Below are 57,342 nucleotides of genomic sequence, written 5' to 3'. Positions count from 1 at the left end.
CCAACGTCACCCGGATCGGATTCGTGGCGCAGAAGCTGGCCGCCCACGGCGTCACGGTGCTGGCCCCCGTCATCGCCCCCTACGCCGCCTCCCGCGCGGCCGTCCGTGACTGGCACGCCGCGCACGGCACGCGCTTCGTGGAGGTCCACGTGGCCACCCCCGTCGAGGTCTGCGCCCGGCGTGACGTGAAGGGCCTGTACGCGCGCCGGGCCGCCGGTGAGATCTCCGGCCTCACCGGCGTGGACGACCCGTACGAAACGCCCGCCGACCCGGAGCTGCGCCTGCGCACACAAGGGCGGCCGGTGGCCGCGTGCGCCGAAGAACTGCACGCCTTCCTGACCGAGAGGGGCCTGGCATGACGCCCGCGGAACAGAGTCCGACCGAGGTGTCCGAGCACCCGTTCGCGCTGTCGCACCTGGACGCCCTCGAAGCGGAGTCGGTGCACATCCTGCGCGAGGTGGCCGGCGAGTTCGAGCGGCCGGTGATCCTCTTCTCCGGCGGCAAGGACTCGATCGTCATGCTGCACCTGGCGCTCAAGGCCTTCCGTCCGGCGCCGGTCCCCTTCGCGCTGCTGCACGTCGACACCGGGCACAACTTCCCCGAGGTCATCGAGCACCGCGACCGCGTCGTGGCCCGGCACCGGCTGCGGCTGCACGTCGCCCGCGTCCAGGACTTCATCGACGACGGACGGCTGCGCGAGCGCCCCGACGGCACCCGCAACCCGCTGCAGACCGTCCCGCTGCTGGACGCCATCGAGGCGCACCGCTTTGACGCGGTGTTCGGCGGCGGCCGCCGCGACGAGGAGAAGGCCCGCGCCAAGGAGCGGATCTTCTCGCTGCGCGACGAGTTCGGCGCCTGGGACCCGCGCCGCCAGCGCCCCGAGCTGTGGTCCCTCTACAACGGCCACCACGCGCCCGGCGAGCACGTGCGCGTCTTCCCGCTCTCCAACTGGACCGAGCTGGACGTGTGGCAGTACATCGCCCGCGAACACATCGAACTCCCGTCGATCTACTACGCCCACAAGCGCAGCGTGTTCAGCCGGGGCGGCATGTGGCTGACCGCGGGCGAGTGGGGCGGGCCCACGGAGCACGAGACGCCGCAGTGGCGGCTGGTGCGCTACCGCACGGTCGGCGACATGTCCTGCACCGGCGCCGTCGAATCGGACGCGGCGAGCGACACGGACATCATCGCCGAGATCGCCGCCAGCCGCCTCACCGAGCGCGGCGCCACCCGGGCCGACGACAAGCTCTCCGAGGCCGCCATGGAGGACCGTAAGCGCGAGGGGTACTTCTGACCATGACCACCACCGAGGAAGCCACCACCGCCGCACTGCTGCGGTTCGCCACCGCCGGCTCCGTCGACGACGGCAAGTCCACCCTGGTCGGCCGGCTGCTGCACGACTCCAAGTCCGTGCTGGCCGACCAGTTGGAGGCCGTCGAGCGGGTCTCCGCGAGCCGCGGCCAGGACGCCCCCGACCTGGCGCTGCTCACCGACGGGCTGCGCGCCGAGCGCGAGCAGGGCATCACCATCGACGTCGCCCACCGCTACTTCGCCACGCCCCGGCGCCGCTTCATCCTCGCCGACACCCCTGGCCATGTGCAGTACACCCGCAACATGGTCACCGGCGCCTCCACCGCCGAACTCACCGTGGTCCTCGTCGACGCCCGCAACGGCGTCGTCGAACAGACCCGCCGGCACGCCGCGATCGCCGCGCTGCTGCGCGTCCCGCACGTCGTCCTCGCCGTCAACAAGATGGACCTCGTCGACTACGCGGAGCCCGTCTTCGCCGCCATCGCCGAGGAGTTCACCTCCTACGCGAGCTCGCTCGGGATCGGGAACGTCGTGGTGATCCCGGTCTCCGCGCTGGCCGGTGACAACGTGGTGGAGCCCTCCGCCCACATGGACTGGTACGGCGGGCCGACCCTGCTGGAACACCTGGAGAGCGTCCCGGTCGGCGGCGACCCGAGCGGGGACCCCGTGCGTTTCCCCGTCCAGTACGTGATCCGCCCGCAGAGCGCGGACCATCCCGACTACCGGGGCTACGCGGGCCAGTTGGCCTCCGGTGTGCTGCTGGTCGGGGACACCGTCACCGTGCTGCCCTGCGGGCGCACCACCACCGTCGCGGCCATCGACGCGCTCGGGGAGGAGACGGCGATCGCCTGGGCCCCCCAGTCGGTCACCGTGCGCCTCGCCGACGACATCGACGTCTGCCGCGGTGACCTGATCGCGGCCCGGGGCCCGGCCCCGCTGCCCACCCGGTCCATCGAGGCGCACGTCTGCCACCTGAACGAACGTCCGCTGCGCGCCGGGGACAAGGTGCTGCTGAAACACACCTCGCGCACCGTGCGCGCGCTGGTCAAGGACATCTCGTACCGGATCGACATCGACACCCTCCAACGGCGGGCGGACATCGAGGCGTTGCAGGTCAACGACATCGGACGGGTGGTGCTGCGGCTGGCCGAACCGCTGGCCGTGGACGGCTACGCGGACAACCGCCGCACCGGCTCGTTCCTGCTGATCGACGGGGACGACGGCACCACCCTCACCGCCGGCATGGTGGGCGAGGCGCCGGGACCGGCGGGCGCCGACGGCGACGGCCCTGCCCGCCGAACGAATCAGGAGTGAGATCATGAGCTGGAGTTCCTCCGCGCGCCGCGTCGCCGTCGTCGGGGCCGGTGCGGCCGGCACACTGACCGCCGTCCAACTGATGCGCCGGGCCGACGCACTCGGCGGCGCGCTCGACCTGTGGCTGATCGACCCCGCCGAACAGGCCGGCCCGGGTGTCGCCTACGGGACCGTCGACCGGCGCCACCTGCTCAACGTGGCCGCCGCGAAGATGAGCGCGCTGCCCGAGGACCCGGGCCACTTCCTGCGCTGGCTCGCCGACCGGCACCCCGGCACCTCACCCGGCGATTTCGTCGCGCGCCAGACCTACGGCCGGTATCTGAGCGACGTCCTGGAGAGCACGGCCCGCGCCTGTCGGGCCGTGCGCCTGCACCGGCTGCGCACCCGGGTCGTCGGCGCGCGCAGGCGGGAGCGCGCGGTGGTCCTGACGTTCTCCGACGGCACGGACCTGCGGGCGGACGCCGCCGTCCTCGCCCTCGGCGCGTTCCCCTCGTCGGTGGAGTGGGCCCCGGACGCACTGCGCACGAGCGAGCGCTTCGTCGCCGACCCCTGGGCGCCGGGCGCGCTGGGGAACATCGCCGACGAGGGGGACGTCCTGCTCGTCGGCACCGGCCTGACCATGGCCGACGTCGCCGTCACACTCGCCCGCCCGGGCCGCACGGTGCACGCGGTCTCCCGGCACGGGCTCGTCCCCCGGGAACACCGGGTGCCCGCGGCCCCGCCGGCCGAGCCCGGTGCCCTGGACGGGACGCGGGGGCTCGACGTGCTGCGCCGCGACATCCGGCGGCATCTCGCCGCCAGTCGCCGCAGCTGCGGCGACTGGCGGGCCGGCCTGGACGGACTGCGCCCAGTGACCGCGGCGCTGTGGCAGCAGCTGTCCGCCGCCGACCGCACACGCTTCCTCCAGGAGGATCTACGGGCCTGGGAAGTGCACCGGCACCGTCTCGCGCCGAGGACGGCGGCCACCCTGCGCACGCTGCGCGCGACAGCCCGGCTGCAGGTCACCGCCGCCGAGGTCGTCGACGCCGTGCCGGACGGCGACGCGCTCCGGGTCCGGCTCAGCGACGGCGGGCGGCTGCGGGTGGCCGCGGTCGTCAACTGCACCGGCGCACAAGGCGATCCGCGCCGCACCGCCGACCCCCTGGTGCACAGCGTCCTGGACCACGGGTACGCCCGCACCGGCCCCGCGAACCTGGGCTTCGACACCCGCGGCGACGGACGGCTGCTGCCCGCCTTCGGCCCGGCCCCGCGGCTGTGGACGATCGGGGCCGCCCGGCGCGGAAACCTGCTGGAGAGCACGGCGATCCCGGAGATCCGCGCCCAGGCGGCCCAGGTCGCCGACGGGGTACTGGCAGCGCTCGCCCCCCGCCGCGCGTCCGGCCCCACCGACCGCTACGGCCTGCCCCTGAGCACCACCGCCGAGGCGGCGCGGCTGTACGACCAGGCCCTGGAGAGCATTCTCGCGGGCCGGGTCGGCGCCGCGGAACTGTTGGGCGAAGCGGTCGCGCAGGACCCGGAGTTCGCGGTGGGCCAGGCCGCGCTGGCCCTGTTCGGTCACGAGTGCGCGGGCCCGGGCGACACCACCGCGGCGCTGGCCGCGGCGCGGCGGGCCGCGGCCCGCCGCGCCGACGGACGGGAGCGCAGCCTGGTCGCGGCGGTCGATGCCCGGCTGACCGGCACCGAGGAACAGGGCAAGGCGGCCCTGCTGGGCCACATCGCCGCGCACCCCCGGGACGCGCTGGCGGTGAGCGCGGCCGTACCCACCGTCTCCTTCAACGGGGTGACCAGCGCCGAGGAGGCGTGGAGTCTCGTCGAGGGGCTCGCGCCGGTGTACGGCGACGACTGGTGGTATCTGGGCCAACTCGCCTTCGTACGACAGGAACAGGAACGCTGGCAGGAGGCCGACGCGCTGTGCGTGCGCGCGCTCGGCGCCAACCCTCTCGCCGGCCACGCCGTGCACGCACGGGCGCACGTCTTCTACGAGACCGGCGAGCACCGGGCAGGCCTGGCCTGGCTGGACGAGTGGAGCCGGCGCCACGGCGCCGGAGCGGGGCACCGCTCGCACATCTCCTGGCACGCCGCCCTGCACGAGCTGACGCTGGACGATCCGTCGGCCGTCTTCCGCCGCTACCGGCGCGAGCTGGTCGCCTCCCGGGTCAGCGGCGGACGACTCCTGGTCGACTCGGCCTCACTGCTGTGGCGCGCGCACATGGCGGGCAGCTGGACCGGGGCCCTGCCTCTGGCCGAGCTGCTGCGGGCGGCTCCGCCTGCCTGGCTCTCCGCGCCGCCGACGGCCTTCGCCGCTCTGCACGCCGCGCTGGCCTGCACCGCCGCCGGGGACGGCGACGCGCTGGAGCGGCTGCGCCGGCACGCGCTGGCGCACCCGCAGGACCTGTTCCGGCTGGTGATCGCCCCGCTGTGCGAGGCGCTGTCGGCGGTGACCCGGCGCAGCTGGCGGGAGGCGGCGCTGCGCCTGGAACCGCTGGTGCCGCTGGTCGCCCGGGTGGGTGCCAGCAAGGCGCAGTACGAGGTCGTCGAGGAGACCTTGCTGTACGCCCTGGTCTCGGGCGGCGAGCACGGGCGGGCGGCCGCGCTGCTCTCGGCGCGCCTCGACCGCCGTGCGTCCCCGCTGGACCGAAGGCGGCTCGACGCGGTGCGGCGCCGGCCGAGCGACCGGTTCCGGGAGGAAATCCTGTCGTCGCGGTGAGGCGGCGCTCCAGAAGGACGCGAGCCCGGCTCCACATTCCCTCCAGCGGCCTTCCACGGATTACTGATTCCCTCTTGAGAAACGTCACGGAAGTGGCAACGGACTGCCCATGAACGGAGATTGATATGCGGCCTCGACGCAGGTCCGTCATGCGATCCCTGGGAAAGAACATCGGGGAGGGATTGATGTGGATGGGATTCGCGTGGAACGGTCTTTATCCGCCCTACTCGGTGACCGACTACGACCCGCACCTTGTTGAACAGGCCTGCTGGCCGCCATTGTCGGACGAGGAGCTCGCCGAATGGACAGCACTGGTCAGGAACCTTTGACAGGCGCAGCACATCCTCGAGGAGACGTCGTATGCACAGCAATCTGATAGTGGCCCGAATGGATTCCCGGTCAAGTGCCGACGTGGCTCGGCTTTTCGGGGCCTTCGACGAGACCGATATGCCGCACCGTATGGGTACCCGGCGCCGTCAGCTTTTCATGTACAACGGCCTGTACTTCCACCTCCAGGACTTCGACGACGACAACGGCGGCGAGCTCATCGAGGAGGCGAAGAGCGATCCGCGCTTCGTGCGAATCAGCCGCGATCTGGACCCGTTCATCGACGCCTACGACCCGGCCACCTGGCGTTCGCCCGCGGACGCCATGGCCCGCCGGTTCTACACCTGGGAGTCGGCGTGAGCGGCCGCCGGGTGGTGGTCACCGGAGTCGGCGTGGTCGCACCGGGCGGCATCGGGACCAAGAACTTCTGGAACCTGCTCAGCGAGGGCCGCACGGCGACCCGCGGCATCACCTTCTTCGATCCGTCGCCGTTCCGCTCCCGGGTCGCGGCCGAGGTCGACTTCGACCCCGCGGAGCACGGGCTCGGCCCGCAGGAGATCCGGCGCACCGACCGCGCCGCGCAGTTCGCCCTCGTCACGGCCGGCGAGGCGCTCGCGGACAGCGGACTGGATCTGCGGGACCACGTGCCGCACCGGGTCGGGGTGGCCGTCGGCAGCGCGGTGGGCGCCACCATGGGGCTCGACGAGGAGTACCGGGTCGTCAGCGACGGCGGCCGGCTCGACCTGGTCGACCACGCGTACGCCGTGCCCCATCTGTACAACTACTTCGTGCCCAGCTCGTTCGCGGCGGAGGTCGCCTGGGCGGTCGGCGCCGAGGGCCCGTCCACGGTGGTCTCGACGGGCTGTACCTCGGGCATCGACGCGGTCGGCTACGCGGCCGAGTTGATCCGTGACGGCTCGGCCGAGGTGATGATCGCCGGGGCCACGGACGCCCCGATCTCGCCGATCACCATGGCGTGCTTCGACGCGATCAAGGCGACCACACCGCGCAATGACGATCCCGCGCACGCCTCCCGGCCCTTCGACCGCACCCGCAACGGCTTCGTGCTGGGCGAGGGCTCGGCGATGTTCGTCCTGGAGGAGTGGGAGTCCGCCCGCCGGCGCGGCGCGCACGTGTACGCCGAGGTCGCCGGATACGCCTCGCGCTGCAACGCCTTCCACATGACCGGCCTGCGCCCGGACGGCAAGGAGATGGCGGAGGCGATCCGTTCGGCGCTGGACGAGGCGCGGATCGCCCCGGAGGCCGTCGACTACGTCAACGCGCACGGCTCGGGCACCAAGCAGAACGACCGCCACGAGACCAGCGCCGTCAAGCGCAGCCTGGGCGAGCACGCCCGGCGCACCCCGATGAGCTCGATCAAGTCCATGGTCGGCCACTCGCTGGGCGCGATCGGCTCGATCGAGATCGCCGCGTCGGTGCTGGCCATGGAGAACAACGTGGTGCCGCCGACGGCGAACCTGCACGATCCCGACCCCGAATGCGACCTCGACTACGTCCCGTTGACCGCACGGGACTGGCGCACCGACACGGTACTGACCGTCGGCAGCGGCTTCGGCGGTTTCCAGAGCGCGATGGTTCTCGCACGACCGGACAGGAACAGGACGGCATGAGCTCTCACGTCGTGGTGACCGGCATCGGTGTCGTCTCCCCCAACGGCTTCGGCACACAGGAGTACTGGGACGCGACCGTCGCGTCCAGGAGCGGCATCGGCCGCATCAAGCGCTTCGATCCGGAGCGCTACCCCTCGAAGCTGGCGGGCGAGGTGGACGGCTTCGCCGCCGAGGAGCACCTGCCCAGCCGGCTCATCCCGCAGACCGACCGGATGACCCAACTCGCCCTCGTCGGGGCCGATCACGCACTGGCCGACGCCGGTGTGAGCACCGAGGAGGCCGACGAGTACGGCATGGGCGTGATGACCGCCAGCACCTCGGGCGGCTTCGAGTTCGGCCAGGAGCAGCTGAAGAACCTGTGGAGCAAGGGCAGCCAGTACGTCAGCGCGTACCAGTCCTTCGCCTGGTTCTACGCCGTCAACACCGGCCAGATCTCCATCCGGCACGGGCTGCGCGGCCCCAGCGGTGTGGTGGTCGGCGACCAGGCGGGCGGCCTCGACGCGCTCGCCCACGCGCGCCGCCTGGTCCGCAAGGGCAGCGACCTCATCCTGTCCGGCGGTGTCGACGCCGCCATCTGCCCGTGGGGGTGGGCGGCCCAGCTCACCACGGGCCGGATGAGCACCGAGGAGCGGCCCGACCGGGCCTATCTGCCCTTCGACGCCGACGCGTGCGGATACGTCCCCGGCGAGGGCGGGGCCCTGCTGATCCTGGAGGACGCGGAGGCGGCGCGCAGGCGCGGCGCCCGTCACGTCTACGGCGAGATCAGCGGGTACGGCTCGACGTTCGACCCCCGCCCGGACAGCGGCCGCGAGCCCACGCTGCGCGCGGCGGTCGACATCGCCCTGGCCGACGCCGGGCTGCGGCCGCAGGACATCGACGTCGTCTTCGCCGACGCCGCGGGCGTACCGGAGCTCGACCGCGTGGAGGCCGCCGCGATCACCGGCGTCTTCGGGCCGCGGGCGGTCCCGGTCACCGCGCCCAAGACCATGACGGGCCGGCTGGGTTCCGGCGGTGCCCCGCTGGACGTGGCCACCGCGCTGCTCGCCATGCGCGACGGGGTGATCCCGCCGACCGCCCACGTCACGCCCCGCGCCGACTACGGCCTCGATCTGGTCACCGCGCCGCGGCACACCGCCGTGGCGACGGCACTCGTCCTGGCCCGGGGCCACGGCGGCTTCAACTCCGCGCTCGTGCTGCGCTCCAGCGCCCGGGCATGACACAGAAGAAGGAGACCGGAGTGACCACCACCGGGTCGGCCACTGCTCATCTCCCCCCACAGAAGCGTCGCGTTCTCACGCTGTTCCGCCCGTACCGCAGGAGCCTTCTGTTCGTCGCTTCGCTGGTCGCGGGTTCGTCCCTGGTCTCCCTCGTCAACCCGTTCCTGATCCGCGAGATCATGGACGAGGCGCTGCCGAAGGGCCGGACCGGTCTGCTCGCCCTGCTCGCTCTCGGCATGATCGTCGTCTCGGTCGCCACCAGCACCTTCAACGTGTGGCAGACCCATGTCTCCGCCAGGGTCGGCCAGTTGGTCATGCACGACCTGCGGACGGCCGTCTACGGCCATCTGCAGCGCATGTCGCTGGCCTTCTTCACCCGCACCCGCACCGGTGAGGTGCAGTCCCGCATCGCGCACGACATCGGCGGCATGCAGGTGACGGTGACGACCACCGCCACCGCGCTGGTCTCCGATCTGACGATCGTCATCGCCACGACGACCGCCATGGCGCTGCTGGACTGGCGGCTGACCATCGCGTCGATGGTCATGCTGCCGGCGTTCGTGTGGGTGAGCCGCCACGTCGGCGACGAGCGCCGTGCCATCACGCGCGAGCGGCAGCGGCAGTTCGCCGACCTGACCTCGATGGTGCAGGAGTCGCTCTCGGTCAGCGGCATCATGCTCGGCCACACCATGGGCCGCTCCCGGTCGCTGACCGACACCTTCGCCGGTGAGTCCCGCAAGCTCACCGAGATCGAGGTGCGCGCGAGCACGGCGGGGCTGTGGTACCAGTCGACGATCTGGGTCGTCATGGCCTCCATGCCCGCGGTCATCTACTGGATGGCGGGGCTGACGGCGAGCGGCGGCCACATGGCCATCTCGCTGGGGTCCCTGGTCGCTTTCACCACGCTGCAGCAGGCCCTGTTCCGGCCGGCGCAACGGCTGCTCACCATCGGCATCGACATCCAGAGCTCCCTCGAACTGTTCGCCCGCATCTTCGAGTACCTCGATCTGCCGGTCGACGTCGCCGAACCCGAGCATCCGGTCGTGCCGTCGGCCCTGCGCGGCGACGTGTGCCTGCGCGCGGTGGGGTTCTCCTACGCGGGGGCGGTACGGCCGACGCTGGACGCGGTCGATGTGAGCGTGCCCGCCGGGGGGCGGCTCGCGGTGGTCGGCGAGACCGGATCGGGCAAGACCACGCTGAGCTACCTCATCCCCCGCCTGTACGACGCGACGTGCGGCTCCGTCACGATCGACGGCATCGACGTGCGTGACCTGTCCTTCGACACGCTCGCCGCCACGGTCGGGGTGGTCTCCCAGGAGACGTACCTCTTCCACGCGACCGTCGCCGACAATCTGCGGTTCGCCAAGCCCGACGCCACCGACGAGGAGCTCGTCGCCGCCGCGCGGATCGCCCACATCCACGACTATTTGGAGGCGCTGCCCGACGGTTACGACACCGTCGTCGGGGAGCGCGGCTACCGGTTCTCCGGCGGCGAGAAGCAGCGGCTGGCCATCGCCCGCGCCATCCTGCGCGACCCGCCGGTCCTCGTGCTCGACGAGGCGACCAGCGCCCTGGACACCCAGACCGAGCAGGCCGTGCAGGCGGCCATCGACGCGGCGAGCGCGGGCCGCACCACCATCACCGTCGCCCACCGGCTGTCGACGGTCCGCGATGCCGACGAGATCATCGTGCTGGAGAAGGGGCGCATCGCCGAGCGCGGCACGCACGACGAACTCCTCGCCCTCGGCGGCCACTACGCCACCCTCGTCGACCGGGACACGCAGATGGCGGCGGCCCTCTAGCCGAGGGCCCGAAACCCCTGCCCTGGAGCGGAGTTCGAGTCCGTCTGGAGTGGCCGTCCCTAGCGTCGCGCCATGGAGACAGCATCTGCCGGGACACCGGACGGGCCCGGACTCAACCGTCGTGCGCTGCTACGCGGCGGCGCCGTCGCCGGCCTGGGCGCCCTGGTGGCGGCCGCGCCGGTCTTCACCTCCGCGGGGGACGCGGCGGTCGCCTACCCCGGCGGCCCCGAGCCGTCGGCGCCGCGACTGCAGCTGACGAAGTTCAAGGACCCGCTGCGCATCCCGCCGGTGCTGCGCCCCAGGAGCCGCGGCGGCCATGACGAGCTGACCGTGCGGATGCGCACCGCCGATGTCACCGTCCACGCGCAGCTGCCGCCGGTACGGATGTGGACCTACGAGGGCAGCTACCCGGGGCCGACGATCGAGACGACCGCAGGCCGCCCCCTGCGAGTGGCCTGGGAGAACGGACTGACCGGGAAGATCCCGGTCACGGCGGTCGACTTCGGTCTGCCCACCGGCCCCTCCGCCGACCCGCTGAGCAACTACCCCGGCACGGACGGCTGCCAGGAGGTGGCCGGCGTGGCCGGCCTGGACCCCTGGGCGGTGGTGCACCTGCACGGAATGCTGACCGGCGGCGGCAACGACGGCTGGATGGAGAACCTGCTCGCCCCCGGCGACGTGCAGTTGTCGGCGTACCCGAACAAAGGGGCGGCGACGCTCTGGTACCACGACCACACCCACCATGTGAGCCGCTTCAGTGTCTACGCCGGCCTCGCGGGCCTGTTCGTCGCACGCGGTGAGCAGGAGCGCGCCCTGGACCTGCCGAAGGGCGCGCAGGAGGTGCCGCTGGTCCTGAGCGACCGCAACTTCGCCCTGGACGCGGCGGGTTCCCTGACGGGCCGGCTCGTGCACAAGGTGGAGATGGTGGGGGCCCAGCGCCTGATGCGCGTCCACGCCGCGCCCTACACCCTGGTCAACGGCGTGATCTGGCCCCATCTGGAGGTCGAGCCGCGCTGGTACCGGTTCCGGATCGTCAACACCGCCAACTCCCGGATCTACCGGCTGATGCTGCTAGCCGACGGCCGGCCGGTGCCGGGCGCGCTGCAGGTGATCGGCACCGACCAGGGCCTGATCGACCGGCCGCGGCCGGTCGGGGGCGCGCTCAACCTGTCACCGGGTGAACGCGCCGACGTGCTGGTCGACTTCAGCGCCTTTCGCGGGCGCGCGCCGAAGCTGGTCAACACCCTCGGCGGCATCACGCCCGGCGCCTCCGACGTCCGCAACGACCTGCTGGAACCGGATGTCATGCAGTTCCGGGTCGCCGACCGCGCACCCCGCTCCCGCTTCTCGCCGCCGAAGACCCTCTCCGCCACGTTCGAGCGGCTCGGCGCCGACGACCTGCCGCACGACCGCGCCCCGCGCTGGGTGGTCCTGGTCGGACCCGGCACGCAGAACATGCCGGAGCTGTGGGAGATGGAGGAGATCGACGCGCAGGAGGTGACGGCCCCCGCCGCGGGGATCGTCCAGGTGCGGGACGAGGAGGGCACCCTCACGACGCTGCGCAGGACGGCGATGGCCTACGACGACGGGAACACGCTCACCGCGGCCCGCGATGACCTGGAGATCTGGAAGTACCTCAACCTCGCGGCCTCGCCGCACCCGATGCACATCCATCTGGCGCACTTCCAGGTGCTGTCCCGCGAGTACTACGACATCACGGGCTTCGACCGGCAGCTCCGCGGTTCGGTCAGGTCGATCGCCTTCCAGGCGGCGGCCGAGCTCGAACCGCACGAGCTGGGGGAGAAGGACGTCGTCCGGGTGGGAACGGCCGGCCGGATCACGGCCGGCCCGAACGGCACCCCGGGGGAACTGGTCACCGTCGCGGTCCGCTTCCCCGTCGTGGGCAGGGGTGTGCACCACTGCCACATGCTGGAGCACGAACAGCACATGGTGCGCCCCCTGGTGGTGGCGCCGGGCAGCCATGCGGACGGCGGTACGCACGCCGGCATGCATCACTGACCCGGCGCCCGCCGCTCAGGGATTGAGCACCCAGGCCGAGGGGTGCGCGGTGAACCCGATGTGGGGGTAGTACCCGGCCGCGGCGGGCGCCGACAGCAGGACGATCTTCGCCTGCGGTGCCTCCTTGCGCGTCGCGTCGATGAGTTCCCTGCCGATGCCCGAGCGCTGGTGGGCCCGGACGACGGCGATGTCGGACAGGTAGGTCACGTAGGCGAAGTCCGAGACGCTGCGGGCGATGCCCACCAGTTCCCCGTCGACGCGGCAGGTGAGGACCAGGTTGGCGTTGCGCACCATCGCGGCCATGCGCTCCGTCTCCTCGATGGGGCGCCGTTCGCCCAGCCCCGATTCCCGGTAGACGCCGAGGACCTCCTCCAGGTCGAGGGCCGAGCCGTCCTCGCGCTCAATGCTCCAGCTCACGCAGCTTTTCCAATCGCTTGTAGATGACGTCGTGGTGGGAGAGGAACCGCTCGGGGGTCAGCCGGTCGGTCGCGATCCCCGCGGCTTCGAGCCGTCCCAGGAAGTCGGCGTCGTTCGCGGCATCCTGAATGGTGCGGTAGATCCGCTCGCGGTCGCCACCGGCGGCCAGCTGCTCGGCGAGGACCAGCGAGCTGTAGGCCAGTCCGCCGGTCCGGTCGATCGCGGAGCGCATGCGCTCCGGGAAGACCGTCAGGCCGCGCACCAGGTCGCTCGCGGCGGTCACCTGGTAGTGCGCGACCGTGAACGCGTCCGGCAGGACGACGCGTTCGACCGAGGAGTGGGAGAGGTCGCGCTCGTGCCACAGCGCCACGTTCTCCAGCATCGTGCCGGCGTATCCGCGCAGCAGCCGCGCCAGTCCGGTCAGCCGCTCGCCGGTCGTCGGATTGCGTTTGTGGGGCATCGCGCTCGACCCCTGGTAGGCGGCCGAGCGCGGCTCCTCCACCTCGCGTACCTCGGTGCGCGACAACAACCGGACCTCGACGGCGATCTGCTCGACGCAGGCGCCGAGCGTCGCGATGGCCTGCACGAGCTGGGCATGCCGGTCACGGGCCACGACCTGGCTGGGTGCCGGTTCCACGCCCAGCCCGAGCGCGCCGCACACCCGCTCCTCGACGAACGGGTCGATCAGTCCGTAGGTCCCGACCGAGCCGGAGATCGTGCCGACCGCCACCTGTTCGCGCGCGGCCCGCAGCCGGTGGACCGAGCGGTCGACGGCGAAGGCGAACCCGGCGAGCTTGTGGCCGAAGGTCGTCGGCTCGGCGTGCATGCCGTGCGTACGTCCGATGCACGCCGTGTCCCAGTGCTCGGCGGCCCGGTCGGCCAGGACGGTGCGCAGTCCCACCGCTGTGTCGATCAGGACGTCGCAGGCCCGGGCCAGGGTGTGGCCGAGGGCGGTGTCCACCAGGTCGTAGCTCGTCATGCCCAGGTGCACCCAGCGGGCGGAGTCCTGCGGCATGCCCTCGCAGTACGCGGCGAGGAAGGAGAGGATCTCGTGGTCGCGGTCGCGTTCGAGCTCCGCGACCCGCGCGGCGTCGGGCACCCCGGCCCGCCGGATGTCGGCGAGCGCCGCCTCGGGCACCCGCCCGAGCAGCGTCTGCGCCTCGGATGCCAGTACCTCCACCTGGGCCCAGGTCGTGTACCGGGCCTGATCGGAGAAGAGCCGCGCCATCTCCGGCAGTGCGTAGCGGGCGATCACGACCGTCGTACCTCCTCAGAATGGGCGCCGGGCCGGGGATATGACACAGGCTCTCAGGCGGCCTTGCGGATGATCTCGACGGAGCCCGAGTCCAGGAGGGTCGTCACCGCGCTCTCGCCCCCGTCGACGTCGAGGTCCATGTCGTGCAGGCGGTCGATGACATTGCGGACGACCTTCTCCGACTGCCGGTCGCCCGAGCCCTCCCAGACCAGGTCCGGGAAAACCGTCAGATACACCTTGTCGTTGCCCTGACTGAAGATGTTGACTTCCATGACGTCACGCAGAGCCATTCGGGCGTTGTAGATCAGACTGTTCATGCGTGCCACCGACTTTCGGTATCCGTTTTCCTGAGGCTTCGTCGCCACACGTGCGACTCATGATGGTCAGCGGTCACGGCCCGCGCAATGTTCAACTGCGCGAATTCCGCGTTTGAACGGCCTTGCCATTTGAGTTTGTTTGACAGAAAAAGGCGGCGTTGCAGACCATCGGTGATGTTCGTAAATGCGTTGGCCGCGTCTCACGAAAAGCATCCGGAGTGCCATGAAAATCCTGTTCATAACGACGGGCAGCCAGGCGACCTACTACGCCACTGCCCCGCTGGCGACGGCCGCGCGCAACGCGGGCCACCAGGTCATGCTGGCCGCCCACGAACCGTGGGTGGAAACCGCGGAGGCCATCGGACTTCCCACCTTCTGCTACACCGTCGACCCGATCCGGCACTTCATGCGGATCACCAACCCCGGCAAGGGGCTGCGGTTCCCCCGCGAGCTGGGCGACGAGGAGATGTTCGGCCAGGGCCGCGGCTTCGCGCAGATGGGCCTGGCCGGGGTCACGTCCCTGCTCGAACTGGCCAAGGACTGGACGCCGGACGTGGTCGTCGGCAGCTCGCAGAGCTACGCGGCGATGCTGCTCGCGGCGCACCTGAAGGTCCCGTACGTGCGTCACGTCGAGTACCTGGGCATCCCGCTGACCGGGATCGACCCGGGCGCCGAGGCGGAGCTGCGGCCCGAGCTGGAGCGCCTGGGCGTGGACGGGCTGCTCAAGCCGGACCTGCTGCTCGACTCGACCCCGCCGTCGCTGCGTCCGGCGCACGACCCCGCCGCCCAGTCGATGCGCTGGATCCCGAGCAACCCGCAGCGCCGGCTGGAGCGGTGGATGTACACGCGCCCCGAGGGCCGTCGCCGCGTCGTGATCACCTCCGGCTTCCGCAGCCTGATGTTCCGCGACCCGGGCTGGACCATGCCGCTGCTCGTGGGCGAGCTGAACAAGCTGGGCGCGGAGGTGCTGATCGCCGCGTCCCCCGGTGCGGCCGAGCGGTTCGGCTCGGAGCTGGGCGACGCCCGCGTCGGGTGGATCCCGATCGACGTCGCGGCCGCCACCTGCGACCTGGCGGTGCACCACGGCGGGGCGACCACCGCCACCAGCCTCATGGCCAACGGGGTGCCGCAGCTGGTCATCCCGGAGAACCCGCCGGAGTTCCCGCCGAACTACCACCGCGAGGCCATCGCCAGGGCGATCACCGACTTCGGTGCCGGCCGGACGCTGTGGCCGCAGGCCCAGGAGCCCGACAAGGCGCCCGGCGCGGTGATCGCCGCCGCCTGCCGCGAGCTGCTGGAGAACCCGGGCTACACGGAGCGGACGCAGTTTCTCGCCAAGGAGATCGCCACGCTGCCGACGCCCGCGGACATCGTGCCGCAACTGGAGGCACTGGCCTCCCGCTGACCGTCCGGCGCGCCACGCGTATCGCCCTGGGACCTCGGAGATCTTCCGGCGGTTCCAGGGCGATACGCGTGTGTGCTGCCGGTCGCGGGCGCGGCCGGCAGCACGGACGGTCAGCGGGCGGCCGCCAGCGTCTCCATCTCGCGCAGTACCTCGTCGGGCGTCGGCAGGGTGGCCGTCTCCTTCGCGAGCAGGCGGGTGCGCTCCGCGTAGGAGGGGTCGTCGAGGACCGCCCGCGCGGCCTCGACCGTCACCTCGGCGGGGTCCCGGCCGGCCTCGGGGCGGTGCCGGTCGACCAGCACGGCGCCGCCGAAGTCACGGACGGCTTCCGCGACGGCCTTGCCGTATCCGTTGTCGGGGATGATCAGCTGCGGCACACCGGCGTTGATCAAGGTCATGGCGGTGGTCGCGCCGCCGTGATGGACCGCCAGATCGCAGGTGGGCGCGACGACATCGAGCGGGATCCAGCCGATCCGCACGTCGTCGCCGAGCTCCGGGCCGAAGCGCTCGGCGGCCTCGGGCACCGCCGCGATCAGCACCTCGGCCCCCGCGCCGGTCAGCTCGTCCACCAGGGCGCGCAGCGAGCTGCCCGGGGTGTCGAGCAGGAGGTTGCGGGTCCCGGCGGTGATCAGGACGCGGCGGCGTCCCTCGGGGCGGGTGTACATCCACGGCTCGACGCGCCGCTGGCTCACCCGCGGCACCCAGCGCATCGACCGTGCCTCGGGGGCGCCGGCCGGGCGCAGCGACGGCGGACACAGATCGATGAACAGGTCCGGGTCGGGCAGCTCCGTCAGTCCCCACCGCTCCAGTTCCGGCTGGAGTTCGGCCAGCGCCGTGCGGTCGCGGCGCGCCATCGGGGCGATGTGCCAGATGTGACGCACGTACGGGATCTGCCGTGTGGCGGCGAGCACCCGGGGGACGTGGGACAGCCCGCCGACGACGAGATCGGGGGCCCACTGCCCGGTCAGCTCCATCAGGGCGTCGAGCCGTACGGCCGCCGTCATCGCGTCCTGGCCGTAGCGCATGCGCTCGGGCGTGATGCAGACCGCGGGCAGCCCGACGGACTGAGCGGCCGCCATGAGGGGTTCGTCGGCTGCCAGCAGGATTTCGTGGCCCGCGTTGCGCGCGGCCGCGGCGAGGGGGGCGACACCGAACACGGCCGCCTGACTGCCGCCGACGGTGAAGAGGAATTTCATGGCGATGGCACTTCTTCCGGTGAGAGGGGCGATGCGATGCCTTCGGTGCGTACGCGTGTGCGCGTGCGGCTCAGCCGGCCTGGGCCATTTCCATGACGTACTGGCCGTAGGAGGAGTTCGAGAGCCGGCTGCCGAGCCGGTAGCAGTCCTCGCGCTCGATGTAGCCCATGCGCCAGGCGATCTCCTCGAGGCAGGCGATGCGCACGCCCTGACGGTGTTCCAGGACCTGCACGTAGTCGCCGGCCTCCATCAGCGCGTCGTGGGTCCCGGTGTCGAGCCAGACGAAGCCGCGGCCGAGCGGGATCAGCGTCGCCTCGCCGCGCTCCAGGTAGACGCGGTTGAGGTCGGTGATCTCCAGCTCCCCCCGCTCGGAGGGGCGCAGCTGCCGGGCGATGTCCACGACCGTGTTGTCGTAGAGGTACAGGCCGGTGATGGCCATGTTGGTCTGCGGGTCGGCCGGCTTCTCCTCGAGCGCCACGAGCCGGCCCTGCCCGTCGAGCGTGCCCACGCCGTAGCGCTCGGGGTCGCGCACCGGATAGCCGAACAGGACGCAGCCCTCGATGTCCTTCGCGGCCCGCTGCAGCATCGGGCCGAACTCGAAGCCGTGGAAGATGTTGTCGCCGAGCACCAGGGCGACGGAGTCGTCACCGATGTGGTCGGCGGAGACCAGGAACGCGTCGGCGAGTCCGCGCGGCTTGTCCTGTTCGGCGTAGGTCAGGGTGATGCCGAGCCAGGATCCGTCGCCCAGGAGTCTGCGGAACATCTCCAGGTCGTCGGGGGTGGTGATGATCTCGATCTCGGTGATGCCCGCCAGCATCAGCGCGGAAAGCGGGTAGTAAATCATTGGCTTGTCGTAGACCGGGAGCATTTGCTTCGAGACACCTAGCGTGATCGGGTGGAGCCTCGTACCATTGCCGCCGGCCAGGATGATTCCCTTCACCGTGGCGCCTCCTCAGTGACTTCGTGCCCTTTAGGCGATGCCCGCACTTTATCGAGGGATAACACACGTTCAAAAGGCTTCTCCGATTACCGGGCGGCACACGGAGCGCATGTTGACAAGCACCGCCCTCCTATCCAGTCTTGGGTTATCCCGGTTCAGGCATGCGCATTCCTATCTCGTTTAGGTGGACCCGTGAGAATCGAAGAACTGACGCCCGCTCTCGAATCCGAGCGGAGGGCCGGTATCGGCATCATCGGGTGCGCCGACATCGCCGTCCGGCGCGCCATCCCGGCGATCCGGGAGTCGCCGTTCCATCTGGTGGCGGTCGCGAGCCGGTCGGCCGCGAAGGCCGCGGAGGTCGCGGCCCGGGCCGGCTGCAAAGCCGTCGCGGGGTACGAGCGGCTGCTCGACGCACCCGAGATCGACGCGGTCTACATTCCGCTGCCCAACAGCGAGCACGCCCAGTGGGCGCGCCGGGCGCTGGAGGCGGGCAAGCACGTCCTGATCGAGAAGCCGGCGGTGTCCTCCGAGCGGAGCGCCCGGGAGCTGGCCGCTCTCGCCGAGGGCGGCGGGCTGGCCGTCATGGAGAACTTCGCCTTTCTGCGCCACCCCCAGCACGACCGGGCGCAGGCCCTCGTCGCCGACGGGGCCATCGGTGAACTGCGGTCCTTCAACGGCGCGTTCGGGATTCCGCCCACCGACCCCAGCGGCATCAAGTACCAGGCCGAGCTCGGCGGCGGGGCCCTGTGGGAGGTGGGCTGCTACCCGGTGCGCGCGGCCCAGGCCTATCTCGGGGACTCCGCCCGGGTGCTGGGCGCGAGCCTGACGGCCGATCCCCGGCTGGGAGTGGACACCTCGGGGTCCGCGCTGTTGCGCGACGACGCCGGTGTGAGCGCGAACTGCTCCTTCGGGCTGTCGCACAGCTACCGCTCGACCTACGACGTGTGGGGCAGTGAGGGACGGCTGGTGCTGGAGTGGGCGTTCACGCCTTCGCACAGCGCCCGCCCGGTGCTGCGGCTGCAGCAGAGGGATGTCGAGACGAAGATCCTCGCACCGGCGTCCGACCAGTTCCTCGGCGTCTTCGAGGCGTTCCACGACGCCGTGCGCGATCCCGCGAAGCGGGCGGAGCACCGTCACGACCTGGTGCGCCAGGCCGCGTTGATGGAGCAGATCCACGCCAGTGCCAGTGGCCGGACGGGCTGGTGAACGAGCGCGGGCGAGGGCCTGCGCAGCGCGGCGGGCGGCATCCTTTCCCGGATGCCGCCCGCCGCGCTGCGTCATTTCGGAGCCTTGTTCATGCCCCCGGGGCGCCCGCCGCCTGGCGCAGCAGTCCGGGGAGCGGGACCGGCCGGCACTGCTCGTACGTCGGCAGCAGACCGGCGGCCGCGGCCTCGGCCAGGGTGGGCGCCGCGGCGTCCTTGTCCGAGCGGATCGGCTCTTCCTTCAGGTCCCACGGCAGCGCGAGCGCGGGATCGAGCGCGTCGACGTCGATCATGGTGCCGGGGACGTACTCCTGCGAGCAGAGATAGCTCATGCACGTGTCGTCGCTCAGGGCGAGGAACGCGTGCCCGATGCCGTCCGGCAGGTACACGGCCGTTCCCGCCTCGGGGCTCTGGTACGTGACGTCGTAGTGGCCGAACGTCGGTGAGCCCACCCGGAGGTCGACGGCGATGTCGAACGCGCTGCCGCGCACACAGGTGACGAACTTCGCCTGGCCGGGCGGGACCTTGGTGCCGTGAATTCCGCGCAGGGTGTTCCTTTTCGACACCGAGTAATTCACCTGGCGGACCGCGAAATCCCATCCGCTGGCGGCCGAGAGAGCGTCGGCCCGCACCGATTCGAAGAAATATCCTCGCCGGTCGCTCAACGGCTCGGGTTCCACCCGGTACGCGCCGGGGACCGTCATTTCCGAGATCAGCACCGCGTGCTCCTCACTGGGTCAGCCCGCGGAGACCGGGCCGGCCGATGCGGCCTGGGCGATCCGTTGGCGCATGGCCGCGCTGTCGTTGGCGCGCGGGAATTCCTCCTGGGGAGCCTCGACGCCGAGGAACGCGCACAGCGGCTCCCATCCCTGGCGCACGTCGTAGACGAGGACGCGGTCCGCTCCCAGCGCCCGTACGACGTCCTCGTTGTGCCGCCGGTAGACCTCGACGGCGTGGTCCTTGTCGGGGAAGCGGCCGCCGAACAGCCCGTCCCAGACCAGGGTGCTGGTGAGACGGAGCAGCCGGGCCTGGTGGGAGTCCGGGGCCGGCGGGTGCTCCGCGCTGCGCAGCACGAACTGGTACAGCGTGTCGTAGGTGCTGCGCCACCAGCTCTCCGCGTCGCGCACCGTCAGGATCACCTTGGCGTCGGGAAAGGCCTCGGCGATCTGCTCGTAGTGGACCGCGCAGGGGCCGTCCACCGCGGCGGTGCAGCCGTCGAACAGCGCGGCCCAGTCGGGGCGTTCGCCGCCGCACAGGGCCCCTTCCCACTGCCGAAGGCGCTGTTCGTCGCTGACGAGGTCGAACATGTGGAAGGAGGGGCCGAGGCCCAGCCGGTCCAGTGCCGCCTTGAGCGAGGTGGTGCCGGTCCTGCCCAGGCCTGCGTTGAAGAGCTTCAGCACGGTGCCGTGTCCTTCCTCAGCGCCAGAGGGCGGGTTCCTGCCGGGTGATGACGTTCACCCGGTTCCAGAAGTTGACCAGGCCGATGTGCATGACCAGCGCGCCGAGCTGCTCGTCGTTGTAGTACTCGGCCGACCGCTCCCAGATCTCGTCGGGGGCCATGTCCTGCGGGTCCGTCATCAGGGTGATGGCCTCGGCCATCTCCAGGGCGGCGCGTTCGGCCTCCTCGAAGCAGCTCTCGGTCCGCCAGGTGGCCACCAGCGCGAGGCGGGTGTCGGCGCCGGCCGTCTGCGGGTCGTCCGGCAGCGCGTAGGCACGGCCGTTGATCTCGCTGACGCGCAGCCGGATCAGGTCGAGCGTGGACTGCGGCACGCCGACCTTGCCGATGACCTCGGTCAGGTCGAGGAGGGGCTGCAGAGCGCCGGGAACGACCAGGGAAGGGTTGTCCATCCGTGGAGTCATCGATCTTCTCCTGTGCGATAAGCGTGTATGAAATACCCGGAGAATCCTGCTCAGCGCCCTGATCTTTCGCAAGAAAACGTCGTTCAAGTGCGGAATAGGCGCAGATGAAACATCAACTATCCGTAAGTTGCACGGAATTGAGTCGATGACTTGTAGTGGTCTCGTGCCAGAGTCCACAAAAACCAGGAGCAGGCAGCAGGTCTGCCGTGACATTCGAGAAACGCGGCAATCTTTCCTCGCGGGTGATTCGACGATCACGGAGCATGTCTCCGACGTGCTCGCCGCCATCCGGGAGAAGGACGCGGAGCTCGGCGCCTTCGTCGAGGTCGCCACCGGCCGTGCGCTGCGCGAGGCGGCGGCGGCCGACCGGCTGATCGCCCGGGACCGGACGGCCGCCTTCCGCGAACGGCCCCTGCTCGGCGTCACGGTGTCGGTCAAGGACCTCATCCAGACCGAGGGACTGCCCACCCGGCGCGGGTCCCTGCTGCCCAACCGGCGCGCCGCCGCCGACGCGCCCTCGGTCGCCCGGCTGCGGGCCGCGGGGGCGATCGTCGTCGGCAAGACGACCACCTCGGAGTACGGATGGAGTGCGAGCACGGTCAGCCGGGCCGGCGCCGGCACCCGCAATCCGTGGGCGCCCGACAGAACCGCCGGCGGTTCCAGCGGCGGCTCGGCGGCGGCGGTGGCGGCGGGGCTGTGCACGGCGTCGCTGGGCACCGACGGAGCCGGATCGATCCGTATCCCGGCGGCGTTCTGCGGTGTCGTGGGCTTCAAGCCGTCCTTCGGGTCGGTCCCCTACGTGCCGCCCTGCGCCGAACGGCTGTCCCACGTGGGGCCGTTGGCCCGGTGCGTGGCCGACGCCCGCGAACTCTTCCAGGTGATGGCCGGCCCCGACCCGCGCGATCCCCAGTCGGTCCGCTTCCCCGCCGCGCCCGCCGCCGCGAGCGGTGCGCTGCGCATTGGCTGGGTCGAGTTCGCCGGCACGTCCGGAGCGGTCCGCGACGTCACCGAACGCGTACTGCCGGTGCTGACGTCCCTGGGACACCACGTCGAACGCATCGAGACCCCCTTCCCCGACCCCTACGAGGCCCTGGTGGACGTCCTGGCCGCCGCCGAGGCACACGGCACCGCGGTCGAGGACGAACCCCGGTGCGACGAGGGGCGGCTCGCGATCGTGCGCTACGGGCGGACGCTGAGCGGCGCCGCCGTGGCGCGCGCCGAGGAGACCCGGCTCGCCCTGCGCGTCCGGCTCGCCGAAGTCATGGACTCCTACGACCTGTTGGTCATGGCCACGGTCCCCGTCGAGCCCTTCGCGGCCGGCGCGATCGCGCCGCCGTGGGCCGCCGTCCCCACGGACCTGCGGTGGCTCGCGTGGTCGCCCGCCACCTATCCCTTCAACCTCACCGGCCAGCCCGCCCTGTCCCTGCCGGTCGGCCGCACCCCGGCCGGCCTCCCGGTCGGCCTGCAGATGGTGGGCCGCATCGGCGAGGACCTGCGCGTGCTCAGCGCCGCCGAACTCCTCGAGACGGCGCTGGGGCTGCCCCTGGCCGCCCCCGTGCTCACAGCGAAAGGAAGATGACCATGGTTTCCAGGTCGTGGTCCCTGCCCGGCGGCGACAGCGGTGTGGGCCGCCCGTCCTTCGTCGCCGACTTCGGCCTCTGGGACGACCGGCAGAGCGAGGCGGCCGCACAGGTCGAACTCCAGCTCGACGAGGTCGATCTCGTCCGGGTCGTCTTCTGCGACCCGCACGGTCTCGCCCGGTCCAAGACGGTGCCCGCGAACGTGTTCCGTTCGGTGCTGCGCAACGGCATGGACTTCAGCGCCGGACCGTTCCTCTTCGACACCGGCCACGCCGTCGCCGTCGACTTCCTCGACGACGCCGGGCTCGGGATCGGCGAGCTGCGCGGCGCCGGCGACTTCGTCCTCGTCCCCGACCCGCGCACCTTCCAGATCCTGCCCCGCAGCGAGCCGCGGACCGCCTGGGTCCTCGGCGACGAGTACCTGCGCGACGGGACCCCGCACCCGCTGTCCGCCCGCGGGGTGCTGCGCCGGGTCTGCGACGCGTACGCCCGCCACGACCTGACCCCGGTCATCGGCCTCGAGGTCGAGTGGTACCTCACCCGGCTGACCGGCGGCCCGGCGGGCAACGAGGGCAACGGCTTCGGACTGCAGGGCTCCGCCCCCGCGGTGGAGGCCGTCAACCCCGGATACCAGTTCAACCTCGACAGCTACTACGACTCGGTGGCCGACATCGCCGACCCGCTGGCCGCACTGCTCATGCAACTCGGCCTGCCGCTGCGCTCGTTCGAGCACGAGTCGGGCCCCGGCCAGCTGGAGACGACCTTCGACCCGATGCTGGCGCTGGACGCGGCCGACGCCATGCTGCTCTTCCGCACCCAGCTCAAGCAGGAGTGCCGGCGCCGCGGCCACCACGCCTCGTTCATGACCCTGCCGCGCCTGTCGAGCTTCGACCCCAGCGGCTGGCACCTGCACCAGTCGGTGACCGGCGCCAAGGACGGCGTCAATCTGTTCGCCGAGGGGGACGGCACGCACGACGCCGTCTCCGCCGCCGGCGAGGCCTACATCGACGGACTGCTCTCCCACGCACGCGAGTTCAGCCTGCTCTCCGTGCCCACCGTGAACGGCTACCGGCGCCTGTCCCCCGAGTTCACGCTCGCGCCGACCACGGTCGACTGGCGGTTCGAGGACCGCAGCGCCCTGGTCCGCGTGCTCAGCGGCGGCAGCTCGACGCACGTCGAGAACCGTATCGGGGAGCCCTGCGCCAACCCCTACTTCGCCATCGCCTCGCAGCTGCACGCGGGCCTCGAAGGGCTGCTGTCCACCGGCCCGGCGCCCGGCGGCGCCCACCCGCCCCTGCCCACGTCGCTGCGCGAGGCCCTGCAGGCCTTTCGCGCGAGCGACAGCGCCGAACGGCTGCTCGGTGCCCCGCTCAAGTCCTGCCTGGCCAAGCTCAAGGAGAGCGAGGTCACCCGCTTCGAGGCCTGGTGCGCGGCCGGGCCGGCCGAGGACATCGCGCGCACCGTCACGGCCTGGGAGCACCGCGAGTACTTCGGCACCTTCTGAACCACCGCCCCACCCGCCCCGCAACGAATCCAGCAAGGGAGAACCTCACCATGTCGCGCTACGACTGGGACCGGACCAACCCGGCGATCGACACGCTCAAGGAGGCCATCGAGCCGTCCCGGCAGAAGGTGGTCAGCCACCCGATCTACCACCAGCTGACCTCGGTGGAGGCGGTCACGACCTTCATGGAGCACCACGTGTTCGCCGTGTGGGACTTCATGTCCCTGCTCAAGAGCCTGCAACGGCAGCTGACCTGCGTTCAGGTGCCGTGGCTGCCGTCCGCCGCCACCGGCAGCCGCCGGCTCATCAACGACATCGTGCTGGTCGAGGAGAGCGACGAGCTGGGCGACGGCTTCATCAGCCACTTCGAGCTGTACGTCGACGGCATGCGCCAGGCGGGCGCCGACACCACCCGCATCGACACGTTCATCTCGCTGCTGCGCGCGGGCCGCCCGGTCCCCGCGGCCCTGGAGGAGGCGGGCGTCCCGCGGGCGGTCACCGAATTCGTCGCCACCACCTGGGAGTTCATCGAGCACGCCCCGGTGCACTGCCAGGCCGCGGCGTTCGCCTTCGGCCGCGAGGACCTCATCCCGGACATGTTCGACCAGGTCGCCGCGCTCGAAGCGGGCCACGGTTCGCTCTCCACCTTCGTCGACTACCTCCGCCGGCACATCCAGGTGGACGCCGAGGAGCACACGCCGATGGCGATGCAGATGCTCGCCGACCTGTGCGGCGACGACGCGGCCAAGTGGGCCGAGTGCCGCGAGACCATCGACCGGGCGCTGGCGGCCAGGACCGGCCTGTGGAACGGGATTTCGGACGCGATCACCCAGCGCGCCCGCTGACGGGCCGTCTTCTCCTGTGAGGGTGAGCACTGCATGCCAAGGATCCAGGACACCCCCGCCGTGAGCGCATCCGCCCGGAGCGAGCGGATCGCACGGCAGTCCCGCGACGACAACTGGAAGAAGCCCCCGCGCCGTATCGACACGTCGGAATGCATCACCTGCGACACGTGCCTGCGCAGCTGCCCCGCCGAATTCGGCGCGATCTTCGACGACGGCCTCAACGTCAGGATCGTGCCCGAACTCTGCTCCGGCTGCCCCAAGTGCGTGATGGTCTGCCCCGTCGACTGCATCTACGTGGACGAGGACTGGACCGCCACCGAGGCCCGCATGTGGGACCACATCGCGCTGAACTCCGGAGGGACGGCATGACGCTGCCCACCGAACGGGACGCGGGCCTCACCCGCAAGGAGGCCATGGCGAAGGCCCGCAGGAGCCGCCGGCCCAGCCGGCTCGGCCTGCCCGCCGGGGCCACCGGCCGGCCCGACTACCGCACGGCCCACGACGCCGGCTTCCCGACCCTGCTCAAGCAGACCTGGCGGCAGGCGGTGCAGGCGCCCGACCTGGCGTCGGCCGTGGACGTCCTGCTGACGCTCGCCGGGCACGTCCCGGCCGACATCCAGCTGCGCGCCCTGTCCGTCGAGGCCGAGGCCGCGCTGAAGGTCGTCGTCGGCAGGAGCTGGCGCGACGACGGGCGTGCCCCGCGCGGGGCCGGGCCGGACGCCACCGCGTTCCTCGGCGAGATCGGCCTGGACACGAACGGCCGGATCGTCGTCCGCACCCCCTCCTCGGGCCCGCTGCGCGCCGACACGGAGCTGGTCGACGGGGTGCTGCGCGTGCCGTGGTCCGCCGCGGACCTCGCCGCCTACCGGGCCGAGTTGGCCCACACCGCGCGACGGTGGCGTACCGCGGTGGCCGACTGCCGTCAGTGGCTGCTGGGCGCCGGCGACGACGGCCGCGAGGCGATGCTGGCGGAACTGACCGAGGCGGCGCTGCGGACGGCGCCGTTCATCCTCTACGCCGGTGAGCAGCGCTACACCAACTTCCGCGGACAGAACAACCTGACGGGCAAGACCCTGCGTCCGGGCCACCCCGACTGCGCGCTGAGCAGCCTGTCGGGCGTGCCGCTCGACCTGTGGTCGGACAGCGACGTGCTCCTGGTGGTCTGTCTCACGCTGCTGGTGCGCTCGGCCGGGTTCGCCCGCATCGAGGAGGCCAACGGAACACAACTGACGCTCGACCACATCGCTCTGCTGCTGGACCGCACGCGCTGCGCCTACAACGCGGCCCGCCCCGATCTGCCCGCGGTGGCGGCCCCGGCCTCGCACACCGTGGACGCGCTCGACGCGCTCGCCGGTGAACTCGCCGCGCGGCGCCGCAAGGTCATGGGCAGCGAGCAGCTCTACCGCGAGATCCACGGCCCGCTGATGCACAAGGTGGAGCGGGTCGCCGGGCCCGTGAAGGACGACGCGAGACGGCTCGAGGACGAGCTGTGCGCACGGGTGCGCGAACGGCTCCCTGTCACCGGCGGCACCCTCGCCGCGCTGACCGCGGACCTGGAGGCGTCGCCCGAGTGGCTGGCCGGGCCGCACGGCTCCTTCGCGACCGGCCTGGAGTCCCTCGTGTACGAGTCGGTGCGCGCGGCCGGCGTGGTGTTCGACGCCGACTTCGCGATGAGCCGCGGGATGCGGTCGCTGCCCGCGCTGATCGGGGCCCTGCGCGCCGAGGAGTACGCGACGATCGCCGGCTGGGAGATACCGCACTTCTTCTGCTGTGTGGTGCCCTCGCCGGACGCGAAACGGCTCTTCGACGGCTCGGCGGGCCGGCTGGCCGACACCTCCTGGGCCATCTCCTCGCGCATGCAGTACAACTCGTGGCACTTCCTGGCCGCGAATCTGCCCAAGGTGCCCGAGATCATGGCGCGGGACCACTTCGTCCCGCCCGCGATCCCCGACATCGCCTACTACTCCGACCAGCACCACAACGGCCACGTGGCGGCCAAGGTGCGCTTCACCGTCCGCAGCCCGCAGCCGGTCTCGGTGCTGGGCCGCGATCTCAACGGGTTCATGGACCTGCGGCTGCTGCGCTGCGAGGGCCTGCCGTTCGACGAGCAGGATCTGCTGGCCGCGCACCGCACGTCCGCGTTCATCGCGCGGGCGACGGGCCTGGCCGCTTCCCTGGTCGCCGGCGGCGCCGGTCTTGAGGTCACGTCCTTCGACTCGCAGTGGCACTGGAACACGATCGCCGGAACCGAGTAGGACGTACCGCATACGAGTGGGGCCCCTGACCGAGGTCAGGGGCCCCACTCGTATGCGGTGTGCGGGGGTCAGACCGCCACGGGCTGTTCCGCGGAGCGGGTGTGGACGGCGCGGTAGCCGTTCCAGTCCGCGGTGCGCGTACGCGCGTCCAGCGCGTCCTGGAAGGCGCTGCGCGCCGGCGTCCACTCGGCCCGGTCCAGGGTGCGGTGCGCGTCGTAGGACTCCTTGCCGTCCCACTGGGAGTAGACGACGACGAAGTCGTTGTCCGTGCCGACGGTGGCCAGCGTGCCCGCGCCGCCCTCCAGGTTGCGGGAGCGGATGCCGCGCAGCACGCTCCGGGAGCGGTAGCCGGGGACGTCCACCAGCCAGGAGTGCGCGCCTCCCAGCGTCTTGACGACGGCGCCCTGGTCGGCCGGGTCGACGTTGAGGATCTCGATGACGGTGTAGTCGTCGCGGTCCGGGGAGACCTCGGTGGTGTCACCCTGCCCGGGGTGCCGGTGGCTCAGCTCCACCTCCGTCTGCATCAGGCGGACGAAGGTGGTGATCTCGCGGAAGACCGGGACGGTGTGGTGCTTGAACTCGCTGTCGTTGTATCGCGATTCGAGGTCCTGCATCCCGCGCCACTGGATGAAGTTGGCGGTTCCCGGCGTGTGCTCGCCGCGGTGCACGGTGCTGGAGATCCAGCCGGGGAACGCCGCGGTGTCGACGATCGCCTTCATCTCCTTGACGAGCGTGTCGACCCGCGCGCGGCTGTCGGTCCTGAACAGGTTGAGGACGGTCAGGTGCCCGTCTTCGGGGTTGATGAACGGCATGGTTCCTCCTTGGTTCCGTCTGCGCGCCCGCGACAGCGGGGCGTCACGTCCTAGTGGGTGTCGCGGGGCGCGCCGAACCAGCGGCTCAGGGCGTCCGTGAGACCGTCCGCGCCGGACCCGTCCGTGCCGATCCAGGCGATGTAGCCGTCGGGTCGCACGAGCAGCGCCTCGACGCCGTCGGGCGCGCCGGCCGGCCGGGTCTGCGAGCGCACGACGTCGACCCGGTCCGACCAGGGCTCGGCGGCCGCGGGCAGACTGCCCTCGCCGCTCAGGTCCAGGACGAAGCCGCGCCCGCCGTGCAGCAGCGCGTAGGCCCGCACCGCGCCGGACGGGCCGTCGGTGAGGTCGAAGTCCGGGAGGCGGCGGCCGAGCAGCGGATGACCGCCCTCGTCGGTCCCGTACGTGATGTCGAGGCCCGTGACCATGCCGACGAGCAGCTTGCGGGCGTCCTCGTGGGTCAGCAGCTCGGCGAAGACCGACCGCATCGGGTCCATCTCCGGGCCGCCGAGGTAGAGGCTGCGCTGAGCGAGGGTGTTGGCCAGGATGCGGGCGCCGACCGGGTGCCGCTCGGCGTGGTAGGTGTCCAGGAGCCCCTGCGCGGCCGTGCCGTGGATCTCGGCGGCGAGCTTCCAGCCGAGGTTGACGGCGTCGCCCACGCCGGCGCTGATGCCCTGCGCGCCGATCGGCATGTGGATGTGGGCCGCGTCGCCGGCGAGGAAGACCCGCCCCTTGCGGTACGCGGCGGCCTGGCGGCTGGAGTCGGTGAAGTAGCTCAGCCAGCGCGGCGTACCCGCGTGGATGTCGTCGCCCGTGACGCGCTTGAAGGCGTCGGCCACCTCCTGGAAGGTGGGCGGCTGCGAGGTCGGCCGCACCCCCGCGCCGCGTTCGAAGACGACGACGCGCGTGGTGTTCGGTCCGACGGGCAGCACGACGACCATGCCGGCGTCGCCCAGTTCGCCGGTGGGCCGCAGCCGCACCTGGACGTCGGAGACGTCGGCCATCAGCATCTCGATCGTGGCCTCGTACCCGGGGAAGTCGATGCCCGACAGGGTGCGGACGGCGCTGCGCGCGCCGTCGCAGCCCACGATGTAGCGGGCGCGCAGGGTGCGTTCGCCCTCCGGCGTGTTCGCCCGCACCTCGACGCCGTCGTCGTCGCTGGTGAGCGCGGCCAGTTCCCAGCCGCGGCGGATCTCGGCCCCGAGGCCGGTCGCCCACGTGTGCAGGATGCTCTCGGTCAGGGCCTGCGGGACGCCGCGCACGCCGAAGTTGCCACCGGGCACGACCGTGTAGTCCAGCGGCATGCCGCCGAAGTGGCCGATCGGTATGACACCGAGGTCACCGAAGCTGTCGAGCAGGCCGCGCTGGCCGAACTCCTCCATGGTCCTGGCGGAGAAGCCGAGGGCCCGCGACTGGCGCATCGGCTCGGTGAGCCGCTCCAGTACGACGGCTTCGACCCCGGCGAGGCGGAGTTCGCCCGCGAGCATCAGTCCGGTGGGGCCGGCCCCCACGATGATCACGTCTGTCTCAAAGTCCTGCACTGTCTTCCCTGCCTCCCATGCGTACCTGCAAAAACTGGTGATCGAGGTTGCTCGCCACCGCCGTCAGATGGGCGCGGACCTGGTCCAGGGCGGTCAGTTCGGACAGGACCGCGCGCAGCGGGCCGGCCTCCTCGCCGCCGAACATCAGCTGTTCCTGGGCGGCGACGTGGTCGAGCACGCGGGCCGCGACGGGATGCCGTTCGTCGTGGTAGGTGTCGAGGAGTCCGGGTCCGGCGTCGCCCCGCACGGTCCGGGCGAGCTTCCGGCCCAGGTCGACCGCGTCCTGCAGACCGACGTTGAGGGCCTGGCCGCCGACCGGCGGATGCCAGTGGGCGGCGTCGCCCGCCAGCAGGATCCGGCCGCGCCGGTAGGTGTCCGCGTGCCCCTTGGCATCGTCGAAGGCGTCCAGCCACAGAGGTGTTCCGGCGGAGATGTCCTCGCCCGTGACCTGCGCCCAGTCCCGGACGACGTCCTCGAACGCGGGCGGCTCCGGGCGGACGCCCGGCACCGCTCCGTGCGCGTGCACCATCACCCGGGTGACGCCGTCGCGCGTCGAGGCCACCGCGAAGCCACGCTCCAGCCGTTCGAACCGCCGGTCGCGGACGCGCAGTCCGCGTACGTCGGCCCGCAGCAGCCGTTTGGTGGCCGCGGTGACCGTCACCGGGAAGCCGGCGAGTGCGCGGACCGTGCTGTCGGCGCCGTCGCAGCCCACCAGGTACGCGGCGCGCAGGGTCCGGGGCCCGCCGGGCGCCCGCACCGTGCACAGCACACTGTCGGACTCCTCGCGGACATCGGTCAGTTCGTGCGCGCGCAGCAGGGTCACGCCCAGCTCGGCCGCCCGCTCGCCCAGGTGGGCCTCGGTGCGGAACTGGGGCAGCTTCCAGTGGCCGGCGTACGCGCTGTGCACCTCGGACAGGACGAATCCCAGCCCGCCGAAGTGTGTCCGCGGTTCGTGCGCGGCCTCCGCGAGCAGCGCGCCGAACCCGCGCTCGTGCAGCAACTCGGCGGTCAGTGAGGTGAGTTGACTGGCCCGGGACTCGGTCATCGCCGAGGCGAGACGCTCCACGACGACCACCTCGACGCCGGCCCGGCGCAGTTCGCAGGCGAGGAGCAGCCCGACGGGGCCCGCGCCGACGATGACGACCGGCGCGTCGGCCCGGGCCCGGCTCACGGCCGCTTTCGCTCGCCGGCGATGCCCTCGGCGTAGGTCTTGGCGAGGTTCAGGGTGGCCAGGCTGTTGCCGCTCAGCGCGGTGCGGACGAACTCCCGCGCGGTGGCGAGGGTCGCGTCCTCGCCGAGTACGGCGGTGATGTTCTCCGTGTTGATCCGCACCGTGTGCCGTGAGGTGACCGACACCCCGCCGCCGTCGCGCTCCTCGATGAGCCAGCGCCCGGTGTGCAGGGTCATCAGCGCGGGCAGGACGATCTGCTTGTACACGATCGACGTCGCGGAGCTGCACACCCGCACCGACCGCGTGGTGTGGGTGCTGCCGTCCTTGGTGCGGGTGTCCATCTCCAGGATCTGCAGGCCGGGTTCGTCCTCCTCCAGCGAGACCCGGGCCACGTGCGGCAGCCGCTCCCGCCACAGCTGGGCCTCGTTGAGGAAGTCGTAGACGTCCTTGCCGCTGCCCTCCACCGTCACCGTGTCGTCGAAGGTGAGCAGCTCCTGGGAGCCGGTGGCCTCGGCGGCGGCCTTGAGCGCGGCGAGTTCCGAGGCGCTGTTGCGGTCCACCGCCCGGCTGATCCAGTCGAGGTCGGCGGGGTCGTCGGTGGCCGCGTGGAAGTCGTGCAGCAGCCGCACCCGGCACGAGGTGTCGGAGAGGGGCTCCACCACCCAGGCGCCGCCCATGCCGCCGACCGGGTGCTGCGAACGTTCCTGACGGAACGTCACCTTCAGCTGCCGGGGGTCGTGCCCGCGCCGTGAGGTCCAGGTCTTGGCCGTGCCGTTCGCGGTCGCCCACAGCCGGATGAGCTCCGCGTCGCCCTCGCGCTCGACGATTTCGGCGTGCACGGTCGGCGGGAAGGTCTCCGGCCACCTGCTGACGTCCGCGACCAGCGCGTACGCCACCTCGGCGGGGGCCTGGACGGTGGTCGTGTGCTCGGTTTCGCGTATCGGGTTCTCGGTCACGTCTCTTCTCCTTACGGTCACGGAGGTCAAGCGGCTTCGCCGAACCAGCGCCGCAACGCGGCCGCGAGGTCCCCGCCGTCGGGCGCGGTCCAGGCGAGGTAGCCGTCGGGGCGGACGAGCACCGACTCCGTGGCGGCGCCGCCCTCCTGCGGCCCGGCGGGGGAGGTCGTGACCCGGACCACGTCGACGCGGTCGGACCAGCGCTCCGCGGTCCGGGCGGTCGCGCCCGAGGCGTCGGTGGTGATCAGCACACCGCGGGCCGGGTGCAGCAGTCGTGCGATGTGCTCCCGGCCGCCGTCGGCGAGCCGCAGCTCGCGGTCGGCGATCCGGGCGCCGAGCAGCGGATCGGCGTCGGCTGCGGAGGAGCCGGTGCGGTCGGCAGCGTCGGGGCCGGTCACGTCGTAGCGGACGTCGAGGCCGCTGACCAGTCCGGACAGGTGCCGGGCCACCGCCGGGAGCGCGACGAGTTCCGCCATGACCGTGCGCAGCGGCGCGACGCTCCGGCCGGTCAGGTTGAGCGTTCCCTGGGCGAGCGTGGTGCGCAGGACCCGGGCCCCGACCGGATGGCGCTCGGCGTGGTACGTGTCGAGCAGGCCCTCGGGGGCGCTGCCCCGGACGGTCGCCGCCAGCTTCCAGCCGAGGTTGAAGGCGTCCTGCACGCCGATGCTCAGGCCCTGGCCGCCGGCCGGGAGGTGGATGTGCGCGGCGTCCCCGGCGAGCAGCACCCGGCCGCGCCGGTACTCGGTGGCCTGGCGGGTGGCGTCGGTGAAGCTGCTCACCCAGCGCGCCTCGCCGTGGTGGATGGAGTCGCCGGTCAACCGCTGCCAGGCGTCGGCGACCTGAGGGAAGGTCACCTCCCGGCCGCGGTCGGGCCGGGTGCCGTTCTCGCACACGATGATGCGGCTGTAGCCCTCCTCCAGCGGCGCGGACATCACCATGCCGTTCGGCAGCAGCTCACCGATCATGCGCGGCTTGATGTCGCAGCCCTTGACGTCGGCGAGGTACATCTCGCGGGTCGCGTCCGAGCCGGCGAACTCGAAGCCAGCCAGGCGCCGCACGGTGCTCCGCCCGCCGTCGCAGCCCACGAGGTAGCGGGCGGAGCATTCCTCGACGCCTTCGGGGCCGCGCACGGTCGCGGTGACACCGTCGCCGGTGTCGCTCAGCGCGGTCAGTTCGTAGCCGCGGCGCAGGCGCACGCCCAGCTCCAGCGCCCACCCCTCGAGCATCTCCTCGACCTTGTACTGGGGGGCGCCCCGCACGCCGAAGTGCGAGCCCTCCAGCACCCCGTAGTCGATCGGGATGCCGCCGAAGTGCCCCTGGCGGGTGATCTCGATGTTCTCCAGGCGCTCCAGGAGACCGCGCTGGTGGAAGGCCTCGGTGGCGCGTGCCGTGAAGCCGATGCCGCGCGACTCCCAGCTGCGCTCCCCCCGCTGCTCGAAGACGGTGACCTCGGCGCCGCCGAGACGGAGTTCGGCCGCGAGCGTCAGTCCCGCGGGACCTGCCCCGATGACTATGACCTCGGTGTCCATTGTTCCTGTCCTGAGTCTCGTCCTGCGCGGTGGGAGCCGGCGTCGCCGGGGTCAGGCCGGGATGGCCTCGATGATCGAGAGGGGCGCGCTGGTGGGGACGGCCCGGGTGACCTGGAAACCGGCCTTGGCGAACAGCTCGGTGTACTCGGCGAGGGTGCGGTCCTGGGCGCCGAGCATCAGCATCAGCCAGAGGTCGATGGTGTGGCCGAGGTGCTTCTCGTTCTTCTCGGGCAGCACGTACTCGATGACGAGCAGCTTGCCGCCGGGGGCGATCGCCTCGCGCGCGTTGCGCAGGGCGGTGATCGCGTCCTCCTCGGAGAAGTCGTGGATGATGTGCTTGAACACGTAGGCGTTCCCGCCGGTCGGCAGCTTGTCGAGATAGCCGCCGTGTTCGATCGTGTACCGGTCCGCGACACCGGCCTCTTCGAAGAGCGCGGGCGTGTCCACCGTCGCGACCTCGGAGTCGAACAGCACCCCCTTGGTGTCCGGCGCCTGCTGCAGGATGCCGGCGAGCAGGTTGCCGCGCCCGGCGATGACGTCCACCACCGTCTGGAACTGCGAGAAGTCGTAGGCGGCCAGGATCGGTCCGGTCTCCGACACGGAGAGGTCGCCGAAGGCCTTGAAGAACACGGCCGCGAACTCGGGGTTGGCGTGGAAGAAGTCCAGCGCCCCCATGCCGCGCAGCTTCGGCAGGTTGGGCTCGCCGGTCTCCACCGTGGTGAGCAGGTGCCCCCACTCCTCCCACAGGGTCGGGTGGTTCATGAGCAGCGCGAAGCCGCGCATCGAACCGTCGACGTCCTCACGGAGCTTGTCGGACAGCGCCGTGTGCTCGTAGCGGCCGTCGGGCGCCACCGCGAACACGCCGTGGCCGGCCAGCGCCCGCAGAATCCGGTGGGTCGCCCTGGGGTCCGCACCGACCCGCGCCGCGATGTCCTCGGCGGACAGCGGCCCGTCGGCGAGGACGTCCGCGATGCCGAGCTTCGCCACGACGGAAAGGGCCTGGGTGATCACAGCGCCCTGAATGAGATTCAGCAGCGCATACGAGTCGGACTGATCGTGAGCCTCGGGCTGTACGGACATGTCTTTCCTTTCGGAGCACCCTTTTCGCGGATTCCAGACGATAGGTCCGCGCTTCCGGGGCCCGCAACTGTGGAATTACCGGAATTTTGCCATGCCTGTTCAACCGGTGAAGTTGAGCAGTTGAACAGGGATTTTCGACTCGTATTCCACCGGAATTCCGGCCCGCCTTGTCACGTTGTTCCGGCCACGGCGTGATCAGCGTCGCCGCGGGCGGGCGCGTCCTGGTCGAGCGCGGCTGGGGCCGCCCGCCGATCACGCATCCGCCGGTATCCCAAGGAGGCCCCCGTTGCGGCACGACCCCTCGACCCCAGTGGATTTCTGGTTCGACCCGACCTGCCCGTGGGCCTGGCTGACCTCGCGCTGGATCCTGGAGGTCGCGGACCGGCGCCCGCTGGCGGTGCGCTGGCACCTGATGAGCCTGACCGTGCTCAACGAGGGCCGCGCCGACCTGCCCGAACGCTGGCACCGCGACCTCGCCGTACGGCTGGAGCCGGTACGCGTCTGCGCCGCCGCCGAGCAGGAGTACGGGAACGAGGTGCTGGGCCGGCTCTACACCGAACTCGGCACCCGCTTCCACCTGGAGAAGGCGCCCAAGGAACGCAGGACCTACGCCGCGGCGCTGACCGCCGCGGGGCTCGACCCGGGCCTGGCCGAGGCCGCCGGGTCCACCGCGTTCGACGCGGCGGTGCGCGCCTCGCACGACGACGGCGTCGGCCGCGTCGGAACCGACGTGGGCACCCCGGTCGTCGCGGTGGGGGACGTGGCGTTCTTCGGCCCCGTGGTGACGCCGGCCCCGCACGGCGAGGCGGCCGTCCGACTCTGGGACGGGGTGCTCGCCGTGGCGGGGACCGACGGATTCTTCGAACTCAAGCGGACCCGGACCCGGGATCCGATCTTCGACTGAGCCCGCGGGTCAGCGCGCCGCCGCCACGGGTGCGGTCCAGTTGTCGCTCAGCCAGCTCCGCAGCGACACGAGGTTCGGCCTGGTGCGGCGGAGTTCGGCGAGGTCGGCCCGGTAGCCGTCGCGCTCGAACCAGTCGAACATGTTGGCCAGGTCCGGGCGGGCCGCGCGCAGCGGCTCGATGGGCAACTGCTGGAAGCGGACCGGGACTCCGCCGGCGGCTTCGAACGCCGCCGCCATCTGCGGGCCGGTCAGGCAGTCACCGGCGATCTCCACGACGCCGCCCAGCCAGGCCCCGGGGTTCTCGAACGCGTCCGCGGCGAAGACACCGATGTCGCCGGTCGCGATGAGCTGCACCGGTGTCCCGGGGTCGAGCCACATGGCCAGGACGAGCTCCCCGTCCACCGGCCGGGGGGCGATGTCGAGCAGGATGTCGTGGAACATGACGGGCCGCAGCACGGTGGTGGGCAGTTCGAGGGTGCGCAGGTACCGCTCGACGCGGTTCTTGCTCTCGAAGTGCGGCACGCGCGTGTCGCGGTCCGCGCCGCCGACGGAGCTGTACACGAAGTGCCGTACCCCGGCCCGGACGGCGGCGTCGGCGACGGCCCGGCCCTGCCGCTCCTCCGCCTCCACTCCGCCGGGGCCGCGGAAGGTCTGCACGCTGAACACGCCGTGGACGCCGTGCATCGCGGCGTCCAGCGAGGCCTCGTCGTCCAGGTCGCCGCGTACGAGGACCGCGCCCGCCTCCTGCAGCTCCAGGGCCGCCTCCTTGCCCGGGTCGCGCACCAGGGCGTGCACGGTGTGGCCGCGGCGCAGCAGTTCGCGGGCGGCTGCCCCGCCTTGGCGGCCGGTGCCGCCCAGCACCAGGATCGTTCCTTCAATCGCCACTGTGTCTCTCCATGTCCTGTACCCGCCGGAACCTGGCCCGGCCTTGACGGTCAGTTGTGACGGCCCGTGCGGCCGTGGCCCGCTCGGGGATCAGGCGGCGGGCGCCGCGCCGTGCCGCAGCAGCGAGTTGACGAGGTCGACGAGCTCGCGGGCGGTGGTGATCTCCAGGGCCTCGTCGTCGCAGAGCGCGACGCCGTAGTCCCGCTCGATGCGGCCGTGGGCCTCCAGCAGGGCGACGGAGTCGTAGCCCAGTTCCTCGAAGGAGAGGTCGGCCGCCCTCTCGAGCGGCTGCGTCGCCTCGCCCGCGCACTCCCGCAGGATGTCCTGGAGGTCGCCGATGGTGATCTGTTGCAAGGACCTGCCTCTTTTCTGGGTCGGACCGACCCGCGCTACCACGGGACGGGGCCCTCGTCCGCCAGGCATTGGCCCGACGGGCCGCTGTCGTCCAGGAGGGCGAGCCGGACCACGATGCCGGCGCCCTCGGCCGGTGTGCGGGGGCCGCGGTGGTGGTTGATGTCCGTGGCCACCACCCCGGGGAGGGCGGCGTTGACCTTGATCGGGGTGGTGCGCAGCTCTTTCGCGTACGCGAGGGTGAGGGCGTTCAGGGCGGTCTTGGAGGTCTGATAGGCGATCATGTTGACGCCGGCCAGCGGGGACTGCGGGTCGCTGTGCAGCGCGAGCGAGCCCACGTGGCTGGACAGGTTGACGATGCGGCCGGCCGGGGCGCGGCGCAGCAGCGGCAGCATGGCGCAGGTCACGGTGACCACGCCGAGGACGTTGGTCTCGTAGACCTCGCGCAGGTCGGCGGCGGTCGCCTCGCTGGGGGCGCCGGTGAACGAGCCCGCGACTCCGGCGTTGTTCACCAGGATGTCCAGTCGCCCGTAGCGCTGTTCGACGGTGCGGGCGGCCTCGGCCACCGAGTCCTCGTCGCGCACGTCCAGCCGCACCGGTGTCGCGGCGATGCCGTCGGCCGCCAGCGCGTCGGCGGCCTGCTTGCCGAGCACCTCGTCGCGCGCACCGAGCACGACGACGATCCCCCGCTCACCGAGCTGTCGCGCCGCGGCGAGTCCGATGCCCTTGTTGGCACCCGTGATGAGCGCGATCTTCTCGACCGTCACATCCATTTCCTTTCCTGGTGGAGGCGTCCCGGTGGAGGCGTCCTTGTGGAGCGTCCTGATGTGATTTTCGAGCCTCTCGTACGCGTGAATTCGCGCTCAAGTTTTCACCACCGCGTTCAAGCACAGTGCATCCGCGGTTGAACGCTCCACCAGCGCTCGAGAATTCGTATTCATTGCGCCGTGACATTGTGCTGAGTAGCTTCACGATGGCCAACTATTGCCGCAGCGCAGAGGGCCTGGATAAATGAAAAGAACTGACGTCATGGTGGTCGGCGCGGGGCCGGTCGGGCTGATGCTGGCCGGTGAACTGCGCCTCGGTGGGGCGGACGTGGTCGTCTGCGAGCGGACGCCGCGGCCCAGCGGGGAGTCCCGCGCCCTGGGCTTCAACCGGCGCGCCGCGGAGTCGCTGGGACAGCGCGGACTACTGCCCCGCCTGGGCGAGATCCGGTGGGGCCCGATGGGGCACTTCGGCGGGGTCCGCTTCGACCTCGGGATGCTCGACGAGGACCACAGCGGCGTGCTGGGGCTCTCCCAGGCCAGGACCGAGGAGGCGCTGGCCGGCTGGCTCGCCGATCTCGGTGTCCCGGTGCTGCGCGGTCACGAGGTCACCGCACTGCACGAGACCCCCGAGGGTGTGGTCGTCTCGCTCACCGACGCCGACGGCGGTACGCGCACGAGGGAGGCCGCGTACGTGGCCGGCTGTGACGGCGCCGGCAGCACGGTGCGCGCGCTGGCCGGTGTTCCGGTCTCCGGCTGGGAGCCCACCCGCGGCATGTACACCGCCGAGATCACCGGTGTCGCCCTGCGTCCGCGGCCGATCGGCGAACGCCTACCGGGCGGCCGCATGGTGGTGTGCACCCCGGTGGGCAAGGGCCGCTACCGGGTCGTCGTGCACGATCCGTCACTGCCCGCGCGTCCGGACCCGGCGACCCTGACCTTCGCCGATGTCGCCGCGGCGTGGCAGCGGCTCACGGGTGAGTCGATCGACGACGCGCAGCCCCAGTGGTGGTGGGCCTGCGGCAACTCCGCCGCGCTCGCCGACGAGTACCGCCGCGGCCGGGTGCTCCTGGTGGGCGACGCCGCCCACGAGATCCCGCCGCTGGCGGCCTGGGGTCTGAGCGCCGGACTGCAGGACGCGGTGAACCTCGGCTGGAAGCTGGCCGCCACGGTCACCGGCCGCGCCCCCGAGGGCCTGCTCGACACCTATCACGCCGAACGCCACCCGGTGGGGCGGGAGTTGATCCGCAACGCGCGCGCGGCGTCGAAGGTCTACCTCGGCGACGACGCGATGGACCCGGTCCGCGAGGTGATGGGCGAGCTGCTGGCCCACAAGGACGCCGCCGAGCAGGTGGCCGGGATCGTGAGCGGTCTCGGCATCCGGTACGAGGTGGGCAAGGGCGACCACCCGCTGCTGGGCCTGCGCATGCCCCCCGAGCGCGAACTCACCCTCGCCGACGGCACCCGCACGAGCGTCGCCGGCCTCCTGCACACCGGACACGGACTGCTCATCACCACCGGCCCAACCCCCTCTCTCCCCCACCGGCTCCCCGCCCACCTCGACCACATCACCGCCACCTGGACCACACCCACCGAACCCGCACTCGACGCCGTCCTCATCCGCCCCGACGGCTACATCGCCTGGACCTCCCCCGGCACCACCGACGACCTCACCCACGCAATCAACCGCTGGTTCGGCACCGCACAACGGCCCCCGTCCGGCGGGCCGGTCGCCGTCTGCGGCCTCGACCGATGAGGAGTACACACATGAGCAGGGATGTCATCGTCGTCGGCGCGGGCCCGGTCGGGCTGATGACGGCGGGCGAACTCGCGCTGGGCGGGGCGGACGTCGTCGTGTACGAACGGCTGCCGTCGCCCCCGCGGGAGTCACGCGGCGCGAGCTTCACCAAGCGCACCGCCGAGTGTTTCGCGATGCGGGGACTGCTCGGCCGGCTCGGGGCGACCGAACCCGCCGACAGCCACTTCGGCGGCGTACCGATCGATCTGCGGATGCTGGCGGAGGACCACTACGGGCACCGGGGCGTCTCCCAGTTCCGCACGGAGCGGATGCTGGAGGAGTGGGTGGCCGGGCTCGGCGTGCCGGTGCTGCGCGGTTACGAGGTGACCGGCTTCGAGGAGACCTCCGACGGCGTCGCGGTCGCCGCGACGGGCCCGGACGGTCCGCTCACCGAGCACGCCGGCTACCTGGTGGGCTGTGACGGGGGCCGCAGCACGGTCCGCAAGCTGGCCGGGATCGGCTTTCCCGGCTCCGAGGGACGGCGCGGCTTCTTGACCGCCGACGTCACCGGGATCGACACCCGTAAGCGGCGCATCGGCGAGAACCTGCCGGGCGGCAGCATGGTCATGGCGATGGACCTGGAGAACGGCGTGACCAGGGTCGTCGTCCACGAGGCCGGGACGCCGCCACGTGACCGGGCAACACTCACCTACGACGACCTCGCCGACGCCTGGCAACGGCTCACCGGTGAGTCCATCCACCACGGACAGTGCCGCTGGATCAGCTGCTTCACCGATGCCTCACGCGCCGCGGCCGCCTACCGCCGCGGCCGCGTGTTCCTGGCCGGTGACGCCGCGCACGTGCAGCCTCCCGCCATGGCGCAGGGGTTGAGCGTGGGCGTGCAGGACGCGGTGAACCTCGGCTGGAAGCTGGCCGCCACGGTCACCGGCCGCGCCCCCGAGGGCCTGCTCGACACCTACCACGCCGAACGCCACCCGGTCGGGCAGCAGTTGGCCCGCAACGCCCGGGCCGCCATCGAACTGCGGCTCACCGGCGAGGACATGGACCCGGTCCGCGAGGTGATGGGCGAACTGCTGGCCCACAAGGACGCCGCGGGATACCTGGCCGGCATGCTGAGCAACCTCGGCATCCGGTACGAGGTGAGCAAGGGCGACCACCCGCTGCTGGGCCTGCGCATGCCACCCGAGCAGGAACTCACCCTCGCCGACGGCACCCGCACGAGCGTCGCCGGCCTCCTGCACACCGGACACGGACTGCTCATCACCACCGGCGCCACCCCCCGGCTCCCGCATCAACTCCCCGCCCACCTCGACCACATCACCGCCACCTGGACCACACCCACCGAACCCGCACTCGACGCCGTCCTCATCCGCCCCGACGGCTACGTCGCCTGGACCTCCCCCGGCACCACCGACGACCTCACCCACGCGATCGACCGCTGGTTCGGCACCGCACAACGGCCCTAGGGTCTGTCTTCGAACTCCCCTCTGCCCGGCGACGTTCGGCACGCACTCTCGCCGCACCGAACGCCGCCGGGCCGCCCTCCGGGCGACGAGGAGAGGTTGAAGGCAGACCCTAGGCGCTCTCGACCGGGGGTCCGGGACCCCCGGCCAGACTGCCCCTACCTGTCGCGGCGCCGCGCGTCGGCGCCGTGCGGCCTTTTCGACCCCAACCATGAAGGAACTGGTGGAATGGCTGGCACCGAGCGGGATCAGGCGAGTGAAAAGCCGCATGTGGTCATCGTCGGAGGTGGTGTCGCGGGACTGTCCGCGGCGTTCCATCTGCGCAACGAGCCGGTGCGGGTGACGGTCCTGGAGGGATCGTCCAGGACCGGCGGCAAGCTGTCCGTCTCCGAGGTGGCGGGCGTGCCCGTCGACGAGGGCGCCGAGTCGCTCTACGCCAACCGCCGCAAGACGACGGGGCTGATCAAGGACGCCGGGCTCGGCGACCGGATCATGTCGGCGGGGGTGACGGCGTCGGCGATCTGGACGCGCGGCGAGATCCGTCGCCAGCCCGACCGGCAGTTCATGGGCGTGCCCTGTGACATGGACGACCTGGGCCGGTCCGGGGTGCTGTCCGCGGCGGGTCTGGACCGGGCCCGCCAGGATCTCGTCCTGCCGTCGTCCGACCGCGCCGGGGACGTCTCGGTCGCACAGTACGTCGGCGGCCGGTTCGGCCAGGAGGTCGTGGACCGCCTCGTCGACCCCTTCCTCGCCGGTGTGTTCTCCGGCCGTGCCGAAGACCTGTCGTTCGAGGCGACACTGACCCCGCTGGCCAGGTCGTCGGCCCGGCACGTGTCGCTCGCCGACGCGGCGGGCGCGCTGGTGCCGCACCTCCCCGAGGGCGCGGCGCCGCCGTCGGTGAGCGTGGCGACGCTGGCGGGCGGGTTCGGCTCGCTGCCCCCCGTCCTCGTCCGGGAGGTGCTGGCCGCGGCGCCGGACGCCACCGTGCGCACCGACGCCCCCGTCAGCGGGCTCGCCCGCGGCGCGAACGGCTGGCGGGTGACCGTGGGTTCGGGCGCCGCCGCCGAGGAGATCGACGCGGACGCCGTCGTCGTGGCCGTCCCCGCGGGCCCCGCGGCCCGGTTGCTCGACGGCGTCGCCGGTACCGGCTCCGCGGTCTCCGCGCTCACCGACGTCCCGTACTCCAGTGTGGCGATGGTGACCCTCGCCTATCCGCGTACGGCCTTCCCCGGCGGTCTCTCCGGTCGCGGCTACGCCGCCTACCGGGTGCCGGCGGTGGAGGGGAAGGCGGTCAAGGAGGTCACGTTCACCACCGTGAAGTGGCCGCACCTGGCCGGCGAGGTGGACATCGTCCGCTGCTCGCTCGGGCGGCTGGGCGAGGAGCACCTGCTGCAGCGCGACGACGCCGACCTGGTGGCCCTGGCCACCGCGGAACTGGCCGACGCGACCGGCGTGAGCGGCCCTCCCGTGGCGACCCGGGTGAGCCGCTGGGCCGACGCCCTGCCGCAGTACACCGTGGGGCACCTGGCGCGGGTCGAAACGATCCGCGGGGCGGTGGCGGAGCAGCCGGGCCTCGCCGTGTGCGGAGCGCTGTACGAGGGTGTCGGCGTGGGCGTCTGCATGGCCACCGCGCGCAAGGCCGCCGACCAGGTGCTCGGCTGGCTGGCGTCGCAGTCCGGGGCGCGGACGGTCCCGGCCGGGGTCTGAGAGCCTCGGAACGACAACGAGAAGTGGCCGTGCCCGGTGGGGCACGGCCACTTCTCGTCGGTCCGGGTTCGTGCGGAGAGCGGCTGTCAGCGGTCCAGCAGCGCGGTGAAGACGTCCGCCAGGGCCCGTTCCGCGTCCTCGGTGGTGCCGGTGCTGCGCCAGGCGACGTGCTGGTCGGGACGGATCAGCAGCGCGCCGGCGTCGGTGATCTCCCGGACGGCCTGCCAGCCGCCGTCCTCGTCGGCGTACTCGCCGCCCGCACCGATGACGGCGACCGTCAGGGGAACGGAGAACTTCTCCGCGACCCGTGCCGCCGCCTCGCTCCAGGCCGCGCCCCGCGGGCCGGTGATGAGCGTGAAGCCGGTCCTGCCGGTGAGGTCCTGGGTCGACAGGCGCTCCTCGCCCCGCGTGATCCAGGCGTGCGGCAGCCGGTGTCCGGGGCGGGTCGTGGGCCGGTGCACGTTGCGCATGGGGACGCGGGCCGGCCGTTCGGTGCCGTCCGCGACGACGGCTCCCGCCTCGTAGGCGAAGCCGACCTCCATGTCGAGGGCCTGGCAGCCGCCGCGGTGGGTGTGGAACATCTCCAGGGCGCGGGCCCGCACGGTGTCACCGAGCGGGGACGGGTCGAAGTACGCCTTCATGCGCTGTCCGCGGCGGCCGGCGGGGATGTTGTGGCCGATTCCGATGGCGTCCATGAGCGCCTGGTGGTGGCCCGCGGCCGAGGTCGCCCAGTCGACGTTCTCCCGTCCCACCGGCCGGCGTTCGGCCTCGTAGGTGTCGATCAGGCTGTCGGGGGCGAGGCCGCCGAGCACCGCGCCGAGCTTCCAGGCGAGGTTGTGGGCGTCCTGGATACCGGTGTTGAGGCCGAGGCCGACGGCCGGGGGCTGGCGGTGCGCGGCGTCGCCGGCGATCAGCACCCGTCCGACCCGGTAGCGGTCGGCGAGATGGGCGTGCACGATCCAGTCCGTGACCTTGTGCACGGTCACGTCCAGGTCGGGCAGGTCGAGCAGTTCGCGGATACGGGGGACGACGCTCTCCGCGTCCCAGCGTCCGGGCGGGCCGGGGGCGAAGTGCAGGCCCCACTGCTCGCAGTCCTTGCCCCAGCTCGGGCCCATCTCGATCAGGTTGCTGGAGAGGTCGGGGTCGAGCGGGCTGAGGAAGTGCGTGATGAGCGTGCCCTCCTCCCACCACTGCGACAGGTCGGCCGAGAAGTACGCGGTGGTGGTGTTGACCAGCCCGGGCGGCCCCTCCAGCTGGATTCCGACCGCGGGGCCGACCATGCGGCCGCCGTCGGCACCGATGAGGTACTGCGTCTTCACGGTGGTGAGTTCGCCGGTGTCGCGGTTGCGTATCTCGGCGAGGACGTGGTCGCCCTCGTCGGTGAACCCGGTGAGTTCGTGGTGGAAGAGGATCCGCCCGGGGCTGCGCTCCTGCGCGTGCCGGCGCAGGATCGGCTCCAGCCACATCTGCGGCAGCTTGGCGGGCAGGATCGGTGAGACGGCCTGGTAGCTCTCGCGCAGCTCCCCGCCGCCGAAGGCGTCCATCTCGTGGATCAGCCGCCGGTCCATGGGTCCGTCGCCCGCGAGCGTGGTCTGCCAGCGCACCTTGCCGAACAGCTCCAGCGGCGCCGCCTCCGCGAAGATGTCGTCGGCGATGCCGTGTTGGCGGAAGATCTCCATCGACCGCTGGTTGAGATAGTGCGCCTTCGGAATCCTCGACGTGTCCGGGTGTCGCTCCACCAGCAGGTGGTCGACGCCCTGGTCGGCCAGGAAGACGGAGGCGGACAGACCGCATCCGCCGCCGCCCACGATCAGGACCGGAACCTCCATGGCTCCCATATTCGCCCCTCCAGAATTGACAGATGCCGTGCCGGTCGCAGCCTGTCAAAGCGCTCTTGCGCACCGGTCGAGGACGACTGGACCTTGCCGTGGCGGCTCGCCTCGGGCGAGCCAGGATCCGTCGCGCATCAGGGTGCGCCCCGCCAGCTCGTTCGACTCGCGCCAGGCCTGGGTGCGGCGCGGCAGGATCCTGAAGTACTGGTAGGGCGCGTCGGTTTCGAGCCGCGGGTCGAAGCCCGTTCTGGCGGCGAACTCCTCGGCGGTCTTCTCGCCGAGCTCGGTCACGTCCACGGGCTGGGCGTCGCCGTCGATGATCACGACGTCGCGGGTGGGGCCGACCCCGAGGCGCACGCGGCTGTCGGCGAGCAGATTGCGTCCGGTGACGGAGGTCCGCGGTGTCGAGACGACGACGGCGGTCCCGTCCCAGAGGTAGGAGAGCGGAACCAGGTGGACGCCGCCCTGGGCGCCGGACGTGGCGACCCACAGATCGACGTCGTTCTCCAGCCTCGCGCGCGTGTCGCGCAGCCGCTCGTCCAGCCCGCGCGGCGGCATCTTCGTCATGCTTCCTCCAGCACTGTCACACGGTCCCCGTCCGGGGCGTCTCGGGTCGTTCGGTGGTCTGCGCCCGCCGCCGCCGTCACGGCGGTCATGGCCTGGACGGCCTCGCGCACGCTGAACATGTCGTGGTCGCGGTGGGCCACGAAGCGCACCCGGCCGTCCGGCAGGGGCAGGACCCGTACGCCGTGGTCGGCGAGGCGGGCGGCACACTCGGCCGGGTCCAGGGCGTGAACGCGCGCCATGACCATGTTGGTCGGCCGCGGCGGACGCAGCACCCGTACGCCGGGCACGGTCGCGAGGCCGGCGGCGAGGGCCGCGGCGGTCCGGTGGTCGGCCGCCAGGTCGGGCAGGCGGTCCAGGGCGATCAGCGCGGGCGCCGCGATGATCCCCGCCTGGTGCATGGAGCCGCCCAGCCAGGTGCGCAACTCGCGTGCCCAGGAGACGAAGCGGCGGGTTCCGCACAGCATGCCGCCGATCGGCGCGCCGAGCCCCTTGGACAGGGAGAACGCCACGCTGTCGGCGGGCGCAGCGAGTTCGGCGCAGGTCGTCCCCTGGGCCACGGCCGCGTTCGCCAGGCGTGCGCCGTCGAGGTGCAGGTGGGCGCCGTGGTGGTGGGCGAGGGCGGCGACGGAGCGCGTCGCGTCGGCGTCCAGGGCGGTGCCGCCGCGCATCATGCAGGTGTTCTCCAGGCAGACGACGGCCGGCCCGTGCCCCGGCTCGCGGAGCAGCGCGTCGAGGGCCTCGAGGTCGGGCAGTCCGTCCTCGCGCTGCTCCACGGGCACCAGGTCGGCCGCGCCGAAGCGGCGCAGCCCGTCCGCTTCGAGGAACGCCATGTGGGTGTCCGCGCCGACGAGCACCCGCGGCGGCGGTGAGCCCGGCGGGCCGGCCGCGGCGAGCGGGGCGAGCAGGTTGGCCATCGTGGTCGTGGGGGTCAGCAGCGCGGCCTCGGTGCCGAGCAGCCGGGCCACCCGCTCCTCCAGCCGGCGGACCGTGGGGTCGTCCTCGTAGACGTCGTCGCCGACGTGGGCCCGGGCCATGGCCGCGCGCATCCGCGTGTCGGGCACGGTACGGGTGTCGCTGCGGAAGTCGAGCCGGGCGCCGGGGCGCGGCCTCACCCCAGCACCTCGGCGCTGCGGGCGAGGCGCAGTCCGCGGTCGAGTTCGGCGAGCAGCCGCAGGAACGGCTCCCGTCCGAGGTGCGGTCCGGCGCTGCCGAGCAGTCGGAGGTCGTAGCCGTCCGGGTGCTGCCACCAGGCGTCGCAGGCTCCGAACTCGGCGCTGACGTAGCCGAGATGGACCGGCCGGCCGTCGAGGTCGCGCACCTCGCCGGTGGCCGGGTGCTTGTCACGGGCGGGCGGGAAGGCGAGGCGGCCGCCGCCGGTGCGCTGGGCCGTCAGGCGCAGTTCGCCGCCGGTGGGCGAGGTGTAGACGACGTCCAGTTCACGGACGGCGACGCCGTCGCCGAACGTCGCGGCGCTCTCGGCGCGGAAGGCTCCGGCGGTGACCGGCACACCGGTTCCGGTCAGGAAGCCGGCGACCTCGTCCGAGGGGATCCAGTCGCCCTCGTGCTCGCGTCCGCGCCGCTGGAAGGCGAAGACACCGGTGGGTACCGCGACCGGGCCGGCCGGGTAGCGGGCCCAGTAGCTCAGTTCGCTGAACGGGGTGGCGAGCACGCGGGGCGGCGCCGTGGGCACGGCGGGCCGCAGCGCGGCGAACAGGCCGACGATCTCCTCGTCGGTGAACTCGCCCTGGAGTACCGATAGTTCGACCGTCGTACGTGCCATGCGGGCACTGGCCGCCCGGTGCCCCAGGTAGTCGGTGCCCAGCCAGACCACCCCGTCCTCGCCGATCGGGAAGGGCCGGGTGTCGCTGCCCCACAGGCAGGGGTGGTCCGCGGCGGGGAAGGCCCAGTCGTACAGGAACTGCTTGAGGCGCAGCCTTCGTGCTCCGCCACTGATCTCGGTGCGGCAGCAGGCGGGGTTGGCGTCGCTCCACGGGGTGCGGCCCCGGACCTCGACCCGGCCGGGGGGCGCTTCCCTGCGCAGGGTCGCGGCGCTGGTGTCGCATCCCGCGGGCAGCCGGGTGGGCCGCCACACCACGAAGTTGCACGCGTCCTGCGCGCGCGCCTCGTCGACCGTGGGGGGAACCGGGTCAAGCCGGTCCGCGCCGTCCAGGGTCTGCCAGCGCCACCTGGGGACGGAAGAAGTGCTCACCATGGCTCCTCGGATCGGTTCTCAGGTCCGCCAGATGGTTCAGCCAGGCGGAGGCGGAAGCAAGGAACATCCATTCGCCGACGCCGAGTTCGGCACGGAGTTCCGGTGGCGGCGCCGGTACGCCGAAGGGGGCACCGAGCCCGTCGGCGAGTGCGGCCAGCTGCTTGACGTAGTCGGGGTCGGTGGGCGTGGGGAACCCCTGTTTGCGGCGGTCCCGCACCGATGCGGGCAGCAGGTCGCCGAGCGCGCTCTTCAGCAGGGCCTTGTGGCTGCCGCCCGCGCCGGTGTCCTTGAGGTGCTCGGGGCAGCGGAAGGCCAGTTCCGCGAGGGCGACGTCCTGGAAGACGGGCCGGTCCTCCAGGGTGAAGGTCGACGAGGTGGCGTCCACCATGTCGTTGACGTAGACCAGGAACCGGCGCAGGAGGTGGTGTCTGCCGCGTTTGAGCGGCGAGGCCGTCTTCAGGTTCCGGTACTCCTCCATGGTGCGTTCCCACACCTGGTCGGTCACGGCCGTCATGTCGACGTCGAGCTGTCCGGCCAGCCACGTGGTGAGCCGGGCCCACACCGGGCGTTCGTCGGCGTGCAGCTGGTGGGTCAGGTAGTGGCGGCCGTGGATGTACGTGGGTGCGTAGGGGTCGACGACGGGGAAGTACCGGCCGGCCTGATAGCCCCACAGCTCGTCGGCGCCGTGCCCCGAGTAGACGACCACGTTCCCGTCGGCGGCGATGGTCCGGTACAGGTGGTGCATGGCGAGTTCCGCGCCGTGCAGCAGCGGCCGCATGAGCCGGGTGGGCAGGACCGGCACCAGGTCGGCGGCGGTGTGGCTGTCCAGGTGGCAGACGGTCAGCGGGGTGCCCAGGCGCTCGGCGACCTCGGTCGCGTGCGCCACGTCCTCGCCCGAGCCGCCGATGCCGTCCTGGTAGCGCAGTACGTATCCGTCGAGCGGCACGCCGCGGGCGGTGAGGGCCGCCACGACGGCCGTGCTGTCGACGCCGCCGCTGAGGACGGCGGCCCGGGGGACGTCGGAGACGGCACGCTCGGCGACCGCGTGGTCGAAGGCGGCTCTGATCTCCTCCGGTCCGACCGGGTCGTCGACCGATCCGGGTTTCCAGTAGCGGTGGGTGCTCGTGTGCCCCGCGTCGACGACGAGGTACTCGGCGGGTTGCAGGGACCGGACGCCGCGCAGCCAGGTGCGGTCGTCGGCCGCGTCCATCCGGATCCAGGAGCGCAGCACGAACTCCGCCGGGTCCACCTCGGGGGTGACGAGGCCGGTGCGCAGCAGCACGCCCGCTTCCGAGGCGAACAGGAGCCCGCCGTCGGTGAAGGCGTAGACGAGCGGTTTGACGCCGAAGTGGTCGCGGGCGAGCACGACCCGGCCGGTGGCGGTGTCGTGCCAGGCGAGGGCGAACATGCCGGACAGCGGCCGCAGCGCGGTCGCGGGGTCGGGCGCGCGGCAGACTTCCTGGAGGACGAACTCGGTGTCGCAGGTGGTGCGGCGCGGCCACAGCGGCGGCGCGGGCGAACGCGAGCCGTAGACCTCGCCGTTGTGCACGAGGGTGACGCGGCCCGAAGGGTCGCTCATCGGCTGGTCTCCGGCGTCGGTGCGGTCGCGCACGGCCAGCCGGGTCGCGCAGAGCATGACGGTGCCGCAGTCCGAGACGTAGGGGGCGCACGCGCCCTCGCCGCGGTGGGCCATGGCGGCGGTCATCGTGCGGCCCAGCGCCGCCAGCCGGCCGGGGTCGCGCCGCCCGTCGAGGCTGATGAAGCCCGCTATCCCGCACACGCGGCACGCTCCGGTTCCCGCCAGATCCGCCACAGCTGGGCCAGCGCGTCGGCGAAGACGTGCTCGATGCCGTGGTGGCCGCCGTCGTGTTCCTGGTAGCTGTGCGGGATGTCGTGCGCGTCGAGGGTGGCGTGCAGGGCCCGTACTCCCCAGTGCATGCCGTATTCGTCGCGGCGGCCGACGCCCAGGTGCAGGAGGCCCAGTTCGCGCAGCCGGCCGGCGTGGGCGGGGGCCGTGCGTACGGGGTCATGGGTGAGCCAGCGTTGCCAGACGTCGTCCCGGAACCGGCCGGTGAGCGGGTCGCAGGGCAGCGCGTCGGCGGGCGTGATGTGCGGGGTGTCGGCGTAGCACATGCCCATCGCGATGATGCTCATCGCGACCATGAACGGGGCGTCGTGCGGGCCGCTGTCCCGGCGTGCGAGCAGGGCGTCGACGCCGCCCGCGGCCCGGACGGTGTCGAGGGTGGCGGGCAGCAGGGGCAGGTAGCAGTGCTCGAAGCCCGCGTCGGGCGAGCAGGCGATGACCGCCGCGAACAGCGGTGAGGTCATTCCGGCGACGAGCGCTCCGTAACCGCCGCTGGATTTCCCGCCGATGGCCCGCCAGGCGGCCTCGGGCCGGGTCGCGAACCGCCGGTCCACTTCCCCGACGATCTCGGCCAGGTAGCCGGCGTAGTCGCCGGAGGCGGCGGAGTCCACGTACTGCGAGCCGCCGTAGGCGGTGGTGCAGTCGGGCACGACGAGCAGCGCGGGCGGTATGCGGCCGTCCGTCATCGCCCGGCGCAGCCGGTCGGCCACCGATCCGCCGAAGGCGAGCGAGCGGTTGCCGAGGCTGGGGTGGGCGCCGAATCCGGGCAGCCAGTAGACGACGGGGAAGCGGCGCACGCCGTCGTAGCCCGGCGGCAGATGGACCTCGATCTGGCGGCGGTGCGGATCGCCGAGGGGGTTGTCGCGCAGGCGGGCGCTGACGTGGTGGAGCACGACCGGTTCGCTCACGGGGTGTCCGCCTCCCGCAGGGTGCGCTCGACGTGGCGCGTGTAGAAGGACGGGTGGTGGAAGACCGCGGAGAGCAGCAGGCCGTTGCTGGCCCACAGGGCGAAGGAGCTGCCGAACAGCAGGTCGCCGTCGAGCAGTGCCTGAAGCGTGCTCGCCGCCGTCTCGGTCCAGCTCTCCCCGCCGGTGAGGTGCCGGCGTGCCGGTCCGGGGCCGAGCCGGGTGACGCGGTCGGTCACCGGGTCGAGCAGGAAGGACGTCTCGCCCTCGCCGTCCTCGTACAGGGAGATGACGTGGCGTCCGGCGCCGTCGTCCAGCGCCCGGTACCAGTAGTCGGTGGCGACCACCCGGTCCAGCAGGTCGCGCAGCAGCTCCTCGCCCGCGCGGGTCTGGCTGCCCCACCGGTCGACGGTGGGGTCGAAGGGCGGCACCGGCGTGTCCGGGTCGAGGGTCACCTCCGCGTAGACCTCGTCGAAGTCGTAGGCGGCGGGCGCGACGGGGCCGTCGGCCGGCGCGGCCTTGCCGTCCGCGATCTCGATGACCTGGCCGGGCCCCCACACCAGGCCGTCCCGGCCCAGTTCGCCGAGGCGCCGCAGGGCTTGTGTCGGGGTGAGGGGGAACATGGTCCGGTTGCACCAGGAGTAGTCGGGTGCGCCGTCGCCGCTCACCCGCCAGCCGAACGAGGAGGGGATCGTCAATGCCGCGGGGATCGCCCGGACGTACCGGTCGAAGGTGGCGAGCGCGCGGCCGCGGACCGCGTCCGGGTCGGTCACGGGGCGGCGTTCGGTGAGCACGCCGGGCGGCGAGACGCTGTGCGCCGGGATCAGCACGGCGTCGGGCCGGGGCGCGTCGTCGCGGCCGAACGCGGCCACGGTCTCCTCGTGCAGGAGCGCGTCCCCGCACAGCATGACGGCGGCGTCCGCCGTCTCCACGAGGACGCTCATCTCGGGGAAGGGGACGGCCGAGGGATAGGTCCGCAGCCGTGCCCCGCCCAGCGTGACGGTGTCGCCGGGCGTGACCGGGTGCAGGCGCTCGAAGCCCAGGCGCCGCAGTGTCCAGGCGATGGCCTGGTGGCCCAGGCCGGAGGCGGTCAGCCGCGGCGGCACGGGCCCCGCCGGGTAGATGCAGGTGACGCCGGCGCTCCGGCGCGGGCTGTCGTCGAAGTCGACGTCCGCGCCGTCCACCAGGCGCGCCAGCGAGGGGAAGTGGTGGTGGTCGAAGTGGTGGTGGCTCAGGACGACGTAGTCCACGCCCTCGTCGAGCACGGTGCGGACCAGGTCGTCGGGGAGCGGCGGGTGGTGCTCCCAGAAGCGGTCGAGGCGCTGGGTGAGCCACGGGTCGAACAGGATGCGTTCGGTGCCCGTCTCGACGAGGACGGCGGCGTGTCCGAGGGACGTCAGGCGCATCACACGCTCGTCTCGTACACGCAGCGGAAGCCGATCTCGTTGTGCCGGTCGGTGATGAGGTCCTTGCCCCGGTAGAACGTGGTGAGGCAGGTCGGCGGCGAGGTCCAGGTGCCGCCGCGCAGCACGTGGAAGGCGTCCTTGCGGTTCATGAAGTCCAGTGGCCGGCGTCCCTTGAAGAAGGGGTCCATGTCCTCGCCGGTGTAGAAGTTGGTCCGCGTCAACTCCCATACGTTGCCGGACATCTGGAGTGCTCCGTAGGGGCTGGCGCCGTGCGGGAGGGCGTCCGCGGGCAGCACCGGGTGGGCCGGGTTCTCCCCTTGGGAGACCGTCACCAGCAGCGCTTCCAGGGAGTCCAGGTCGCTCACGGACTCCCCGAAGGACCGCTCGACGTAGTTGACCCGCTCGGGGTCCCATTCCTCGCCCCACGGGTAACGGCGTCCGTCCACTCCGCGGGCGGCCTTCTCCCACTGGACCTCGCTGGGCAGCGCGCCCCCGGCCCAGTTGGCGAAGGCGTAGGCGTCGTACCAGTCGAGTCCGACGACGGGGAGGCCGGGTGCGTTGAAGCGCGCGTCGTGCCAGTGGGAGGGGCGGTGCGAGCGCTCCTCGGGCTGGTCGATGTGGTCGAACTCGCCGCCGTCGCCGACCTCGTCGAGGAATTCGCGGTAGCGCGCGTTGGTCACGGTGGTCCGGTCGATCAGGAACCCGGGGACGTCCAGGGCGCGCAGCGTGCTGTCGTCCTGCGCCATGCGGAAGGCGTCGGGTTCGGCGTGCGCGCCGATGATCGCCGGGCCGCCGGGGACCAGGACGACGTCGGTGGTGCGGCGGGGGCGCTTGCGTGCGGCGTCGATGCGCGCACGCATGTCGCAGAAGTACTCGTCCTCCAGCCGGCGCAGCTCGGCGGGGTCGCGGGAGCCGAACACGGCGAGGAGGGCCCGCTTGGTGAGCGCCGCGCCGCAGCCGACGGGCTTGCGGGCCCACTCGGGGCGGGTGAAGTTGCTGGGCCAGCCGGAGATGCGGATGAGGTCGGGTACGGCCGCGGCGATCCGGTACTCCGTGATCACCTTGAGCGCGGTGAACGCGACCCAGTCGACGGTGTCGTGCGTGGCGGCGGCGACCGCGGTGTCGGCGTCCGGGTCGCCCGCGTGGTGCGCGGCCAGCAGCCGCACGGCGCCGGCCCGCACCGGCCATTCGGGATGCGCGGTGGCGACGAAGGCGAGCAGCGGCACGCCGTCCGCCGGGGTCCCCTTCTCCTTCGCGAGGGACAGAACATGCTCCACGGACGCCCAGTAGCGGTCGTCGGTGGAGTCGTCGATCGCCAGCATGTCGGCGGGCATGTCGACGAGGTGCGAAACGCGATTTCCTACCATCTCAACCTCTCTCGGGACGACGTGCCGCCCGTACGGAAATGAATTCCGTACGGGCGGCGGCTTCGCGGTCAGAGGATTACCACTTGCTGGTCTCCTCGTCCGCGTCACGGGTGTCCATGAAGGTTCCGTCGCTCATTTCCCCTCCCTCCGCCGCTGTCGATGAGCGCGGCCGGGCGGCCACATGACCCGGAAGAATACGCAGGGCGGGGAATCCGCGGCAACGATGCCGTTCCGGCTAGGTTCACGAAGTGAGTGCCGAAAAGAAGCCGGCGAGAAGCCGATGAGAAAGGGAGGGAAAAATGGTTGACATGGATTCCCGCGGCATACAGGAGCACGGATTCGTGCGGCTCCCGGGGCTGGCGGCCGAAGAGACCCTCGCCGGGCTGCGGCGCGCGGTGGGCCGGCTGGAGGAGCTCGCCCGTGGCCGTACCGTCTCGGACGACGACTTCATCTTCGAGGCGGCCGGTGTCGGCGGCTGGACGGCCTGGCAGCAGGGCGAGAAGCCGCTGCCGGGTGTGCTGCGGTCGGCCAACCGCATCCACGTGCACGTCCCCGGGTTCGAGGCCGCGCAGCGGGCGCTGCGGCTGGCGGGCGGGCCGGTCGCGGCGGCCGTCGGCGCCCCGGGCACCCTGATCAACTCCTTCCTGTGGGCCAAGCCGCCCGTGGTGGGCTCGGCGAAGCCCTGGCACCAGGACATGGCCTTCGCGCCGCCCGGCTTCGACACGCGCGAGCACGGCATCGTGACGGTGTGGATCGCGCTGGAGCGGGCCGGCGCCCACAACGGGTGCCTGGAGTTCCTTCCCGGCTCGCACCGGCTCGGGCTGCTGCCGCACGCCGGCGACCGCGAGCGGGTGCCGGGCCAGCCGCCGCTGCGCGACGCGGTCGAGCCGCATGTCGCGGACGAGCACCTGCCGCGCGCGCACGCCCCGGTCGCCGTCCCGCTGGAGGCCGGGTCGGCCGTCATGTTCGACGGCATGGTGCTGCACCGCTCGGCCCCGAACACGACGGCGGCCGCACCGCGCACCGCCGTCAGCTTCGTCTACCGGGTGCCGCGGCCGGCCTGGTCCCGGGAGCCGGCCGCCGCGCCGCGGTGACGTTCAACCGCGGCGCGGCAGCGGTCGAACGGCTCGCTCAGGCAGCGGCCCCCGGGTCGAGGGCGTAGAACGCGCTGCCGCCGAGGTACCGGATGGTGTTGAGATCGCGCTGCACGACCTCCTCGAGGTCGTGCAGCAGCGTCACCAGGACCGGATAGGTGAGGTCGTCGACCGTCCGCCGGATCTCCTGACCCGGTTTCACCAGGGTGGCCAGCGCGTGGAAGCCTTCGAGGCGCTCGATCTCCTCGATCCCCCGGTACTCGCTGAGCAGGCCCTGCACCGGGGAGACCAGGCCGGCGATGGCGCAGTGACGCCGGACCGCGTAGGGCGTGCCGGCCCGGGCGTGGAAGCGCTCCGGATCCAGATAGGCGTCGACGGTCCACTCCAGCTGGGACTCCCCGATACCGAGACCGGCGGCGGCCGGGATGCCCCCGCCGGCTATCCGGGCGCCGATCTCGACCAGCGAGGGGCCCGCGGGGGTCAGCCGGATCTCCACGTGCGCCGGGCCGTGCCGGATACCGAGCGCGTCCAGGACGCGGAAGGCGTAGTCCCGCAGGGGGCCGGTCTCCCGGCTGTCCGAGTCGATCAGGGACAGGGCGTCGCAGAGGTCCACGACCCCGTTGGCGCTGACGCGGCTGGTGCGCCAGACGTCGCACAGGTGGTGGCGGCCGTCCCGGCTGACGGTGTTCACCATGTACTCCGTGCCGGGCAGGTACTCCTGCGCCACCGCCCCTTGGCCGGTCTGCGAGAAGACATCGGGGGCGGTGGACAGGGCGTGCAGGGCGGCGGCCGACTCCTGCGGGGTGTCGCAGAAGAACACGCCCTGGCTGCCGGCGCTGCGCAGCGGCTTGACGACGACGCGGGCGCCGAGTTCGCGGTGCCACTCGGCGAGTTCCCGCGGGTTCGGGACCCGCAGTTGGCGCGCGGCGCGCAGGCCCGCCGCGCGCACCGTCTCGATCATGACGTGCTTGTCGCGCCGCGCGGTGCTCAGCTCCGTGCCGTTGCCCGGCAGTCCGAGCCGTTCGGCGAGCAGATCCGCGAACTCCACGCCCACCTCGCCGCCGGCGACGACGGCGAGCGGCGCATGGGCCGCGACCGCTTCGAGCGTGGCGGAAAGGTCGCCGTCGTGCACGATGTCGGCGATGAAAGCGGAACGGTCGAAGGGGACGGACCGGTACACGAACGGCACGTCTCGGGTACTTTGTACCCGCACAACCGAGCACCCTCGCTCACGGAATTTATCGACGAGTGATCCGACCGCGGCATAAGCATCGACCATGACGATGCACCGCTTGTCCCCAGTGGTTTCTGTCATATGTTCAAATATAGACATACCACTGCTCGCTGAAATGTGTTCATCTCTGAGATCCTCTGCCACTGGAGGAATCAGCGATGAAATTCTTGCCCCCCATATCCCGCTCGGCCAATTACACTCCCGCATTGCTGTTCGTCAATGCGTGCGGGAGTTTTCTGCTGCTCGTGAGCCTGTCCACGCACGTCGGGTCGGTCACCGGATCCGGGCTCCTGGCGGGCGCGGTGCTCAGCGCCCCCTGGCTGCCGGCGCTGCTGCTGGCCGGGCCGCTCAACAGACTGCTGGCCCGGCGCGCCCCCGAGCGACTCGTGCGGGTGGCGGAGGCCGCGAGTCTCCTGCTGACCCTCTCGGCGCTCGCGGTGCCGGGCGGCGCGCTGGCCACGGTCGCCACCTGCCTGGTCGTGGTGCGCGGGTTCTGCGAGACGGTCACCCGCTCCGCCACGTCGGTCGTGCTGCGCAACTCCGTCGCCCCCGGCCGCCTGGAGCGCGCCAACACCGTCGCCGAGATCGGCAAGTTGACCGGCCTCAGCCTCGGAGCCGCGCTGGCCGGACCGGCCGCGGCGGTGCTGCCGCTGCGCGGCCAGATCGCGGTGAACGCGGCCACCCTGGCCCTTTCGGCGCTGCTGGCCTGGGCGTTGCCCACCTCCCCCGCGGCGCGGAGCGACGCGCGCGAGGACGGCCCGCGGACCGCGGCCGCCGGCCGGCTGCACGTCGACGACCCGGCGCTGCGCCGCCTGTTCGCCCGGTTCCTCCTGGTCGCCTTCTGGCAGGGCTTCCACACCGTCGCCGTCACCGTGATCCCGCTCTCCGTACTGGGCGGCGGGACCCGGCTGGTGGGCCTCTTCGTGGCGATCTCCTCGGTGGCCATCTTCGCCGGATCGCTCGCCGCCCTGCCCGCCCAGCGCTACCTCGGCCGGGTGCCGTCGGCCGCGTGGGCGCTGCTTCCGATACCGCCCCTGCTGGCCGCGCTGCTGGCGGGCCGCGCCGCGCCGACGCTGGCGCTGTACGCGCTCTTCCTCGTCCTGTTCGAGCTGGCCTATGTGCACTTCAACAACCGGTTGCTGGCCCGGGCCTCGGCGGACGAACTCCCCTCGGTGGTGACGCTGCGCGCCACCTTGATGCCCTCCGCCGTGGCGGTGTCCATCCTGGTCCTGGGCGCGCTGTGCGACCTGGCCGGCGCGGTGGCCACCGCCTTCGTGGTCGCCACGGTGACCTGCCTGGTCACCGCCGCCACCGGCACGGCGGGGCACTCCTGGAGAAGATCCGTACGGCGCGCGTGATCAAGATGGCAGAGGTCGCTGCCGCCGGTGTCCGACCGCGAACACCCACCCCCCACCCTTGAGTCGAAGGAGATCCACTGTGCGGGTTCTCATCGTGCCGTTTCCGTGGAAGACCCACCTCTTCAACCTGGTGCCGCTCGCCTGGTCCCTGCAGACCGCGGGCCATGAGGTACGCGTGGCCGGCTGGCCCGACCTGATGGACGCCGTCACCGGGGCGGGGCTGACGGGCCTGGGTGTCGGTCCCGGCGAGAGTGCCCAGGTGCGCGAGGAGCGTGACCGGCGCAAGCCGGCTCCCCGCGCCGGGGCGGGACCGTCACCGCAGGACGGGCTCGACCCGCTCTTCAGGATCGGCCCCGATCGCGAGCGGCTGAGCTGGGAGCAGGCCAACCGGGTCTTCGACGACCTCGTGCTGCCGCAGGCCCGGCGGTCCAACGACTCGATGATGGACGAACTGGTCGCCTTCGCCCGCGAATGGCAGCCCGATCTGGTGCTGTGGGGCGCGAAGGCCTTCGCGGGCGCGATCGCCGCAGCGGCCGTCGGAGCGGCGCACGCCCGGGTGCTGTACTCGGTCGACGTCTACACCCGCATGCGGGAGGACTTCCTGCGTGCCCGGGCCCAGCAGCCGCCGCAGGAGCGCACCGACCGCCTGCGGGACTGGCTCGAGGGCTGGGCCTCCCGCTACGGCGTCGCGTTCGACGAGGAGCTGGTGAACGGCCAGTTCACCATCGACCCGCTGCCCGAGGCGTTCCGCCCCGACCCGCGGCCGACCACGCTGCCCATGCAGTTCGTGCCGTACAACGGGCCGGCCCTCGTGCCGCGCTGGCTGGCCGAGCCGCCGCGCGCGCCCCGGGTGCTGATGACCTTCGGCGACGCGGTCAACGACGGGCCCGTGCGGCACCTGCTGCCCGTCGAACGCATCCAGGAGATCCTCGACTCGGTGGCCGACCTCGACATCGAGCTGGTGCTGACCCTGCCGCCGCAGTCCCAGCGGCAACTGCGTCAGGTGCCCGCCAACACCCGCCTGGTGGATTCCGTGCCGCTGTCCGAGGTGCTGCCGACCTGCGCGGCCATGGTGCACCACGGCGGGACCTGGTCGTTCGGCTGCGCCCTGCGGTACGGCGTGCCCCAGTTGCTGGTCAGCCGGGCCTTCGACGTACCGCTGAAGCTGCGGTGCCTGGACCGGTCGGGAGCCGGCCTGTCCATGAAGCCCGGTGACGCGGACGGGCCGGCGGTCCGCGCCGCTCTGCTGCGGCTGCTCCAGGACGACGGCATCCGCGCGAACGCGCAGCGGCTGCGCCGGCAGGTGCTCGACATGCCCGCGCCCAACGAACTCGTGCGCACGCTGGAGGACTTGGTCACCGCGCACCGCGAGAACGCGGTGCCGTCACTGGTCTGACGCGGCGCGAAAGAGGGCCCCGCATGCCATGGCGCCTTGAGTCCGGCGGCCGCTGCCTGGGCGGACCGGGTGGCGGCCTGCAGGTCC

At 72.1% G+C, this 57,342-nt stretch carries 49 protein-coding genes (1 of these 49 only partly in view); 23 read left to right on the top strand and 26 right to left on the bottom strand.

The features are described from left to right. From cysC to AB0J02_RS40045, 9 genes are all read left to right on the top strand, one after another. A protein-coding gene (cysC, locus tag AB0J02_RS40085) for an adenylyl-sulfate kinase (RefSeq protein WP_363198846.1) crosses the window boundary here: on the top strand, window positions 1-359 show its 3' portion. The gene continues 196 nt to the left of window position 1, outside the view; 359 of the gene's 555 nt are visible here — the last part of the coding sequence; its start codon lies off the left edge, out of view; its stop codon occupies window positions 357-359. Continuing rightward, on the top strand, window positions 356-1,294 hold the full coding sequence (cysD, locus tag AB0J02_RS40080) for a sulfate adenylyltransferase subunit CysD (RefSeq protein ID WP_363198845.1): 939 nt from the start codon (window positions 356-358) through the stop codon (window positions 1,292-1,294). The genes cysC and cysD overlap by 4 nt, the downstream gene beginning before the upstream one ends. Before the next feature lie 2 nt (window positions 1,295-1,296). After that, the gene (locus AB0J02_RS40075; protein ID WP_363198844.1) at window positions 1,297-2,625 is read left to right on the top strand and encodes a GTP-binding protein; all 1,329 of its coding nucleotides are present in this window, start codon (window positions 1,297-1,299) and stop codon (window positions 2,623-2,625) included. Window positions 2,626-2,629: 4 nt separating this feature from the next. Next, on the top strand, window positions 2,630-5,332 hold the full coding sequence (locus tag AB0J02_RS40070) for an FAD/NAD(P)-binding protein (protein WP_363198843.1): 2,703 nt from the start codon (window positions 2,630-2,632) through the stop codon (window positions 5,330-5,332). 360 nt (window positions 5,333-5,692) lie between these two features. Further along, window positions 5,693-6,019 (top strand): TcmI family type II polyketide cyclase, encoded by a 327-nt coding sequence (locus tag AB0J02_RS40065; protein ID WP_363198842.1) that lies wholly within the window; start codon window positions 5,693-5,695, stop codon window positions 6,017-6,019. Next, window positions 6,016-7,290: a beta-ketoacyl-[acyl-carrier-protein] synthase family protein gene (locus AB0J02_RS40060; protein ID WP_363198841.1), complete on the top strand. Its 1,275-nt coding sequence runs from the start codon at window positions 6,016-6,018 to the stop codon at window positions 7,288-7,290. Before AB0J02_RS40065 ends, AB0J02_RS40060 begins: the two co-directional genes overlap by 4 nt. Further along, entirely contained in the window at window positions 7,287-8,507 is a 1,221-nt protein-coding gene (locus tag AB0J02_RS40055) for a ketosynthase chain-length factor (protein WP_363198840.1), read from the top strand. The genes AB0J02_RS40060 and AB0J02_RS40055 overlap by 4 nt, the downstream gene beginning before the upstream one ends. Continuing rightward, window positions 8,504-10,309 (top strand): ABC transporter ATP-binding protein, encoded by a 1,806-nt coding sequence (locus tag AB0J02_RS40050; RefSeq protein WP_363198839.1) that lies wholly within the window; start codon window positions 8,504-8,506, stop codon window positions 10,307-10,309. The genes AB0J02_RS40055 and AB0J02_RS40050 overlap by 4 nt, the downstream gene beginning before the upstream one ends. A 72-nt stretch (window positions 10,310-10,381) precedes the next feature. Further along, the gene (locus AB0J02_RS40045; protein WP_363198838.1) at window positions 10,382-12,328 is read left to right on the top strand and encodes a multicopper oxidase domain-containing protein; all 1,947 of its coding nucleotides are present in this window, start codon (window positions 10,382-10,384) and stop codon (window positions 12,326-12,328) included. A 15-nt stretch (window positions 12,329-12,343) separates the two neighbouring features. Here AB0J02_RS40045 and AB0J02_RS40040 read toward each other — a convergent pair whose 3' ends face one another. From AB0J02_RS40040 to AB0J02_RS40030, 3 genes are read right to left on the bottom strand one after another with little or no spacing between them, the layout of a single operon-like run. Next, window positions 12,344-12,745, bottom strand: coding sequence for a GNAT family N-acetyltransferase (locus AB0J02_RS40040; RefSeq protein WP_363198837.1), 402 nt, complete (start codon window positions 12,743-12,745; stop codon window positions 12,344-12,346). After that, window positions 12,729-14,000: an adenylosuccinate lyase gene (purB, locus tag AB0J02_RS40035; RefSeq protein WP_363198836.1), complete on the bottom strand. Its 1,272-nt coding sequence runs from the start codon at window positions 13,998-14,000 to the stop codon at window positions 12,729-12,731. The genes AB0J02_RS40040 and purB overlap by 17 nt, the downstream gene beginning before the upstream one ends. A gap of 53 nt (window positions 14,001-14,053) precedes the next feature. Beyond that, the gene (locus AB0J02_RS40030) at window positions 14,054-14,317 is read right to left on the bottom strand and encodes a hypothetical protein (RefSeq protein WP_363198835.1); all 264 of its coding nucleotides are present in this window, start codon (window positions 14,315-14,317) and stop codon (window positions 14,054-14,056) included. 223 nt (window positions 14,318-14,540) lie between these two features. Between AB0J02_RS40030 and AB0J02_RS40025 the strand changes: the two genes are divergently transcribed. Continuing rightward, window positions 14,541-15,722, top strand: a complete 1,182-nt coding sequence (locus AB0J02_RS40025) for a glycosyltransferase (protein ID WP_363198834.1) — start codon at window positions 14,541-14,543, stop codon at window positions 15,720-15,722. 110 nt (window positions 15,723-15,832) lie between these two features. On the opposite strand, the gene AB0J02_RS40020 is transcribed toward AB0J02_RS40025, so the two are convergent. Together AB0J02_RS40020 and rfbA are read right to left on the bottom strand one after the other, a co-directional pair. Then, window positions 15,833-16,915 (bottom strand): nucleotide disphospho-sugar-binding domain-containing protein, encoded by a 1,083-nt coding sequence (locus tag AB0J02_RS40020; RefSeq protein WP_363198833.1) that lies wholly within the window; start codon window positions 16,913-16,915, stop codon window positions 15,833-15,835. Between the two features lie 70 nt (window positions 16,916-16,985). Beyond that, window positions 16,986-17,855 (bottom strand): glucose-1-phosphate thymidylyltransferase RfbA, encoded by an 870-nt coding sequence (gene rfbA / locus AB0J02_RS40015; RefSeq protein WP_363198832.1) that lies wholly within the window; start codon window positions 17,853-17,855, stop codon window positions 16,986-16,988. Window positions 17,856-18,047: 192 nt separating this feature from the next. On the opposite strand from rfbA, the gene AB0J02_RS40010 reads away from it, so the two are divergent. Then, window positions 18,048-19,061 carry a Gfo/Idh/MocA family oxidoreductase gene (locus AB0J02_RS40010; RefSeq protein ID WP_363198831.1) on the top strand — a complete coding sequence of 338 codons (1,014 nt, stop codon included), beginning with the start codon at window positions 18,048-18,050 and terminating at the stop codon, window positions 19,059-19,061. A gap of 88 nt (window positions 19,062-19,149) precedes the next feature. Here the strand turns inward: AB0J02_RS40010 and rfbC are convergent, their stop codons facing one another. The 3 genes from rfbC to AB0J02_RS39995 are packed head-to-tail and all read right to left on the bottom strand — an operon-like array spanning window position 19,150 to window position 20,917. Then, entirely contained in the window at window positions 19,150-19,776 is a 627-nt protein-coding gene (gene rfbC / locus AB0J02_RS40005; protein WP_363198830.1) for a dTDP-4-dehydrorhamnose 3,5-epimerase, read from the bottom strand. Between the two features lie 18 nt (window positions 19,777-19,794). Then, complete coding sequence (locus tag AB0J02_RS40000) at window positions 19,795-20,457, bottom strand: sulfotransferase family protein (RefSeq protein WP_363198829.1); 663 nt, start codon at window positions 20,455-20,457, stop codon at window positions 19,795-19,797. Window positions 20,458-20,473: 16 nt separating this feature from the next. Then, a complete protein-coding gene (locus AB0J02_RS39995; protein ID WP_363198828.1) occupies window positions 20,474-20,917 on the bottom strand; it encodes a carboxymuconolactone decarboxylase family protein in 444 nt (147 codons plus the stop codon). A 274-nt stretch (window positions 20,918-21,191) separates the two neighbouring features. Between AB0J02_RS39995 and AB0J02_RS39990 the strand changes: the two genes are divergently transcribed. From AB0J02_RS39990 to AB0J02_RS39970, 5 genes are read left to right on the top strand one after another with little or no spacing between them, the layout of a single operon-like run. After that, a complete protein-coding gene (locus AB0J02_RS39990) occupies window positions 21,192-22,496 on the top strand; it encodes an amidase family protein (protein WP_363198827.1) in 1,305 nt (434 codons plus the stop codon). A 2-nt stretch (window positions 22,497-22,498) separates the two neighbouring features. Continuing rightward, window positions 22,499-24,001, top strand: a complete 1,503-nt coding sequence (locus AB0J02_RS39985) for a glutamine synthetase family protein (protein WP_363198826.1) — start codon at window positions 22,499-22,501, stop codon at window positions 23,999-24,001. A gap of 50 nt (window positions 24,002-24,051) precedes the next feature. Beyond that, window positions 24,052-24,846 (top strand): DUF3050 domain-containing protein, encoded by a 795-nt coding sequence (locus AB0J02_RS39980; protein ID WP_363198825.1) that lies wholly within the window; start codon window positions 24,052-24,054, stop codon window positions 24,844-24,846. A 33-nt stretch (window positions 24,847-24,879) separates the two neighbouring features. Further along, complete coding sequence (locus AB0J02_RS39975) at window positions 24,880-25,215, top strand: 4Fe-4S dicluster-binding protein (protein ID WP_363198824.1); 336 nt, start codon at window positions 24,880-24,882, stop codon at window positions 25,213-25,215. After that, entirely contained in the window at window positions 25,212-27,101 is a 1,890-nt protein-coding gene (locus AB0J02_RS39970) for a hypothetical protein (RefSeq protein WP_363198823.1), read from the top strand. The genes AB0J02_RS39975 and AB0J02_RS39970 overlap by 4 nt, the downstream gene beginning before the upstream one ends. A gap of 68 nt (window positions 27,102-27,169) precedes the next feature. Here AB0J02_RS39970 and AB0J02_RS39965 read toward each other — a convergent pair whose 3' ends face one another. From AB0J02_RS39965 to AB0J02_RS39940, 6 genes are read right to left on the bottom strand one after another with little or no spacing between them, the layout of a single operon-like run. Continuing rightward, a complete protein-coding gene (locus AB0J02_RS39965) occupies window positions 27,170-27,913 on the bottom strand; it encodes an antibiotic biosynthesis monooxygenase (RefSeq protein WP_363198822.1) in 744 nt (247 codons plus the stop codon). A gap of 50 nt (window positions 27,914-27,963) precedes the next feature. Further along, entirely contained in the window at window positions 27,964-29,430 is a 1,467-nt protein-coding gene (locus AB0J02_RS39960) for an FAD-dependent monooxygenase (protein WP_363198821.1), read from the bottom strand. A 7-nt stretch (window positions 29,431-29,437) separates the two neighbouring features. Continuing rightward, the gene (locus AB0J02_RS39955) at window positions 29,438-30,622 is read right to left on the bottom strand and encodes an FAD-dependent monooxygenase (RefSeq protein WP_363198820.1); all 1,185 of its coding nucleotides are present in this window, start codon (window positions 30,620-30,622) and stop codon (window positions 29,438-29,440) included. After that, entirely contained in the window at window positions 30,619-31,578 is a 960-nt protein-coding gene (locus tag AB0J02_RS39950; RefSeq protein ID WP_363198819.1) for an aromatase/cyclase, read from the bottom strand. Before AB0J02_RS39950 ends, AB0J02_RS39955 begins: the two co-directional genes overlap by 4 nt. A gap of 26 nt (window positions 31,579-31,604) precedes the next feature. Further along, window positions 31,605-33,107, bottom strand: a complete 1,503-nt coding sequence (locus AB0J02_RS39945; protein ID WP_363198818.1) for an FAD-dependent monooxygenase — start codon at window positions 33,105-33,107, stop codon at window positions 31,605-31,607. A 51-nt stretch (window positions 33,108-33,158) separates the two neighbouring features. After that, a complete protein-coding gene (locus AB0J02_RS39940; RefSeq protein WP_363198817.1) occupies window positions 33,159-34,187 on the bottom strand; it encodes a methyltransferase in 1,029 nt (342 codons plus the stop codon). A 286-nt stretch (window positions 34,188-34,473) separates the two neighbouring features. Between AB0J02_RS39940 and AB0J02_RS39935 the strand changes: the two genes are divergently transcribed. Further along, a complete protein-coding gene (locus AB0J02_RS39935; RefSeq protein ID WP_363198816.1) occupies window positions 34,474-35,091 on the top strand; it encodes a DsbA family protein in 618 nt (205 codons plus the stop codon). A 9-nt stretch (window positions 35,092-35,100) separates the two neighbouring features. On the opposite strand, the gene AB0J02_RS39930 is transcribed toward AB0J02_RS39935, so the two are convergent. The 3 genes from AB0J02_RS39930 to AB0J02_RS39920 all read right to left on the bottom strand — a co-directional run bounded on the left by AB0J02_RS39930 (window position 35,101) and on the right by AB0J02_RS39920 (window position 37,100). Then, the gene (locus AB0J02_RS39930) at window positions 35,101-35,976 is read right to left on the bottom strand and encodes an NmrA/HSCARG family protein (RefSeq protein WP_363198815.1); all 876 of its coding nucleotides are present in this window, start codon (window positions 35,974-35,976) and stop codon (window positions 35,101-35,103) included. Between the two features lie 90 nt (window positions 35,977-36,066). Continuing rightward, window positions 36,067-36,330 carry an acyl carrier protein gene (locus AB0J02_RS39925; protein ID WP_363198814.1) on the bottom strand — a complete coding sequence of 88 codons (264 nt, stop codon included), beginning with the start codon at window positions 36,328-36,330 and terminating at the stop codon, window positions 36,067-36,069. A gap of 35 nt (window positions 36,331-36,365) precedes the next feature. Then, window positions 36,366-37,100 carry an SDR family oxidoreductase gene (locus AB0J02_RS39920; RefSeq protein ID WP_363198813.1) on the bottom strand — a complete coding sequence of 245 codons (735 nt, stop codon included), beginning with the start codon at window positions 37,098-37,100 and terminating at the stop codon, window positions 36,366-36,368. A 238-nt stretch (window positions 37,101-37,338) separates the two neighbouring features. On the opposite strand from AB0J02_RS39920, the gene AB0J02_RS39915 reads away from it, so the two are divergent. The 3 genes from AB0J02_RS39915 (at window position 37,339) to hemG (ending at window position 42,020) form a co-directional block, all read left to right on the top strand. After that, the gene (locus AB0J02_RS39915; RefSeq protein WP_363198812.1) at window positions 37,339-38,847 is read left to right on the top strand and encodes an FAD-dependent monooxygenase; all 1,509 of its coding nucleotides are present in this window, start codon (window positions 37,339-37,341) and stop codon (window positions 38,845-38,847) included. An 11-nt stretch (window positions 38,848-38,858) separates the two neighbouring features. Further along, window positions 38,859-40,316 carry an FAD-dependent monooxygenase gene (locus AB0J02_RS39910; RefSeq protein ID WP_363198811.1) on the top strand — a complete coding sequence of 486 codons (1,458 nt, stop codon included), beginning with the start codon at window positions 38,859-38,861 and terminating at the stop codon, window positions 40,314-40,316. Window positions 40,317-40,541: 225 nt separating this feature from the next. Continuing rightward, entirely contained in the window at window positions 40,542-42,020 is a 1,479-nt protein-coding gene (hemG, locus tag AB0J02_RS39905; RefSeq protein ID WP_363198810.1) for a protoporphyrinogen oxidase, read from the top strand. An 86-nt stretch (window positions 42,021-42,106) separates the two neighbouring features. Here the strand turns inward: hemG and AB0J02_RS39900 are convergent, their stop codons facing one another. Genes AB0J02_RS39900 through AB0J02_RS39865 form a run of 8 tightly spaced genes read right to left on the bottom strand, consistent with a single transcriptional unit; the run spans window position 42,107 to window position 52,140 of the window. Further along, complete coding sequence (locus tag AB0J02_RS39900) at window positions 42,107-43,849, bottom strand: FAD-dependent monooxygenase (RefSeq protein WP_363198809.1); 1,743 nt, start codon at window positions 43,847-43,849, stop codon at window positions 42,107-42,109. Between the two features lie 54 nt (window positions 43,850-43,903). Continuing rightward, window positions 43,904-44,419: a pyridoxamine 5'-phosphate oxidase family protein gene (locus AB0J02_RS39895; RefSeq protein ID WP_363198808.1), complete on the bottom strand. Its 516-nt coding sequence runs from the start codon at window positions 44,417-44,419 to the stop codon at window positions 43,904-43,906. Further along, a complete protein-coding gene (locus tag AB0J02_RS39890; RefSeq protein ID WP_363198807.1) occupies window positions 44,416-45,531 on the bottom strand; it encodes a threonine aldolase family protein in 1,116 nt (371 codons plus the stop codon). The genes AB0J02_RS39895 and AB0J02_RS39890 overlap by 4 nt, the downstream gene beginning before the upstream one ends. Further along, window positions 45,528-46,631, bottom strand: coding sequence for a hypothetical protein (locus tag AB0J02_RS39885; protein ID WP_363198806.1), 1,104 nt, complete (start codon window positions 46,629-46,631; stop codon window positions 45,528-45,530). The genes AB0J02_RS39890 and AB0J02_RS39885 overlap by 4 nt, the downstream gene beginning before the upstream one ends. Beyond that, window positions 46,567-48,411 (bottom strand): asparagine synthetase B, encoded by a 1,845-nt coding sequence (locus AB0J02_RS39880; protein ID WP_363198805.1) that lies wholly within the window; start codon window positions 48,409-48,411, stop codon window positions 46,567-46,569. Before AB0J02_RS39880 ends, AB0J02_RS39885 begins: the two co-directional genes overlap by 65 nt. Beyond that, on the bottom strand, window positions 48,399-49,403 hold the full coding sequence (locus AB0J02_RS39875) for an alpha/beta hydrolase-fold protein (protein WP_363198804.1): 1,005 nt from the start codon (window positions 49,401-49,403) through the stop codon (window positions 48,399-48,401). Before AB0J02_RS39875 ends, AB0J02_RS39880 begins: the two co-directional genes overlap by 13 nt. Further along, on the bottom strand, window positions 49,400-50,806 hold the full coding sequence (locus AB0J02_RS39870; RefSeq protein WP_363198803.1) for an MBL fold metallo-hydrolase: 1,407 nt from the start codon (window positions 50,804-50,806) through the stop codon (window positions 49,400-49,402). Before AB0J02_RS39870 ends, AB0J02_RS39875 begins: the two co-directional genes overlap by 4 nt. Further along, complete coding sequence (locus tag AB0J02_RS39865; protein WP_363198802.1) at window positions 50,806-52,140, bottom strand: SUMF1/EgtB/PvdO family nonheme iron enzyme; 1,335 nt, start codon at window positions 52,138-52,140, stop codon at window positions 50,806-50,808. The genes AB0J02_RS39870 and AB0J02_RS39865 overlap by 1 nt, the downstream gene beginning before the upstream one ends. Before the next feature lie 332 nt (window positions 52,141-52,472). Here AB0J02_RS39865 and AB0J02_RS39860 point away from each other — a divergent pair, with 332 nt between their 5' ends. Then, window positions 52,473-53,267 (top strand): phytanoyl-CoA dioxygenase family protein, encoded by a 795-nt coding sequence (locus AB0J02_RS39860; protein WP_363198801.1) that lies wholly within the window; start codon window positions 52,473-52,475, stop codon window positions 53,265-53,267. A gap of 37 nt (window positions 53,268-53,304) precedes the next feature. Here AB0J02_RS39860 and AB0J02_RS39855 read toward each other — a convergent pair whose 3' ends face one another. Beyond that, on the bottom strand, window positions 53,305-54,582 hold the full coding sequence (locus AB0J02_RS39855; RefSeq protein ID WP_363198800.1) for an ATP-grasp domain-containing protein: 1,278 nt from the start codon (window positions 54,580-54,582) through the stop codon (window positions 53,305-53,307). A 125-nt stretch (window positions 54,583-54,707) separates the two neighbouring features. Here AB0J02_RS39855 and AB0J02_RS39850 point away from each other — a divergent pair, with 125 nt between their 5' ends. Together AB0J02_RS39850 and AB0J02_RS39845 are read left to right on the top strand one after the other, a co-directional pair. Next, the gene (locus AB0J02_RS39850) at window positions 54,708-55,859 is read left to right on the top strand and encodes an MFS transporter (protein ID WP_363198799.1); all 1,152 of its coding nucleotides are present in this window, start codon (window positions 54,708-54,710) and stop codon (window positions 55,857-55,859) included. Window positions 55,860-55,938: 79 nt separating this feature from the next. Then, window positions 55,939-57,255, top strand: a complete 1,317-nt coding sequence (locus tag AB0J02_RS39845; protein ID WP_363198798.1) for an activator-dependent family glycosyltransferase — start codon at window positions 55,939-55,941, stop codon at window positions 57,253-57,255. The last annotated feature ends 87 nt before the right edge of the window (window positions 57,256-57,342 follow it).

Source organism: Streptomyces sp. NPDC050264, assembly GCF_040655895.1.
In the GTDB taxonomy this organism is placed as follows: Bacteria; Actinomycetota; Actinomycetes; order Streptomycetales; family Streptomycetaceae; genus Streptomyces.
Note: the sequence above shows the minus strand (reverse complement) of the source record. Positions and strands in the feature narration are given on the sequence as shown.

Excerpts from the sequence above, each read along its gene's own strand:
- cysD (WP_363198845.1), top strand. The coding sequence starts at position 356 with ATGACGCCCGCGGAACAGAGTCCGACCGAGGTGTCCGAGCACCCGTTC.
- AB0J02_RS40075 (WP_363198844.1), top strand. The coding sequence starts at position 1,297 with ATGACCACCACCGAGGAAGCCACCACCGCCGCACTGCTGCGGTTCGCC.
- AB0J02_RS40070 (WP_363198843.1), top strand. The coding sequence starts at position 2,630 with ATGAGCTGGAGTTCCTCCGCGCGCCGCGTCGCCGTCGTCGGGGCCGGT.
- AB0J02_RS40065 (WP_363198842.1), top strand. The coding sequence starts at position 5,693 with ATGCACAGCAATCTGATAGTGGCCCGAATGGATTCCCGGTCAAGTGCC.
- AB0J02_RS40055 (WP_363198840.1), top strand. The coding sequence starts at position 7,287 with ATGAGCTCTCACGTCGTGGTGACCGGCATCGGTGTCGTCTCCCCCAAC.
- AB0J02_RS40050 (WP_363198839.1), top strand. The coding sequence starts at position 8,504 with ATGACACAGAAGAAGGAGACCGGAGTGACCACCACCGGGTCGGCCACT.
- AB0J02_RS40045 (WP_363198838.1), top strand. The coding sequence starts at position 10,382 with ATGGAGACAGCATCTGCCGGGACACCGGACGGGCCCGGACTCAACCGT.
- AB0J02_RS40030 (WP_363198835.1), bottom strand. The coding sequence starts at position 14,317 with ATGAACAGTCTGATCTACAACGCCCGAATGGCTCTGCGTGACGTCATG.
- AB0J02_RS40025 (WP_363198834.1), top strand. The coding sequence starts at position 14,541 with ATGAAAATCCTGTTCATAACGACGGGCAGCCAGGCGACCTACTACGCC.
- AB0J02_RS40020 (WP_363198833.1), bottom strand. The coding sequence starts at position 16,915 with ATGAAATTCCTCTTCACCGTCGGCGGCAGTCAGGCGGCCGTGTTCGGT.
- AB0J02_RS39995 (WP_363198828.1), bottom strand. The coding sequence starts at position 20,917 with ATGACTCCACGGATGGACAACCCTTCCCTGGTCGTTCCCGGCGCTCTG.
- AB0J02_RS39985 (WP_363198826.1), top strand. The coding sequence starts at position 22,499 with ATGGTTTCCAGGTCGTGGTCCCTGCCCGGCGGCGACAGCGGTGTGGGC.
- AB0J02_RS39980 (WP_363198825.1), top strand. The coding sequence starts at position 24,052 with ATGTCGCGCTACGACTGGGACCGGACCAACCCGGCGATCGACACGCTC.
- AB0J02_RS39975 (WP_363198824.1), top strand. The coding sequence starts at position 24,880 with ATGCCAAGGATCCAGGACACCCCCGCCGTGAGCGCATCCGCCCGGAGC.
- AB0J02_RS39970 (WP_363198823.1), top strand. The coding sequence starts at position 25,212 with ATGACGCTGCCCACCGAACGGGACGCGGGCCTCACCCGCAAGGAGGCC.
- AB0J02_RS39965 (WP_363198822.1), bottom strand. The coding sequence starts at position 27,913 with ATGCCGTTCATCAACCCCGAAGACGGGCACCTGACCGTCCTCAACCTG.
- AB0J02_RS39945 (WP_363198818.1), bottom strand. The coding sequence starts at position 33,107 with ATGGACACCGAGGTCATAGTCATCGGGGCAGGTCCCGCGGGACTGACG.
- AB0J02_RS39940 (WP_363198817.1), bottom strand. The coding sequence starts at position 34,187 with ATGTCCGTACAGCCCGAGGCTCACGATCAGTCCGACTCGTATGCGCTG.
- AB0J02_RS39920 (WP_363198813.1), bottom strand. The coding sequence starts at position 37,100 with ATGGATGTGACGGTCGAGAAGATCGCGCTCATCACGGGTGCCAACAAG.
- AB0J02_RS39915 (WP_363198812.1), top strand. The coding sequence starts at position 37,339 with ATGAAAAGAACTGACGTCATGGTGGTCGGCGCGGGGCCGGTCGGGCTG.
- AB0J02_RS39910 (WP_363198811.1), top strand. The coding sequence starts at position 38,859 with ATGAGCAGGGATGTCATCGTCGTCGGCGCGGGCCCGGTCGGGCTGATG.
- hemG (WP_363198810.1), top strand. The coding sequence starts at position 40,542 with ATGGCTGGCACCGAGCGGGATCAGGCGAGTGAAAAGCCGCATGTGGTC.
- AB0J02_RS39900 (WP_363198809.1), bottom strand. The coding sequence starts at position 43,849 with ATGGAGGTTCCGGTCCTGATCGTGGGCGGCGGCGGATGCGGTCTGTCC.
- AB0J02_RS39895 (WP_363198808.1), bottom strand. The coding sequence starts at position 44,419 with ATGACGAAGATGCCGCCGCGCGGGCTGGACGAGCGGCTGCGCGACACG.
- AB0J02_RS39885 (WP_363198806.1), bottom strand. The coding sequence starts at position 46,631 with ATGGTGAGCACTTCTTCCGTCCCCAGGTGGCGCTGGCAGACCCTGGAC.
- AB0J02_RS39870 (WP_363198803.1), bottom strand. The coding sequence starts at position 50,806 with ATGCGCCTGACGTCCCTCGGACACGCCGCCGTCCTCGTCGAGACGGGC.
- AB0J02_RS39865 (WP_363198802.1), bottom strand. The coding sequence starts at position 52,140 with ATGCCCGCCGACATGCTGGCGATCGACGACTCCACCGACGACCGCTAC.
- AB0J02_RS39860 (WP_363198801.1), top strand. The coding sequence starts at position 52,473 with ATGGTTGACATGGATTCCCGCGGCATACAGGAGCACGGATTCGTGCGG.
- AB0J02_RS39855 (WP_363198800.1), bottom strand. The coding sequence starts at position 54,582 with ATGACAGAAACCACTGGGGACAAGCGGTGCATCGTCATGGTCGATGCT.